A 56,493-nucleotide genomic window follows, 5' to 3' on the forward strand; every position below is an offset into this window, starting at 1 on the left:
ATGATTCTCTACAAGTGCGCGGCTGATTTCCTGCCAAGCATGGTGCTGGCCAAGGGGCGTTATGCGATCCCGCGTCGCGACGGTCACATTCTGATTGGCAGCACGCTGGAGCACGAGGGTTACGACAAGACCCCGACCGATGTAGCGCTGCAAAGCCTCAAGGCCTCGGCGATCGAATTGTTGCCGGCGCTGGCGGATGCCGAAGTGGTCGGGCACTGGGCGGGACTGCGGCCGGGGTCGCCGGAAGGCATTCCGTTTATTGGCCGGGTGCCCGGGTTCGAGGGGTTGTGGCTGAACTGCGGGCATTACCGCAACGGGCTGGTGCTGGCGCCGGCATCGTGTCAGTTGTTTGCTGACGTGATGCTGGGGCGGGCGCCGATTATTGATCCGGCGCCGTATGCGCCTGAGGGCCGGATTTAGTCAGAGGCTGGTAGACCGCCTTCGCGAGCAGGCTCGCTCCCACAGGAATACTCATTCCAAATGTGGGAGCGAGCCTGCTCGCGAAGGGGCCTTTAATCCAGGCCCAATTTCTTCAGCCGATAACGCATCGACCTGAACGACAGACTCAACCGCTGCGCCGCAGCCGTGCGGTTCCAGCGGGTTTCCTCCAGCGCCTGCAAAATCAGTTTGCGCTCGACGCTCTCCAGATAATCCTCGAGGTTGTCGATCTGTGTCAGATCGGCCATCGCCCCGTCCGCCGTGCAATTGCCTTCGCTCAAGCGCAGATCCTGCGCCTCGATCGTACGGTTTTCACACAGGGTGTGCGCGCGTTCGAGGACGTTCTCCAGTTCGCGCACATTGCCGGGAAAGCGATAGTTCTTCAGCGCCTCCAGCGCTTGCGGGTGCAGGCGCGCTTCGGGTTGTCCGGTGTCTTTGGCCAGGCGCTTGAGCACGTGCATGGCAAGCGCCTCGATGTCGTCGCGGCGTTCGCGCAGGGACGGCACGCGCAGTTCGATGACGTTGAGCCGGTAATACAAATCCTGGCGGAAGCGTTCGGCCGAAACTTCGGCTTCAAGGTCTTTGTGCGTGGCGCAAAGGATGCGCACGTCCACCACCGTTTCCTGCTGGCCACCGACGCTGCGCACGGCTTTTTCCTGAATCGCTCGCAGCAGTTTTACCTGCATCGACAGCGGCAGGTCGGCGACTTCATCGAGAAACAGAGTGCCGCTATGGGCCGCTTGAAACAGCCCGGGCTTGTCCTCGACGGCACCGGTGAAGCTGCCTTTGCGGTGACCGAAGAACTCGCTTTCCATCAGCTCTGACGGAATCGCCCCGCAGTTCACCGGCACAAACGGCTGGCTGGCGCGCGGACCTTGTTCGTGGATCAGACGGGCGACCAGTTCTTTGCCGCTGCCGGATTCACCACTGATGTACACCGGCGCTTGACTGCGTGCGAGCTTGTCGATCTGCCTGCGCAGATTGGCCATCGGCGGCGAGTCGCCCAGCAAGCGTCGCTCGATTGCCGTGCTCAAGCCGCCCGCTGTCGGCAGGCGCAGCGCCGAGCTGACCAGTTCGCGCAAGCGCGGCAGTTCCACCGGTTTGGTGAGGAAGTCGAACGCCCCGGCCTTCAGCGCATTGATCGCAGTTTCCAGGCTTCCGTACGCCGTGATCATCGCCACCGGCAGGTGTGGATCGCGTTGCTGAATGTGTTGCACCAGCTCCAGCCCGGTGCCGTCGGGCAGGCGCATGTCGGTCAGGCACAGGTCAAAGTGCTCGCGCTGCAACAGCGCCTGAGCTTCGCCCAGATTGCGTGCGCTGAAGGTCTCGAGTTTCATCCGTCCCAGGGTGATTTCCAGGAGCTCGCGGATATCCGGTTCGTCGTCGACGATTAGAATTTTTTGCCGTGGGCTTGTATTCAACTTTGTTTCCGTCCGTGAGCAAAAGTGATGCAAAAGCAGCCGCCGCCTTGGCGTGATTTGAAGTCTAGGCGTGCCTGGTTGCTTTCGCACAGCTCACGGGACAGATAAAGGCCAAGACCGGTGCCCTGGCTGCTGGTGGTGAAGAACGGCTCAAACAGATGCGCCTGTTCCTCGGCCGACACGCCGGGGCCGTTGTCCTGCACTTCGAGCACTGCCAATTGGCTTTCGGGGTCGACGAACAGTGCCAGCCAGACGTCGGCCTGCTCGTGCAGTTGGGCACTGTGACGCCAGGCGTTGCGGATCAGATTGTCGAGAATCTGCCGCAGCTGGTTGGGGTCCATCAGCGTGGTGAAATCGCCGGAATTGATTCGCAGATGAATGTGCTGGCGCTCGTTGGCCTGCTCGCGGGTTTCGCCGACGAAGTCTTCCAGCCACGGCTTGAGGTCCAGCCGTTGCGGCGCGCTTTGCTGGCGGCGGGACAGTTGCAGGACGTTTTCGATGACTCGGTTCATGCGCTGGGAGTGGTCTTGAATAATCTGCGTCAGACGCCGATCTGCGCTATCGAGTTCCTCGGACTCGGCCAACAGCTGCGCGGCATGACTGATCGCGCCCAGTGGATTGCGAATTTCATGGGAGATGCCGGCGGTCAAACGCCCGAGCGCAGCGAGCTTGAGTTGCTGCGCCTGTTGGGTGATTTGCGCCAGGTCTTCGAGAAACACCAGCGTCTGCTGGTTCGGACTCTGCTCAAGGGCGATGAAGCTGGGTTGCAGCTCAAGGCCATTGCCGGGGATTTTCAGGCTCTGCGGGCGCAAGGTCGGGTTGTTGCGCCACAGTTGCAGACGCTCGACCAGTGCTGGCGAATATTCGTCGACCAAATGACCTTGCAGGTGACTATGCCCGAGCAGACTCTGCGCACTGTGATTGGCCAGTTGCACCCGGCGTTGCTCGTCGAGCACCAGAATCCCCGTGCGCATGCGTTGCAGGATCAACGCGTTCAGCGCCTCCAGGCTGACCACCTCGCTGGCGCGCTGTTCGGCCAGGGTCTCGCTGACTTCGAGGCGGCGGATCAGCCCTTGCACCAGCAATGAGGCGGCGAAGCACAGCGCGCCGAGGGTGCCGGCTTGCAAGTAGGCGTTGGCGCTCAAGGGGCGGCTGAGCCCGAGCAGAAAGCTCAGGCCGACAATGCCGATCGCCGCAATGGCGGCAATCAGCAGGCCGATGCGTCGGCGCAGCAGGGTGTTGCTGATCGCCACCGAGACCACCAGCAAATTGCCCAGCGCACTGGCCACGCCGCCCGCCGCGTAGAACAGGCCGCACAACAGCAGCACATCGACGAGCGCCAGGGTGAACAACTGCGCCGGGCGCCGGGTGTTTTCAAGGAACACCACCAGCAGCATGTTGATGATCAGGTACAGCCAGCTGCCGCCGCGCAGCAGGTCGTCGTTGGCTGACGTCAGCAGGCGGTTGTCCATGTTGCTGGAGATCAGCAGCACCAGAGTGATGCCGACACTTAAACGGTACAGGTGATAAAGGCGCAGCAGACGCTGCGCCTGTTTCTGGTCGGCGTTGGCGGCCTCAGCGACCACTGGCGTCCGGGCCTTGCTCGAGATGAGCCTGGCTGCAATACCACTGTTGCTGGTTGCCCAGCGCGCGGTCGCGCGGCAGGTGCACGCCGCAGTGGGCGCAGCGCACCATCGGCGGCGCGTCCTGTTCGCGCGGCGATCGGGTGGACGAGGCGGGGGCCTTGAATTTGCGCCAGAGCCAGATGGCGGCGAAGATCAGGGCAATCCAGAACAATAAACGAAGCATGATGAGCGGCTTTTCGACTGATGATCCGGCAGTTTAGCCAAGGACCCGATCAGCGCACAGCCTATTAAAGCGCGGCAATAAAAAAGGGAGATCTGCAGATCTCCCTTTTTCGTACAGCCGGTGTGATCAGTCGAACACGCCGAAGGTCATGTAGCTGAACCACGAGCGATCGGTGTCGCTGGATTCCGGCTCTGGCTCTTCGATCACGTCGCCGTTTTCGTCCTTAGGCTTGAGCTCGTTCGGGATCGCATCTTTCGCGTCCTGGAACTGCTTCTGCACGTCCTGGTTGGCGCGGGTTTCGCCCGGCGGCAGCGGTGGACGCGATTCGATCAGGCCCAAAGTTGCCTTGCTCAGGAACGAACGGTTGTCGGCCTCGGCTACACGTGGCACGAACTGGCCATCTTGCAGGCTCGGGTGGTCCGGGTAGTTGAGCTTCAGGGTTTCCAGGCTGGTGGCTGCCAGATCGTCGAGATGCAGACGCTGGTAAGCCTCGGTCATCACCGCCAGGCCGTCGCCGACCGATGGGGTTTCCTGGAAGTTTTCCACGACATACTTGCCACGGTTGGCAGCGGCTACATAAGCCTGACGGGTCAGGTAGTAGTCGGCGACGTGGATTTCGTAGGCGGCCAACAGGTTGCGCAGATAGATCATGCGCTGCTTGGCGTCCGGCGCGTAGCGGCTGTTCGGGTAGCGGCTGGTCAGCTGCGCAAACTCGTTGTACGAGTCGCGGGCGGCGCCCGGGTCACGCTTGGTCATGTCCAGCGGCAGGAAGCGCGCCAGCAGGCCGACGTCCTGGTCGAACGAGGTCAGACCCTTGAGGTAGTACGCGTAATCCACGTTCGGATGCTGCGGATGCAAACGAATGAAACGCTCGGCGGCAGACTTTGCAGCTTCCGGCTCGGCGTTCTTGTAGTTGGCGTAGATCAACTCCAGCTGAGCCTGATCGGCGTAGCGACCGAACGGATAACGCGACTCCAGAGCCTTCAGCTTGGCTGTGGCGCTGGTGTAGCTGTTGTTGTCCAGGTCAGTCTGAGCCTGCTGATACAGCTCGGCTTCGCTGAGGTTTTCGTCTACGACTTCCTTCGATGAGCAAGCAGCGGTCAATGCGAGGATGGCGATCAGCAGCAGGTGTTTCACTTGCATGGCGGCTTGCGTCCCTATGACGGCCGCTGTCTTGGGCGGGGCCGTCCTGTTATGATGAGCGCCCCGTTGAAAAGCCTCGGGGCAAAAGACGCCGTATTTAACCACAAGCGCGCAGCCGAAACCAAAGGCTGTGCCGACGCCCAGTCCGAGCATGTCCGATAAAATTGAACTTCGCGCAGAGGTGCCGTCCGAATTGGGCGGCCAACGCCTCGATCAAGTCGCCGCCCAACTCTTCGCTGAGCACTCACGCTCGCGCCTTTCCGCCTGGATCAAAGAAGGTCGCCTGACTGTGGACGGGGCGGTGATCCGCCCGCGCGACATTGTGCATGGCGGTGCCGTCCTTGAGCTGACTGCCGAGCAGGAAGCCCAGGGCGAGTGGATCGCCCAGGACATCGAGCTCGACATCGTCTATGAAGACGACGACATCCTGGTGATCAACAAGCCTGCGGGCCTGGTGGTGCACCCGGCTGCCGGTCATGCCGATGGCACCCTGCTCAACGCTTTGTTGCACCATGTGCCGGACATCATCAATGTCCCGCGCGCCGGCATCGTGCATCGTCTGGACAAGGACACCACCGGTCTGATGGTGGTGGCCAAGACCATTCAGGCGCAGACCAAACTGGTTGCGCAATTGCAGAGCCGCAGCGTCAGCCGTATCTACGAGTGCATCGTGATCGGCGTGGTCACCGCCGGTGGCAAGATCAATGCGCCGATCGGTCGTCACGGCCAGCAACGCCAGCGCATGGCAGTGATGGAAGGCGGCAAGCCTGCCGTCAGCCATTACCGCGTGCTCGAGCGTTTCCGTTCCCACACCCACGTGCGGGTGAAGCTGGAAACCGGTCGGACCCACCAGATCCGTGTGCACATGGCGCACATCAACTTCCCGTTGGTCGGCGATCCGGCCTACGGCGGGCGTTTCCGCATTCCGCCTGCGGCCAACCCGACCATGGTGGAATCGCTCAAGCACTTCCCGCGTCAGGCGCTGCACGCGCGCTTCCTTGAACTCGATCACCCGACGAGCGGTGAGCGCATGAGCTGGGAATCGCCGCTGCCGGAAGATTTCGTCTGGCTGCTGACCCTGCTCAAGCAGGATCGCGAGGCCTTCGTCGGATGAACTGGCTGACGCCGGACTGGCCTGCGCCGGCCAGCGTCAGGGCCTGTGTCACCACCCGCGAGGGTGGTGTCAGCGAGGCGCCGTTCGACAGCCTGAATCTGGGTGATCACGTCGATGATCGCCCGCAAGCGGTGGCCGAAAATCGTCGCCGCTTGACCGAGCACTTCTCCATACAGCCTGCCTGGTTGCAGCAAGTGCACGGGATCACCGTTGCCCATGCTGATCCGGGCATCGTTGCGACTGCAGATGCCAGTTGGACCACAATGCCGGGTATTGCCTGCGCGGCGATGACGGCGGACTGCCTGCCGGCGTTGTTCTGCGATCGTGCGGGCACTCGCGTAGCGGCGGCCCATGCCGGTTGGCGTGGCTTGGCAGCGGGTGTGCTTGAAGCCACCCTCGACAGCCTCGATGTTGCGCCTGAAGACGTTCTGGTCTGGCTCGGCCCGGCCATCGGCCCGCAAGCCTTTGAAGTCGGCGCGGAAGTGCGCGAAGTCTTCGTCAAGCAGTTGCCGGAAGCGGCGACAGCCTTCGTGCCGAGCCACAACCCTGGCAAGTTCATGGCTGACATCTATGAATTGGCGCGCCTGCGTCTGGCAGCCCGTGGTGTAACAGCGGTTTACGGCGGCGGTTTCTGCACCGTGACCGATCCGCGCTTCTTCTCCTATCGCCGTGCGTCGCGCACCGGTCGTTTCGCCTCTCTTGTTTGGCTCACCCGCTAAACTCTCTGATCTGCATCAACTCTCCGACGCTTGAATCTCCCAGAATCGACCGCATCTACAGTGGTATCTGGCAGGTTTCTTTATTCAGGATGGTTTCTTAGGTCCGGCCTGCTCAAAAGGAAGGTGACCCATGCGTATTGACCGTTTAACCAGTAAATTACAGTTGGCCCTGTCCGACGCCCAGTCGTTGGCGGTTGGCCACGATCATCCGGCCATCGAGCCGGCGCACTTGATGCAGGCCATGCTTGAACAGCAGGGCGGTTCGATCAAGCCGCTGCTGATGCAGGTAGGCTTCGACGTCAACAGCTTGCGTAAAGAGCTGACCAAAGAGCTCGACCAATTACCGAAAATCCAGAACCCGACCGGCGACGTCAACATGTCGCAGGATCTGGCGCGCCTGCTCAATCAGGCCGACCGTCTGGCTCAGCAGAAGGGCGACCAGTTCATCTCCAGCGAACTGGTGCTGCTCGCTGCGATGGACGAGAACAGCAAGCTCGGCAAGTTGCTGCTCGGCCAAGGCGTGAGCAAGAAAGCCCTGGAAAACGCGATCAACAACCTGCGTGGTGGCGAAGCGGTAAATGACGCCAACCACGAAGAGTCGCGGCAGGCGCTGGACAAATACACCGTCGACCTGACCAAGCGCGCCGAAGAAGGCAAGCTTGATCCGGTGATCGGCCGTGACGACGAGATCCGCCGCACCATTCAGGTTCTGCAACGCCGTACCAAGAACAACCCGGTGCTGATCGGTGAACCTGGCGTGGGTAAAACCGCGATCGCCGAAGGGCTGGCGCAGCGCATCATCAACGGCGAAGTGCCGGACGGCCTTAAAGGCAAGCGCCTGCTGTCGCTGGACATGGGCGCGCTGATCGCCGGCGCCAAGTATCGCGGCGAGTTCGAAGAGCGCCTGAAAGGCTTGCTCAACGAGCTGTCGAAGCAGGAAGGGCAGATCATTCTGTTCATCGACGAACTGCACACCATGGTCGGCGCCGGTAAGGGCGAAGGCTCGATGGACGCCGGCAACATGCTCAAGCCTGCGCTGGCTCGCGGCGAGTTGCACTGCGTCGGCGCGACCACGCTCAACGAGTATCGCCAATATATAGAGAAGGACGCGGCGCTCGAGCGGCGTTTCCAGAAAGTCCTGGTGGACGAGCCGAGCGAAGAAGACACCATCGCGATTCTGCGTGGCCTTAAAGAGCGTTACGAGGTTCACCACAAGGTGGCGATCACCGACGGCGCGATCATTGCCGCGGCGAAACTCAGCCATCGCTACATCACGGATCGGCAGTTGCCGGACAAGGCCATCGACTTGATCGATGAGGCCGCCAGCCGTATCCGCATGGAGATCGACTCCAAGCCGGAAGTGCTCGATCGTCTGGAGCGGCGCCTGATTCAGTTGAAAGTGGAATCCCAGGCGCTGAAGAAAGAAAGCGACGACGCAGCGAAGAAACGCCTGGAAAAACTCCAGGAAGAAATCGAGCGTCACGAACGTGAGTACTCGGATCTGGAAGAAATCTGGAACTCGGAAAAAGCCGAGGTGCAGGGTTCTGCGCAGATCCAGCAGAAGATCGAACAGTCGCGCCAGGAATTGGAAGCCGCACGCCGCAAAGGCGACCTGAATCGCATGGCGGAGTTGCAGTACGGGGTGATCCCCGATCTGGAGCGCAGCCTGCAAATGGTCGACCAGCACGGCAAGAGCGAAAACCAGTTGCTGCGCAGCAAGGTGACTGAAGAAGAGATTGCCGAAGTCGTGTCGAAGTGGACCGGCATCCCGGTGTCGAAGATGCTCGAAGGCGAGCGCGACAAGCTGAGGAAGATGGAGAGCCTGTTGCACAAACGGGTCATCGGTCAGGAAGAAGCGGTCGTGGCTGTGGCCAACGCCGTGCGGCGTTCCCGCGCCGGGTTGTCCGACCCGAATCGTCCGAGCGGCTCGTTCATGTTCCTCGGCCCTACCGGTGTTGGTAAAACCGAGCTGTGCAAGGCCTTGGCCGAGTTCCTCTTCGATACCGAAGAGGCGATGGTGCGGATCGACATGTCAGAGTTCATGGAGAAACACTCCGTGGCTCGTCTGATCGGTGCGCCACCGGGCTACGTCGGCTATGAAGAGGGCGGTTACCTGACCGAAGCGGTGCGTCGCAAGCCGTATTCGGTAATCCTGATGGACGAAGTCGAGAAGGCGCACCCGGATGTGTTCAACATCCTCCTGCAAGTGCTTGAGGATGGCCGTCTGACCGACAGTCACGGGCGTACGGTGGACTTCCGCAACACGGTGATCGTGATGACCTCCAACCTCGGGTCGATCCAGATCCAGGAACTGGTCGGTGATCGTGAGGCGCAGCGTGCTGCTGTGATGGACGCGCTGACCTCGCACTTCCGTCCTGAGTTCATCAACCGGGTCGACGAGGTGGTGATCTTCGAGCCGTTGGCGCGGGATCAGATCGCCGGGATTACCGAGATCCAGTTGGGTCGCCTGCGCAGCCGTCTGGCCGAGCGCGAGCTGAAGCTGGAGCTGAGCCCGGAAGCGATGGACAAGCTGATCGCCGTCGGTTACGACCCGGTGTATGGCGCACGTCCTTTGAAACGGGCGATCCAGCGCTGGATCGAAAACCCGCTGGCGCAGTTGATCCTGTCGGGTCATTTCATGCCGGGCGACACCGCCACCGGCAAGGTCGAGAACGACGAAATCGTTTTCGGCTAAGCCTCAGCGGCAATGAAACCGGTAAGGCCTCGCATTGCGAGGCCTTTTTTTCGCCAGGCTGTTGAACTCAAAGGAAAAGGCTTGTAAAGTGCGCCCCGCAGTCAGTCACCGGCAGCGTTTCAACCCACCGGGTTGGAATCTGAAATAAGTTGCAAATCATTAACTTGAAAGCAATTTAGGGGGTTGACAGAGGTGTTCTAGGTTGTAGAATAGCGCGCCTCAGACACACGAACGCAGCGATGCGTACGGGTGGCGAGATGCAACAAAGCTTCACCGTTGTAAATTGAAATATGTAGTTCCGTGATAGCTCAGTCGGTAGAGCAAATGACTGTTAATCATTGGGTCCCAGGTTCGAGTCCTGGTCACGGAGCCAATTTCAAACCGGGGTATAGCGCAGTCCGGTAGCGCGCCTGCTTTGGGAGCAGGATGTCAGGAGTTCGAATCCCCTTACCCCGACCATATTTGGGTCGTTAGCTCAGTTGGTAGAGCAGTTGGCTTTTAACCAATTGGTCGTAGGTTCGAATCCCACACGACCCACCATTTTTGAAACCAGTTTGCGCTGGGATCGAATCTTAAGATCAGAGGCCAAAAGCGCTGATCGAAGAAGGCGATCTTTGAAAGGTCGCCTTTTTTTTACCGGGGTATAGCGCAGTCCGGTAGCGCGCCTGCTTTGGGAGCAGGATGTCAGGAGTTCGAATCCCCTTACCCCGACCATATTGAAAATCCTCGTATCGAAAGATACGGGGATTTTTTTTGCCTGCCGAAAGGCTAATCCCTTCAAGTCGTCATACAACCTGCCGATAGCCCGCTAACACGAGGGGACTGCCAACGCTTCGCCCCTTGATCTGGCCATTACAAGAATAAGGGCGTTCGTCATGTTGCTTCGTCAGTTGAATATTGCTCCCCGGGCTGCCCTGGGATTTGCCCTGATCGCGGTGTTGGTGGCCTTGCTCGGCGTGTTTGCGCTGGGACAGATGTCGAGTATTCGCGACAGTGAGGTGGCGGTGGAGAACCGCTGGTTGCCGAGCATCCGTGGCGGCGACGAGATCCGCGAACTGATGCTGCGCATCCGCACCATCTCCCTGCGCATGGCGCTCGATCAGGATCCGGCCAATATCGCCACCTATCGCGGCCAGATGGACACCCGCGACAAGGAACTGAGCGAGAAGATCGCCGCCTACGACAAACTGGTCGACACTGCCGAAGGTCAGCAGCTGTATGACCAGTTCAAGAAAACCTTCGCCGCCTATCGCACTGGCATTGCCCAGTCATTCACCCTTGCCGAGCAAGGCAAGCGTGACGAGCTGACCAAATTGCTCCTGGTTGACATGAAGACCGTGGTCGACGGCTCCGGCAAACAGCTCAATGATCTCGCCGATCTGTTCGCCCGCCAGGTCGCTGCCGAAAGCGAGAAGTCCGCCGCGCATTATGAAACCTCGCGCACCATCGTTACTCTTTTCATTGCCTTGGCAGCGCTGGCCACGGTGGCGCTGGCGATGTTGCTCACGCGCAGTATCGTGCGCCCGCTGAGCAGCGCCGTGGATGCCGCTGAAAGTGTCGCTAAGGGCGATCTAACCCGACCGATCGAAACCCATGGCAATGACGAAGTCAGCCGCTTGCTCAAGGCCTTGGCGACGATGCAACAGAACCTGCGCGAGACCCTGCAAGGTATCAGCGGCTCAGCTACGCAACTGGCCACCGCCGCGGATGAACTGAGCGCCGTTACCATCGACAGCACCCAAGGCTTGCAAGAGCAGAACAACGAAATCGAACAGGCCGCCACTGCGGTTAACGAGATGACCGCTGCGGTGGAGGAGGTCGCGCGCAACGCGGTGTCGACGTCCGATGCCACGCGCCAGTCCAGTCAGTCGGCGCAATTGGGCCAGGAGCGCGTCAGCGAAACCGCCAGCGCGATCAATGCGCTGGCCAGTGATGTGCAGAACACCGGTGAACTGGTGCAGTCGCTGGCCAATCAGTCGCAGGACATCGGTAAGGTTCTGGACGTGATTCGCGCCATCGCCGAGCAGACCAATCTGCTGGCGCTCAACGCCGCCATCGAGGCAGCACGCGCCGGTGAAAGCGGTCGCGGCTTTGCGGTGGTGGCCGACGAAGTGCGCGCACTGGCGTATCGCACCCAGCAATCGACGCAGGAAATCGAACAGATGGTGCAAGGCATGCGCAGCGGTTCGAGCCAGGCGCTGGAGTCAATGCAGGCCAGCGCATCTCGTGCGGCGAGCACGCTGGTTCTGGCAGAGCGGGCGGGTGAGGCGTTGGTGACGATCACGGCGTCGGTGCACGAGATTCACGAGCGCAACCTGGTGATCGCCAGCGCTGCCGAGGAGCAGGCGCAGGTGGCGCGGGAAGTGGATCGCAATCTGGTGAATATTCGCGACCTGTCGGTGCGTTCGGCTGCGGGGGCTGATCAGACCAGCGCATCGAGCCACGAACTGTCGCAACTGGCCAATGCGCTACAGGGCATGGTGCGGCGCTTCCAGCTGTGATGAACAGCGATTCATTGCAGGCCTTCGCCCACTGATTTGAGAACAGCACGAAACAATGTGGGAGCGAGCCTGCTCGCGAAGGGGCCGGATCATTCAACGACAGTGTTGACAGACCCACCGCTTTCGCGAGCAGGCTCGCTCCCACAGGTTGGCGTTTTAGTGCAGTTTCAGACGCGGCTCGGTGCCACGACCAATCTTGCTGCCCAGCATCAGCATCGCCGTGCGGAACGGCCCGTACAGCGCCATCTGGTGCATACGGTACAGCGACACATAGAACATCCGCGCCAGCCAGCCTTCGAGCATGACGCTGCCGGTCAGGTTACCCATCAAGTTACCCACAGCAGAAAAACGCGACAGCGAGATCAGCGAGCCGTAGTCGGTGTATTTGTACTCCGGCAGGGTCTTGCCTTCGATGCGCAATTTCAGCGACTTGGCCAGCAGCGACGCCTGTTGATGCGCCGCTTGTGCCCGTGGCGGCACGTTGCGATCGGTACCCGGTTGCGGGCAGGCCGCGCAGTCACCGAAGGCAAAGATGTTTTCGTCGCGCGTGGTTTGCAGAGTCGGCAGCACTTGCAGCTGATTGATGCGGTTGGTTTCCAGACCGTCGATGTCCTTGAGGAAACCCGGTGCGCGAATGCCGGCAGCCCAGACTTTCAGGCTGGCCTTGATCTCGTTGCCATCGGCGGTGATCAGGCTGTCGGCAGTCACTTCGCTGACTGCTGCGTTGGTCATCACATTGACCCCGAGCTTTTCCAGGGTCTTGTGCACCGGCCCGCTGATGCGCTCCGGCAGGGCAGGCAGCACCCGTGGGCCGGCTTCGATCAGCGTGATGTGCATGTTTTCCGGTTTGATCCGGTCCAGACCATACGCGGCCAATTCATGGGCGGCGTTGTGCAGCTCTGCCGCCAGTTCGACGCCAGTGGCGCCAGCGCCGACGATGGCCACGCTGATTTGCTCGACCACATCGGTCTGCCCGGCGTGGGCGCGCAGATAGTGATTGAGCAATTGCTGGTGGAAGCGCTCAGCCTGTTTGCGCGTATCGAGGAACAGGCAATGCTGCGCCGCGCCCTGGGTGCCGAAATCGTTGGTGGTGCTGCCCACGCTGATCACCAGCGAGTCATAAGCCACTTCACGCGCCGGCACCAGCTCGACGCCGTTTTCGTCATAGGTCGCGGCCAACTGGATTTTCTTCTGCGCGCGATCGAGCCCGCTCATGCGCCCGAGCTGGAACTCGAAGTGGTTCCATTTCGCCTGGGCGACATAGTTGAGTTCGTCTTCGGAGGAGTTCAGGGAACCGGCGGCCACTTCGTGCAGCAGCGGCTTCCAGATGTGGGTCAGGTTCGCGTCGACCAGCATCACGCTGGCCGTGCCGCGCTTGCCCAGAGTCTTACCCAGGCGGGTAGCCAACTCCAGACCGCCGGCGCCGCCGCCGACAATGACAATACGATGGGACATAGGGATAACTCGCAAGGTTTTTAAAGGAAATCGGTGCGGTTACCCGAGGGAGCGCAAGGCAGCTCATAACGTCAGGTAACTGATAAATCGGCTCAACAGGCCCAGACCAATGGTCACTGCCAGCACCAGCACCAGGAGCATCCACGGCCGGAAAGGCCGGCGCTCGACACGGTGTTGGGACAGTTGCAGGTACTCTTCGACATGCTTTTGGTCTTCGGGGTTCAGGCGGCTGGTCATATTTGCCTCGTCAGGTAGACGTTACTGAATGAGCACAGGCTACAGCGGTTTTCAGCCCGGATTGAACGCAGCGTAGCCACTGTCCGGAACCGGTTCGACGCACACGCTATCGTCGAGACGAATGATGCCGCTTTGTAACACCCGGGCGGTGATCCCGCCATGCCCGCGCACGGCTTGAAAAGTGCCCGGGCCGAGGTTGTTCTGCAAGCGTGCGCAGGGCTGACACCAGCCAGTGGTTTCGAGTATCGCTTGCCCGATGCGAAAGCGCCGCCCCTTCAGGCTAAACAAATTGATTCCGCTTATAACGAGATTGCGCCGCAGATCTTCAGGCCGGACCGGCTGGTCAGCGGGACGGCCCATCAATGCATTGATCACCGCCAAGTGCTCCCACTGAATCAGCGTCACCTGTCGCGCATTGCGAACGCCCGGGCGGGCGTGGTCGCCGGTGAGCCCGGCTTCCAGCCGCGCCTCGACCGCGTCGAGCTCAAGCATCGGCCCACGGGATGCTGGACGCACGCCGATCCAGCGCACACGACCGGTTTGCGGAACCTCGGCGATCAACTGCTGCAGCGGCGTCACAGGCTGATGCCCACGTCGAACACAATGCTGCGGCCGAGGTTGCTGCGCAGAAAGTCCGGTGCGTCGGGGTGGGCGAACAGCACACGGGCGAATGTCGGGCCGACCAGCGACAGCGAGCGCCAGCCCTGACGCAGATATTCGGTCGGTGGCGGGAAATGACTGTTGAGGTCCAGCACTTCGCGTTTGAGGCTGGGGAAGGCGATGATGTCCAGCTCACCCAGATCCATGCCGCGTTCCTTGTAGTTGTGCGCCTTCTTGCGCAGCGTTGGCGCCAGACGCAGGAGAAATTCATTGGCCGGGATGCGTTTGGGCTTGGCTTCGCGGCGCACCAGTTGGCTCAGGGAGAACGCACTGCGCCGACGCTGCAACTCGTCGCGCCATTCATCATTGAGACGGCGGCCTTCATCGAGGACGAAAAAAACTTCGAAATTGGCATCGCGGAACAACACGTCCGGCGGCTCACCGGCCGGGGCGAATTCGTCGGCGCGGTAGGGGATGTTCAGACCTTGCAGCAGGCGCTGGCAGACCCAACGCTCACGCTCCCATTTGCGGGCATTGGACAGGAACGCATTGGCCTGCTCGGCCGCGATGGTCAGCAGGCGTAAATAATCTGAATCATCCATAAGCCCAAGCTTAGCGTCCAAATGCGACAAGCAGATAGCTTTGCATCGGTCCAGATAGAAACGTCGCGCGATTGCGCCCTTGTAGGAGCTGCCGAAGGCTGCGATCTTTTGCTTTATAAACAAGATCAAAAGATCGCAGCCTTCGGCAGCTCCTACAAAAAAAGCGTGTCGAGTAGCAGGTGAGGGAATCATGATCGGCGCCGAACTGCTTTCAACGGCAAGCCTGACGCTCGGCTGGCTGATTTATCTGTCGGTGCTGCTCTGGGCGATCATGCGTTCGCCATGGGTCGAGCTGTTCAGCGACAGTCGCCGGCAGCACTTGCTGTTCGGCACGGTGTTCGCGCTATTTCTGCTGTGGCTGGTGCGCAGGGATTTCGACACCGGCGTGTCGTATCACTTTATCGGCATGACGGCGGTGACGCTGCTGCTCGATTGGCCGCTGGCGATCGTCGGCGGGCTGGTTGCGCAGATGGGGCTGGTGCTGCTGGGGCGTCAGGACCTGGCTGCGGTGGGCGTCAATGGCGCGTTGCTGATTCTGCTGCCAGTGCTGATCACCGAATGCGTGGCAATCCTCGTGGAGCGTGCGCAACCACGAAATCCGTTCGTTTACATCTTCTGTTCCGGTTTCTTCGCCGCTGCGTTGTCCGGCCTGTTGTGCCTGATTCTGAGTCTGACGTTGCTGTGGTACGACGGCCTCTTCGCCATGCCGGAATGGCTGGAAGATTTCGTCGGCTACCTGTGGTTGCTGCTGTTCCCCGAGGCCTTTATCAACGGCATGGTCGTCAGCGCGTTGGTGGTGTTCTGCCCGGAATGGCTGGAGACCTTCAACCGCACCCGTTACCTTTCAGCGCCGTGGAAGGACGACGATCCGAAGTCTTGATCCACATCAAACCGGCCATGCCGCAGAAATTTCATGCTCACGCAAATCCCTTCAGGAGCAGTGGCATGGGCGTGTACGAATGGGCGCGGCAGGAAACCCGGCAGAGTCTGGAGCTGGCGCAGGAAGTGGGCTTTGACCCGGGCCTGAGTTTGCGCGCCCTGCTCAGCGCCGTGGTGCAGCAGAGCAAGGCCGTGCGCAATGCCGAAGACCTGGCCGACGAGTTGCGCTTTCTTGCGGAGAACCTCGACGACAGTCAGGACTACGGCTTTATGCGGCCCTGATCAGCGATCAGTGACGCGGATCGAAATCGCCGGAAAACAGCTCGTCTTCGGCATCCGGGGCGACCGGAATCTTGTGCTCTTCTGAGGCCCAGGCGCCGAGGTCGATCAGTTTGCAGCGGTCGGAGCAGAACGGACGGAATTTGTTCGCCGGGGTGAATTCGACGGGGGCGCCGCAGGTTGGGCATTCAACGGTTGGAATCTGGCTCATGCTTGGCCTCCGGATAAAGTCAGATAAAAGTGATGCAGACGCTCGACTTCGCTGTGCAGCCAAGAAAGGTCGCGGTCGTTGACGATCACGTCGTCGGCACGGCTCACGCGGTCTTCACGGCTCGATTGCGCCTTGAGGATCGCCTGCACCTGCGCTTCGCTGGTCTGGTCACGCTGCAAGGTGCGTTCGATCTGCAGTGGTTGCGGCGCATCGATGACCAGAATGCGCTGAGTCATCGCGTATTGCCCGGACTCGATCAGCAGCGGTGAAACCAGAATCGCGTAAGGCGATTTTGCCTGCGCCAGATGATGAGCGATTTCTTCGCCGATCAACGGATGCAGCAGCGCTTCAAGCCAACGCCGCTGTTCAGGGTCTTCAAAAATCAGTTTGCGCAGGGCGGCGCGGTCCAGCGTGCCGTCGGCCTGCAACACGGCGGAACCGAAATGCTCGGCGATTTTCGCCAGCGCCGGACGCCCCGGCTCGACTACCCAGCGCGCCGCATGATCGGCATCCACCACATGCACGCCGAGGTCGATGAAGTGCTGCGCCGCCGCGCTTTTGCCGCTGCCGATGCCGCCGGTCAGGCCGAGGATCCAGGGTTTTTCCACAGGGGTATTCATTTCAAACCGACAGACTGCCAATAGAAGTCGGTTATTTGACCACCCCAGAGCAAGGCAATCCAGCCGGCAATTGCCAGAAAGGGCCCGAAGGGGATCGGCGTCGAGGTTTCCTGGGCGCGCAGGCGCAGCATGACGACGCCCAAAATCGCTCCCACCAAGGATGACAACAGAATCGTCAGCGGCAGAATCTGCCAGCCACCCCAAGCGCCAAGCAAGGCCAACAGCTTGAAATCGCCGTGACCGATGCCGTCCTTGCCGGTGAGCAGTTTGAACAGCCAGAACACCGACCACAGCGCCAGATAACCCGCGACTGCGCCCCACAATGCATCTGGCAACGCCACGAACACGCCGAAGCTGTTGACGATCAGCCCCAGCCACAGCAGCGGCAGCACCAGCACGTCGGGCAGCAGCTGATGTTCGCAGTCGATCAGACTCATCGCCAGCAAGCCCCACGTCAGCAAAATCAGCAAGCTCGCCGGCCAGCCGAAGCCCAGATGCCAGGCGATGAATGCCGAGAGCAGGCCGCAGGCCAGTTCGGTCAGCGGGTAACGTCTACTGATCGGCGCCGAACAGGCCGAGCAGCGCCCGCGCAGCAGCAGATAACTGAGCAGCGGAATGTTTTCCCACGGGCGGATCCGGTGTCCGCAATGCGGGCACGCGGAGTGCGGCAGCATCAGGTTGTAGGTCGGCACGGGCGTTTCGCTGGGCAGGCCGAGCACATCATGGGCTTGCTGGCGCCAGTCGCGCTCGAGCATTTTCGGCAAGCGCCAGACCACAACATTGAGGAAGCTGCCGACCACCAGCCCGAGCAGCAGCGCGCTGACCACAAAGGCCAGCGGATACACGGCAAACAGTTCATCGATAGGCATGTCAGATCGCTGAGCCGAGTTGGAAGATCGGCAGGTACATGGCCACCACCAGTCCACCGACGATGACCCCCAGCACCACCATGATGAACGGCTCCATCAGGCTGGTGAGGTTGTCGACCATGTTATCGACTTCTGCTTCATAAAAACCGGCGACCTTGTCGAGCATGTCATCCAGCGCGCCCGATTCCTCGCCGATGGCGGTCATCTGCACCGCCATATTGGGAAACACACCGGTGCTGCGCATGGAGAAATTGAGCTGCATGCCGGTCGAGACGTCCTGCCGAACCCGTAGCACCGCGCGCTTGAACACCACGTTGCCGGTGGCGCCCGCCACCGAATCCAGCGCCTCCACCAACGGCACACCGGCGGCGAAAGTGGTCGACAGGGTGCGGGCAAAGCGGGCGACGGCGGACTTGTACATCAAAGTGCCTACCAGCGGCAGCTTCAGCAGCCAGGCATCGCGCCGGTCGCGCAGGGCCTGCGAGGTCTTCAGCGCGTGACGAGTGCCGAAAAACGCTGCCACCAGTGCAAACAGAATCGCCCACCACCACTGCTGCATGAATTCCGACAGGCTGATGATCATCAGGGTGAAGCCCGGCAGTTCTGCGCCGAACCCGGAGAATACCGACTGGAACTGCGGCACCACTTTGACCAGCAGAATGCCGGTCACCACCGCCGCCACCAGCACCACGGCGGTGGGGTAGGTCATGGCTTTCTTGATCTTGGCCTTGAGCGCTTCGCTTTTTTCCTTATAGGTCGCCACTCGTTCGAGCAACGTGTCGAGGGCACCGGACTGTTCGCCGGCGTCGACCAGGTTGCAGTACAACTCGTCGAAGTATTGCGGCTTCTTGCGCAGGGCCGTGGCGAAGCTGTTACCGGCGGCAACTTCCTGTTTGACCTCATCGACCAGCTTGCGCATGGCCGGGTTTTCGAAGCCTTCGCCGATGATGTCGAAGGACTGCAACAGCGGTACACCGGCCTTCATCATCGTTGCCATCTGCCGGGTGAACAGGGCGATGTCCTGCGGTTTGATGCGTTTGCCCAAGGTCAGCAGGGAGGCGGACTTCTTGCGCACCTTGCCCGGGTTGATCCCCTGTTTGCGCAGCTGCGCCTTGATCAGTGCGGGGTTCTGTCCGCTTAGTTCGCCGCTGACTTTGCTGCCTTTGCGGTCGGTGCCTTCCCAGGCGTAAATGCTGACTTTTGCTGCCTTGACCGCCATGTTCAATCCTTGGTGACCCGGTTGATTTCCTCAAGGCTGGTGATGCCTTGCATGGCCTTGTACAGCCCGGAAGTGCGCAGATCGGCGAAACCGTCGCGGCGCATCTGAATGTCGATTTCCAGCGAATTGCCTTCGGCCATGATCAACCGTTGCAGGTCCGGTGTGTTCTTTACCACTTCATAAATCCCCACGCGTCCTTTGTAACCGCCGTTGCAGTGATCGCAACCGACCGGCTCGTAGATCGTGAAATGGCCGATGCGTTCCTCGGGGAAGCCTTCCTTGAGCAAGGTTTCGTGCGGGATTTCCAGCGGCCGCTTGCAGTGTGCGCACAACTTGCGCGCCAGGCGCTGGGCGATGATCAGGCTGACCGAGGTGGCAATGTTGAAACCGGGAATGCCCATGTTGTGCAGGCGTGTCAGGGTTTCCGCTGCGCTATTGGTGTGCAGGGTCGACAGCACCAGGTGGCCGGTCTGCGCGGCCTTGATCGCGATCTCGGCGGTTTCCAGGTCGCGGATCTCGCCGACCATGATCACATCCGGGTCCTGACGCAGAAACGAGCGCAGCGCCTGGGCAAAGTCCAGCCCTTGGCGGGGATTGACGTTGACCTGATTGATGCCTTCCATGTTGATTTCCACCGGGTCTTCGGCGGTGGAAATGTTGATGTCGACGGTGTTGAGGATATTCAGCCCGGTGTACAGCGACACGGTTTTACCGGAGCCGGTGGGGCCAGTGACCAGAATCATCCCTTGCGGCTGTTTCAGCGCGGCCAGGTACAAGGCTTTTTGTTCGGCTTCGTAGCCCAGCGCATCGATGCCCATTTGTGCACTGGACGGGTCGAGAATCCGGATCACCACTTTTTCGCCCCACAGGGTCGGCAGGGTGTTGACGCGAAAATCGATGGATTTGCTTTTCGACAGGCGCATCTTGATCCGCCCGTCCTGGGGTTTGCGTCGTTCGGAAATATCCAGACTGGCCATCACCTTCAGGCGAGCGGCAATACGCCCGGCCAACTGGATCGGCGGCTTGGCCACCTCGCGCAGCATGCCATCGGTGCGCATACGCACCCGGTAGTTTTTTTCGTAAGGCTCGAAATGCAGGTCGGAAGAGCCGCTCTTGATCGCGTCGAGCAGCATCTTGTGCACGAAGCGTACGACCGGGGCATCGTCGGCATCGAGGCCGCCGATCACGTCCTGTTTGTTGTCATCAATGGACTCGACGTCGAGGCCGTCGAGATCGACATCGGCCATTTCTTCCAGACCCGAGGCGTGGCTGTCGAAGAACTTGTCGATGGCGTCACTGAGCTTGTCGTCCTCGACCAGAATCGCTTCGGTGCTCAGGCCGGTGCTGAACTGGATGTCGCTGATCGCCTGCTGATTGCTCGGGTCGGAAAGGCCCACGAACAGTTTGTTGCCGCGCCGCCACAAGGGCAGGGCGCAATGCTGACGAACCAGTTTTTCACTGACCAGGCCCTTGGGCTGAGTCTCTTTGTCGAGGCAATGCAAATCGAGCAGGGCCATGCCGAAATGTTCGGAAGCGATCTCGGCAATTTGCCGGCTGTTGACCAGTTTGTTGTGTACCAGGTAATTGACCAGCGACACGCGATTGCGCTGGGCCTGCGCCCAGGATTGCCGGGCACTTGTTTCCGTGAGCAGTTCGGCCTGGACCAATTGCTTGGCCAGACCGCTCAGAGCGATGTCATTCATGGGGATTCCGCACGCTTGCCGTTCATGACTTATAGCCTAGTCAAGTGACAGCGCCAAACACGGCCGGTGCAGGTGACAAAAAGTGTCAGATAGTGCGGTCGCGGGTGTAGGAAACGGCGCAGGAAATTGCGCGCGCCCAGCAGGCGGGGCCTGAAAGGCGTTGGCATGGGCTGTGCTGAGCCTTGTTCAGATCATGAGATTTCGACTCATGCATGGAGCGTGTCTATGAAAAAACAACAAGGTTTCACATTGATCGAGCTGCTGATCGTCGTGGCGATCATCGGCATTCTGGCGACTATCGCCCTGCCGCAGTATTCGAAGTATCAGGCGCGGTCGAAGGTGACGGCGGGGCTGGCGGAGATTAGTGCATTGAAAGTGCCGTTCGAGGACACGATCAATCAAGGCACAGCTCCAACTCTGGCCAACGTTGCCAATGGTGCGACTACTACCTCCAACTGTACGTTGGCAGTTACAGGCACAGCCGCGACTGGCGAAGGCACGCTTACCTGTACCCTGCTCAATGCACCAGGTCCGGTGTTAGGTAAAACCATTACGCTTTCTCGTTCCGGGGCGGCGACGGGGAATACCTCCGGTGTTTGGACGTGTGCGACGACGGTCAACTCTGATTATTCTCCGCGCGGTTGCACGGCGAGCGGTACGTAATCACAAAGGTGAATAATCAGAATGCCCCGCATTGCGGGGTATTTTTGTATCTGCGATCACTTAACAAAAGCTCCAATAATTTCAGCAGCTTATGAACTTTCCGAAAAACCGCAACTTGCATGCGAAATTGCGTTGAGTCATGCATTTTGCATGAAAACGAAAATCAATGTTTTTTATAACTCATTGTTTTTAAACAGTTTTATGCGACTGAAAAAGTTGGCACAGCGTTCGCAATATCTCCGGTAACCCTGCTGACAAGCGTTACAGCAGACTTCCAGTAAAAACAGGAGTTACTCGTATGAAGAAGTTCGCTATCACTGCCGCTGCTACCGCTCTGACCCTGACCATGGCTGGTGGCGCTTTCGCCCAGTCCGCTCAGGCTACCCAGGCGCCAATGGTTCTGGCTGCCGGTGAAGTTACCGAAATGAAACAAGATACCAGCGACACCTGGATCACCACCAAGGTCAAAGCTGACCTGGTTACCGAAAAAGGCATTCCAGGCACCGACATCAAAGTCGAAACCAACAAGGGTGTAGTTTCCCTGTCGTCGACCACTGCGGTAACCGAGTCGCAGAAAGAAGTCGCCGTAGGCATTGCCAAGAAAATCAAAGGCGTTAAAGCGGTCTCCGCTGATGGCCTGAAAGCCGAGTAAGGCAAGACTTCTCGCCTGAACCGGGAGAAGACGCGACAGACGGGCCGAGCAATACGTCTGCCGCAACTTTAGAGTTCATGCGAACGGTCACACGGATGTGACCATTACAGGCCCCGGCACTTGTGTCGGGGCCTGTTCTATTTGGAGAATCAAAAGATCGCAGCCTTCGGCAGCTCCTACAGGGAAATGCATTCCAAATGTAGGAGCTGCCGAAGGCTGCGATCTTTTGCTCTTCTCAGTTACCGCGTTTGCTGTTGATCTGCCGCAGGCGATTGCCTTCGAAACGCAGGTATTGATACATGCCGTTGTTCGGGCCGTAGGTCCATTCCTCGACCTGAAACTCTTCGCGGCGATTGGCGCTGCGCTTGTAGCCGAGCACATCGCGACTGACCGGCTCGCCACATTTTTGCAGCACTTCGCTGGCGCGGTCGCCGAGGCTGATCAACTGGCTGCCGCAGCGCAATGTATCCGAAGCCGACGCGTGGCCGGCGGCGCAGGTCAGCGCGAGCACAGCCAGCCAGTTACGCACGGTCATTCGGCATCCAGGTGCATTTGCGTCACCACACGGCCGTCGCTTTCGGCCTCGCCGAGGTTGGCGTCGATGAAATACACGCGGTCATCCTCGAGCTTGCCCTTGTCGACCAGGTAATCCTTGATGGTGCTGGCGCGATCCTGGCCCAACTGGCGCAACAGCACCTCGCTGCCGCTCCAGAACGCGATCACGCCCTGGCGCATTTTCGCCGTGCGTTCTTCCTTGCCGAGGTCTTTCCATTCTGCCGGTGGCTGGGTTTTCAGGCGGGTGCGGTAAATCCCTTCGAGCAATGCGCCTTTCTCGCCTTCGGGCACTTGCAGCAGCGAGGCCTGGGCCGGGACCTTGTCGCCACGGCGCTGGAGCATCTTGTAATAGTTGTATTGGTATTCGCGTTCCAGGCGTTGCTCGGCGAGCAGTGGCCCATCACTGCTCTTCGCGGCAGTGCCTTCGATTTCCAGGCGCAGCGCCGGACGTTCCTTGAGCGCTTGCGACAGTTTCACCAGCGCCGCTTCGGCGTCTTTGCTCAGATCGCTGGAGCCCGGCGCGAAGGACACCGTGCCGAGGTCTTCGGAGCCGCCGCCACTGACCAGCCCGCCGATCATCTTGAACGGCGCGGCGGCAGCTTTGACGATCAAATTGCGCAGGGTCTGCCAGACGATCGGCATGACGCTGAACTGTGGATTATTCAGGTCGCCGGTCACCGGCAATTCGATGGAGATCTTGCCGTCGACGTCCTTGAGCAGGGCGATCGCCAGTTTCAGCGGCAGACTCACTGCATCAGGGCTGTCGACCTTCTCGCCCAGTTGCAGTTGCTCGACGACGACTTTGTTCTCGGCTTTCAGTTGGCCTTTGGTGATCAAGTAGTGCAGATCAAGGTTGAGCCGGCCCTTGCGGATGCGGTAGCCGGCGAACTTGCCGGAGTAGGGCGTCAGGGTGGTTAGCTCGACGCGCTTGAAACTGGTGGCGATGTCGAGACTGGCCATCGGGTCGAACGGATTGACCGCACCCTTGATGGTCACCGGCGCATAGCGGTCTACCTTGCCTTTGATGTCGACGCTGGCCGGTTTTGCCTGACGGCTGTCGATGGTGCCGATCTGACCGTTGAGCTGCTGCACGGCGGTGGCGAAATTCGGCGTCAGGCTGAAGTCGGCGAAGTTGGCCGAGCCGTCGTTGATCGCAATCGCACCGATGTGAATGCCCAGTGGTTTGTCCTTGCTGGCCGGTTTGGCTCCGGCAGGTTTGGTGCCGCTGTCGGCCGGTTGCGGGATCAGCAGGTCGTCGACGTTGGTGGTGCGATCGTCGTTGATCATGAAGCGCACATACGGCTGCAACAGGTTGACCTTGTCGATCGACAGGCTGTCGCCGTGCTGATAGTTGATACCGTCGACCACGACTTGCTGCCATTTGAGGAAGTCGCGGGTCTTCAGCGTATCGAGGGTGTGCAGTTGATCGATCTGCGCGCGGCCGGTAACACTGAGGGCCAGTGGCTCGGTGCTCTTCAGGTTGACCTTGAGGTCACTGCCGAGCATGCCGCTGCGCAGTTCCAGGCGAATGAACGGGTTGATGTAGGACTGCGCGACACGCAGGTCGACGTCCTCGGTTTTCACGTTGAGCTGCGCGTTGACCGGGGCCAGATTAACCGTGCCGTCGGCGCTGATCTTGCCTTGCTTGCCCAGGCCGCTGTCGAGCTTGAGCTTGAAAGGCGAGCCGTTGAGGCTGTCGAAATCCTGCAGGTCGACGTTCAGCGGAGTGATGTCCAGCGCCACCGCCGGTTGCGCCGAGCGGTCGGCGAGATGGACCGTGTAGTTACGCAGTTGCACATCCTTGACCAGCACCTGCCATGGCTTGCTCGGGGCGCTTGGCTCAGGTTTCGGCGAGTCGGCGGCGGCCGGTGTATCCGTAGGTTCGGCAGCGGCTTTGGCCGCCGGTTTCGACGGTTGGCTGGCGAACAGCTTCTGCCAGTCCAGTTGGCCGTCGGCTTCCAGCGCCGCCCAGGTTTCCAGTTTGTTGCTGCGGATCTTGCCGACCACCACTTGCTGCTTGGCCAGGTCCAGCGAGGTTTCGCTGACGTCGAGGCGTTCAAGCCTGGCCAGCGGACGTCCGTCCGGAGCCTTGATGGCGAATGGCGCAATGCTCACCGCGACGTTGTTCAGCAGCAGTTCGGTTTGTTTCGACAGGTTGAGTTTGTACTCGGTGCTGAGGCTGACCACGCCGTTTTCCAGCACCAGCGGCACGGCGTCGCGCACGTAGGGCCAGAAGGATTTCATCTGGCCATCGGTGACTTTCAGCGTGCCTTCGGAGGTGAACGGGATCAGGCTGAAATTGCCGGTCCAGTCGATCCGCCCGCCAGCGGGGCCGATGGCGACGAGGGTCATGTCGGCGCTGTCCTCGGGCAGGGTGCTGAGGTTTTTCAGCTCGAAACTGAGGTCGTCGTAAAGAAATTCGATCGGCTCACTGGGCCGCATATCCTCGAAATGCACCACGCCGCCGGCCAGTTTGATGTTGTCGATACGCAGCGGGAACGGCTTGGCGTCGGGATCGGCGGGTGTCGGCTCGCTCGGCGGCAGGTTGAACAGGCCGAGCAGGTTGAGCTTGCCGTCCTTCGCGAAGAGGATTTCGCTTTTGGGTTTGTCCAGTTCGATGTCGGACAGATGCAGCGCTTTGGTCCACAGGCTGTCGATTTGCAGGTTGGCATAGAGGCGATCGAAGCCGACCTGCTCCTTGCCCGGTTCGCCGATGATCAGGCCCCACAGGGTGACCTCAAGGCTGAAGGGGTTGAGTTCGATACGCTGCAGATGCGCCGGCACCGTGGCGTAGTTGGCCAGTTGCTGGTTGGCCACGCGCAAGGTAATGCCCGGCAGGATCAGAAACCCCAGCAGGCTGTAGAGGGCCAGGGCTGTCAGCAGTGCGCCAATCGCGCGAATCAATCCTTTGGGCATGTGCGGCTTCATCTGTCTGAATCGGAGTGCCTTGGAGTATGGCACGCGATTCTGGTTCCGAAGTGCTTGATGTGGGACAGGATTGTTCAGAAATATTGAACACCACATAACCCTGTGGGAGCTGGCTTGCCAGCGATTGCGGTGGCTCAGACAACAATGATGTAGATCGACGTACCGTCATCGCTGGCAAGCCAGCTCCCACAGGTTATGACTTCAGTCGAGGATCACAGCTGTAGAATGAGCGTCTTCAACGGTGGCTGCTGGTCCCGCGAGGGAAAGTCGGCACCCGGGGTCATCACGCTCCATTCGCGCACCGGGCGGCCGGCCTTTTCGGCGCAGCGCAACACTTGTTCGCGCCAGTCGTCCATGCTGACTTTCGCCAGGTTGTTGCAGCAGATCAGCACGCCGTTGTCAGCGGTGGTCAGCAGCGCGGGTTTGAGCAGGCTCTGATAATCGCGCAGCAGATCGACGGTGCCGAATGCACTTTTCGCCCAGGCCGGCGGATCGAGCAGGACCAGATCGTATTGGCGCTGTTCGAGGCGCTGATAGCTCGGCAGCTTCTGCCCGCGACGCACGCTGATCGGCAGGCCAGCGAGCTGACGGATCGCCGGAAAGTAATCGGACTGAATGAATTGCATCGGCGGCAGCTGCGGGTTGAGCAAACCATTCTCGCGACCGACCGCCAGATTGCCCTCGGCAAAATCGAGGTTGCACACCTCGCGCGCACCGCCCGCCGCTGCACTGAGGCCAACACCACAGGTGTAAGCGAACAGGTTGAGCACGCTTTTGCCTTGCGCGTGGTCCTTGACCCAGCCGCGCGTGTTGCGCAGGTCGAGGAACAGCAGCGGATCCTGCCCGGCATGGCGCCCGCGCACGCGATAGTTCAGCCCCCATTCGTGCCCGACCAGATCCGCCAGTGCGGCGTCATCGGCTTTATAGACGCTGTCCTCACGATCGATCCGCGAGTTGCCACGGGAGCGGTCGTTGTAGACCAGCAGGGTGTCGAAGCCCAGGGTCTGGTTGACCATGGCGTGCAGTTGCAGCAGGTCGTCACGTTCGAGCGTCTGGTGAAAACTCTGCACCAGCAGTTGCGGGCCGTAGCGGTCGATGGTCAGGCCGCCGGCACCTTCCTGGCTGCCATGGAACAGCCGATAGCAATCGGTGCCCTGGCTGTGCAGCGCAGCGAGCAGGTCCTGGCGTTGATCGAGGGCGGCGCGCAGCGCCTGATTCAAGGAAGACATGCGGGCGCCTTGCTGAAAAAACGCGAAGCTTAGCAGTCGGGGAGCTACAAGCGGCAAGTTTCTAGCTGCAAGCTAAAAGCGAAAAGCTGCGCGGACCGCTTTAGCTTGCAGTTTGTAGCTAGAAACTTGCAGCTCTCAAGTATTGAGCCGCTTGTCGACGAGGTCCTGCACCACACTTGGATCAGCCAGCGTCGAAGTATCGCCAAGGCTGTCGAGCTCATTGCAGGCAATCTTGCGCAGAATCCGCCGCATGATCTTGCCCGAACGGGTCTTCGGCAATGCCGGCGCCCACTGGATCAGGTCCGGTTTGGCGAAGCTGCCGATCTCCTTGCTGACATGCGCCAGCAGGTCCTTCTTCAGCTCTTCGTTGGCCTCAGTGCCGTTCATTGGCGTGACGAATGCGTAGATGCCCTGGCCTTTGACGTCGTGGGGATAACCGACCACGGCGGCCTCGGCGATGCTGTCGTGCAGCACCAGGGCGCTTTCCACTTCGGCGGTGCCGATGCGGTGGCCGGAGACGTTGATCACATCATCGATGCGTCCGGTGATCCAGTAATCGCCGTCCTCGTCACGGCGGGCGCCGTCGCCGGTGAAGTAGTAGCCGGGATAGGGTTTGAAGTAGGTGTCGATCATCCGCTGCGGATCGCCGTAGACGCTGCGAATCTGCGCCGGCCAGCTCGATTTGATCGCCAGCACGCCACTGCCGGCGCCTTTGATTTCCTTGCCGACTTCGTCAAGCAACACCGGTTGCACACCGAACATCGGTTGCGTGGCGCAGCCGGGTTTGATTCGTTGGGCGCTGACCAGCGGGCTGAGCATGATGCCGCCGGTTTCGGTCTGCCACCAGGTGTCGACGATCGGGCAGCGCTGTTCACCGACAGCATTGAAATACCATTCCCACGCTTCCGGGTTGATCGGCTCACCGACGCTGCCGAGCAATCTGAGGCTGGCGCGTGAAGTTTCCTTCAACGGTCCGGCGCCTTCGCGCATCAGCGCGCGCAGCGCGGTCGGTGCGGTGTAGAAAATGTTGACCTTGTGTTTGTCGATAACCTGCCAGAAACGCGAACTGCTCGGGTAGCTCGGCACGCCTTCGAACATCAGTGTGGTCGCACCGTTGGCCAGCGGCCCGTAGACGATGTAACTGTGGCCGGTGACCCAGCCGACGTCGGCGGTGCACCAGAACACTTCGCCGTCGCGGTAGTCGAGCACATATTTGAAGGTCATCGCCGCTTGCAGCAGATAGCCGCCGGTGGTGTGCAGCACGCCTTTGGGTTTGCCAGTGCTGCCGGAGGTGTAGAGGATGAACAGCGGATCTTCGGCGTCCATCGGTTCCGGCGGGCAGTCGTCGCTGACCTCACGCACGGCCTGGTGGTACCAGAGGTCACGGCCCTCGACCCAATCGACCTGGCCCTGCGTGCGCTCGACCACCACGACGGTGCTGACGTTCGGGCAACTTTGCAGGGCTTTGTCGACGTTGTTTTTCAGTGGCACGAAGCGGCCGCCGCGCACGCCTTCATCGGCCGTGATCACGGTACGGCAGTCGGCGTCGAGAATTCGATCACGCAGGGAATCCGGAGAAAATCCGCCGAACACCACCGAATGGATCGCGCCGATTCGCGCGCAGGCGAGCATGGCGTAGGCGGCTTCGGGGATCATCGGCATGTAGATGCACACCCGGTCGCCTTTCTTTACGCCACGGCTTTTCAGCACGTTGGCCAAACGGCAGACGTGGTGATGGAGTTTGTTGTAAGTGATCTGCGCCGACTCGGCTGGGTCGTCGCCTTCCCAGAGCAGGGCGGTCTGCTCGCCGCGTTGCTTGAGGTGACGGTCGATGCAGTTGTAGCTGACGTTGAGCTTGCCGCCGGCAAACCAGGCGGCTTCTCCGGTTTTCAGGTCATAGCGCTGAACGGTCTGCCACGGCGTGCTCCAATCGAGGAAACGCGTGGCCTGCTCGGCCCAGAAGGCGCTGGGGTGTTCAATCGATTCGCGGTACAGGCGCCGATACTCGTCCTGGCTCAACTGAGCGGCCTGGTGCACGGCATCGGCTTTGGGGAACGTGCTGATATCGAACATGACGGTTCCTTATTCTTGTGGTGCGACACGAATAAAGATGCGCCGAGCGCTGCACAGGTTCAAGTCATGCGCCAAAACAACTGTGGGAGCGAGCCTGTTTGCGAAGGCGGCGGATCAGTCAACACAGTGTTGAATGACGCACCGATTTCGCGAGCAGGCTCGCTCCCACAGGGGAACAGCGTTGTGCCCTAAGGCTTTGATCAGCCGCGGTGACGCCCGCGGAAGTAGTTGATCAGGCCTTGAGTCGAGGCATCGTCAGCCACGGTCTCGTCGCTGCCGACCAGGCGGTTGTAGACGCCTTTGCCCAATTCCTTGCCCAGTTCTACGCCCCACTGGTCGAAGGCGTTGATGCCCCAGACCACGCTTTGCACGAACACTTTGTGCTCATACATCGCAACCAGCGCGCCGAGGCGACGCGGGCTGATGCGTTCGACCACCAGGGTGTTGCTCGGACGATTGCCCGGGATCACCTTGTGCGGCGCCAGTTTGCGCACGTCGTCTTCGCCCATGCCTTTGTCGCGCAGCTCGGCTTCGGCTTCCGGCAGGGTCTTGCCGAGCATGAGCGCCTGGCTCTGCGACAGGCAGTTGGCGTACAGCCACTGGTGATGGTCGGAAACCGGGTTGAAGCTGACGATCGGCACGATGAAGTCGGCCGGGATCAGTTGGGTGCCCTGGTGCAGCAACTGGTGGTAAGCGTGCTGACCGTTGCATCCGACGCCGCCCCAGATCACCGGGCCGGTATCGGTCGACACCGAGGTGCCGTCCTGACGCACGCTCTTGCCGTTGGACTCCATGTCCAGCTGTTGCAAGTGCTTGGTGATGTTGCGCAGGTAGTGGTCGTACGGCAGGATCGCGTGGCTCTGCGCACCCCAGAAGTTGCCGTACCACACGCCGAGCAGGGCCAGCAGCACTGGCATGTTCTGTTCGAACGGCGCGGTCTGGAAATGCTGGTCCATGGTGTAGGCACCGGACAGCAGTTCTTTGAAGTTGGACATGCCGATGGCCAGCGCAATCGGCAAACCGATCGCCGACCACAGCGAGTAGCGCCCGCCGACCCAGTCCCACATCGGGAAGATGTTTTCTTCGCGAATCCCGAAAGCCACAGCGGCGGCGTTGTTGCTCGACACAGCGATGAAGTGGCGATACAGCTCGGCTTCCGAGCCGCCCTGCGCCAAGTACCAGGCGCGGGCGGCCTGCGCGTTCTTCAGGGTTTCGAGGGTGTTGAACGACTTCGACGAAACGATGAACAGCGTGGTCTCGGCGCGCAGTTTCTGCGTCAGCTCGTGGAATTCGCTGCCGTCGATGTTTGCCAGATAGTGGCAACGTACGCCTTTCTGCGCGTAGGACAGCAGCGCTTCGGAGACCAGCTCAGGACCGAGGAACGAACCACCGATACCGATATTGACCACGTCAGTGATCGGCTTCTCGGTGTAGCCACGCCACAAGCCATCGTGAATGCGGCCGACCAGATCGGTGATCTGGTTCAGCACCTTGTGCACTTCCGGCATCACGTTGACGCCGTTGACCGACAACTTGTCGCCGACCGGGCGGCGCAGGGCGGTGTGGAGTGCCGGGCGGCCTTCGGAGGCGTTGACGATTTCGCCGTCGAACAGCGCTTTGATCGCGCCCTTCAGATCGACTTCATTGGCCAGGCCCACGAGCAGGTTGCGGGTCTCGGCGTTGATCAAATTCTTCGAATAGTCGAGAAACAGACCGCAGCTGCTGAGGGTGAACTGATTGAAACGCTGCGGATCGGCGTTGAAGGCTTCGCGCATGCTGAAATCCTGCATGGCTTGGCGGTGATCTTTCAACGCTTGCCAGGCGGGCAGAGCGGTAACGTCGTGAGGAGTGCGGTAGTACGCCATCGCTGCGGTTTTCCTTTTTACTTGAACGGCCTTTTGAACACGGTACAGATCAACCACGGGTATTTAGCGCATGGGATCAACTGCGTCGACACGAGATCTGGACACAGGGCGAATACAGTAAACCTCGCGCTGCGTTCTGTCTTGACTTTGTCTGACCAGATCCCTGTACTTTTTTAACATCCGCAAAGGAATCTGGCCGACAAACGGAGGGGCCGGAAGACTTTCGCCCAACCGGCATGGACCCAAAACACCTGTGGGAGCGGGCCTGCCCGCGAAGGCGGCGTGTCAGGCAACTTATAAGTCGCTGATACACCGCCTTCGCGAGCAGGCTCGCTCCCACAGGGAAATTCGTTGCTGCTTAAATCGGGCTATCGAGGTTCAGGTGCAGGTTGTCGATCAGCCGCGTAGTGCCGAGGAACGCTGCCGCCAGAATCACCAGATCGCGATCTTCCGCCGTCGCCGGACGCAAGGTCAGGCCATGGCGGATTTCCAGATAATCCGGACGCAGCCCTGCCGCTTCCAGCAGCTGCAACTGCGCAGCGATCAGCGCCGGGTAATCGCGCTCACCTTGCTTGATCGCTTCGGCAATGCTGCTCAGCACGCGATACACCACCGGTGCCACGGCGCGCTGATCTTCACTGAGGAAGCCGTTGCGCGACGACAGCGCCAGACCGTCCGCAGCACGCACGGTCGGCTCGCCGATGATCTGGATCGGCATGTTCAGGTCATGCACCAGTGCGCGGATCACCGCCAGTTGCTGGTAATCCTTCTGGCCGAAAATCGCCAGGTCCGGCTGGACCATGTTGAACAGCTTGCTGACCACCGTCGCCACACCTTCGAAGTGCCCCGGACGGCTGGCGCCACACAGGCCTTCGGACAATTGCGGCACGCTGACCCGGGTTTGCCCGGCCATGCCGTCCGGGTACATCTCTTCAACCGTCGGCGCAAACAGCAGGTCGCAACCGGCTTCGAGAAGCTTTTCCTGATCGGCGGTGAGGGTGCGCGGGTATTTGTCGAGGTCTTCGCCGGCGCCGAATTGCAGCGGGTTGACGAAAATACTCGCAACCACGAAATCGACTCGCTGGGTAGCTTTGGTGATCAGGGCGACGTGGCCGCTGTGCAGGTTGCCCATGGTCGGCACGAAGCCGATGCGCTTGCCTTCACTGCGCGCGCGGGCGACGGCGGCGCGCAGTTCGCGTACGGTTTTGACGGTGTTCATGCAGAGAATCCGTGTTCGATGCCGGGGAACGTGGTGGCTTTGACTTCGCTGACGTAAGCCTTCAGCGCGGACTGGATGCTGTCCTGACCTTGCATGAAGTTTTTGACGAATTTGGGTACGCGGCCGGTGATCGACAGGCCGAGCATGTCGTGCAATACCAGCACCTGGCCGTCGGTAGCGTTGCCGGCACCGATACCGATCACCGGAATGCCCACGGCCTGGCTGATTTCTGCCGCCAGTTCGCTCGGCACGCACTCGAGCAACAGCATGGCCGCACCGGCCTGCTCCAGCGCGATCGCATCGGCACGCATCTGCCGCGCCTGATTCTCGTTGCGGCCCTGCACTTTATAGCCACCGAGGATGTTCACCGCTTGCGGGGTCAGGCCCATGTGCGCACACACCGGCACACCGCGCTCGGCGAGCAGGCGAATCGACTCCGCCAGCCACAGCTGACCTTCGACCTTGACCATGTGCGCGCCGGCCTGCATCAGCATGGCGCTGTTGGTCATGGTCTGTTCGAGGGTGGCGTTGGCCATGAACGGCAGGTCGGCGAGGATCAGGGCATCGCCATTGCCGCGCTTGACACTGGCGACGTGGTAGGCCATTTCCGCCGTGGTCACCGGCAGGGTGCTGTCATGACCCTGCAGAACCATGCCGAGGGAGTCGCCGACCAGCAGCACTTCGACACCGGCCTCGTTGCAGGCGTGGGCGAAGGTCGCGTCATAGCAGGTCAGCATGGTGATTTTTTCACCTTTCTGCTTGAGGCTCTGGAGCGTGGTCAGGGTGATGGCTGGCATGTAAAAAATCCTCGTTCAGGCGCTCTGGAAACTGCTGCGAGTCACGCGCGTGATTCTTCATCTACTCAGGCGCACGGTCTTGTGTCGTGCTTTGAAAGGCCTGGATTGCGCCCGTTCATACCGGGTTGGCGGCAGCGGGACGCCTATAGTCGTGATGAGCCAACAGGAAGTCAATTGCGTGTGTTACCGCATTGTTACGCGGGCGGTGTTACCGGCGTTACTGATGCGATTCAGCGGCGCGGCGGGCCTGATTCGGGGGATTTTTGTCTGACAAAAACTGGAGATTGGCAGGTGACCTGTGGCGAGGGGATTTATCCCCGTTGGACTGCGAAGCAGGCCCAAATCTGACCAAGCTGTACACAACATGGGGCCGCTCCGCGACCCAACGGGGATAAATCCCCCTCGCCACACAACCACATTTCACAGCAGATTTTTGTCAGGGCTGGGAGAGGCGTTCAAGGCCGACAAACGGGCAGGCGGCCAGCAAGTCTGTCAGCGTGCGGCCATCGGCAAGACGCAGATCCTGCGGTGCCAGTTCAGCGAGGGGATAAAGAACGAACGCCCGCTCCTGAATCTGGTAATGCGGGATCTTCAGCCGTGGCTCATCGATCAGGCGATCGCCGAACAGCAGAATATCCAGATCCAGCGTGCGTGGCCCCCAGCGCTCAAGACGCTCGCGGCCCTGAGCATTTTCGATCGCTTGCAAGGCGTCGAGCAGCTCGATCGGTGCGAGCGAGCTGTCGAGGGCGGCGACGGCGTTGGTGTAACGCGGCTGGCCCGGCAGCAGCGAATCGCTTTGATAAAAGGCTGAGACGCCGGCAAGACTCGTCTGCGGCAATTGCCCCAGCGCCGCAATGGCGCTGCGCAACTGGTCGGCCGGGTCAGCGAGGTTGCTGCCCAGGCCGATGTAGATGCGTTCCATCGCTTACTCGCCCGTCGCGCTCGAAGCACCGGCGCGCTTGCGCTTGGAACCGCCGCTGCGGCGACGTTTGCGCGGTGCGCCGCTGGCATCGTCGCCCTTGCCGCTGAGGTCGCGGATCATGTCGCGACGCTCGCTGTCATTGGCGTCCTGATAATCGGTCCACCACTCGCCGAGGCCATCGGTCTCCTCGCCGGCGCTTTCACGCAGCAGGAGGAAATCGTAACCGGCACGGAAGCGCGGGTTGTCCAGCAACAGATCGGCGCGTTTGCCACTGCGGCGTGGCAGGCGTTCCTGCATGTCCCAGATTTCGCGGATCGGCATGGTGAAGCGCTTCGGAATCGCGATGCGCTGGCACTGCTCGGCAATCAGCTCGTGAGCGGCTTCCTGCATCGCCGGAATCGGCGGCATGCCACGTTCCTGCAGACGCAACACTCGCGCCGGCAGTGCCGGCCAGAGCAGGGCGGCAAAGAGGAACGCCGGGGTCACCGGTTTGTTCTGCTTGATGCGCAGGTCGGTGTTGGTCAGCGCTTCGCTGATCAAGGTGTGGGTGTATTCCGGATTGTATTCCAGCGCTTCGGCACTGGCCGGGAACAGCGGGGCGAACAGTTGCAGATCAACCAGCATTTCAAAGGTGATCGCGCCGTGCCCGGAGAGGAACAGCTTGAGCACTTCTTCGAACAGTCGCGCCGACGGAATCTCGCGCAGCATCGGCGCCAGCTCACGGATCGGCTGCACGGTGTGCTTCTCGATGCCGAAGTTGAGCTTGGCGGCGAAACGCACGGCCCGCAGCATGCGCACCGGGTCTTCCTGGTAACGCTGCTTCGGGTCGCCGATCAGGCGGATCAGGTGATTGCGGATGTCGTGCACGCCGTTGGCGTAATCGAGAATGCGCTCGCTGACCGGGTCGTAATACAGGGCGTTGATGGTGAAGTCGCGACGTTGCGCGTCTTCTTCCAGGGTGCCGTAGACGTTGTCGCGCAGAATGCGCCCGCTCTCGTTGCGCGAAGACTGGTTGCTGTCTTCGTCGTCTTCGTTGACCGGGTGATTGGCGCGGAAGGTCGCGACTTCAATGATTTCGCGACCGAAATGGATGTGCACCAGCTTGAACCGGCGGCCGATGATTCGCGCATTGCGGAATTCGGCACGCACCTGCTCGGGGGTGGCGCTGGTGGCGACGTCGAAGTCCTTGGGCGTGATGCCCAACAGCATGTCACGCACGCAACCACCGACCAGATAAGCCTGGTAACCGGCACCTTGCAGGCGTTCGACGATATTCACCGCATAGCGGCTGAATTGCGTTTTCTGCAGCGAATGTTGGCCGCTGTTGAGCACTTCAGGGGTGCTGCGGATGTGTTGCGTACGACGCACGGGAGTTCGGAATGACTGGAACAGCTTCTTCAGCATGGGATGCACTGTTTGAAGGAATGTTCGGCCATACCAAAAGAATGACCGCATGATGGGCGCAGATTCTAGCATTTAGTCGGGGGATGGTGTAGGACGCGGCAGATATGAGCTGCAAGCCCCAAGCTACAAGGGTCGAGCGAGGAAAACGGGGGGATTTCACGGAAGGCAGAAACTACAAGGGGAGCCGAAGCTCCCCAAGAAGTAGTTGCGTGCTCTTTTTATTATTGATTCGGGCTTCTTGTTTTTGTTGAGTGCCCTCGCCACGAAGTGTTTCCTTCGTGACCCTCCCAATCGGGAGCCAAGAGCAAACGGATTGCTTTGGTCGCTGAATTGCAGTGATCTGTCGATCCAACCAGTACAGGCTCTGTCTTAGGACAGTTTTTGTTGTTCTCGGCCTGGTCGTGGGGCAAGCCCCAAATACAACGCCTCTCCAAAAGAATCAGTTAGCTGCGCCTCTCGCCGTCTTGTTTTTATTGTGCGTGAGTCGATTCGTCTTATTTTTATTGTCTTGTGCATTGCTTGTTATTGTTCTTGTACCAAACATATAGCAGGGTGCGTGCCAACTTTTGCCAAGCCCAGTAAAACAAGGGGTTAGGTCGATATAACCATTTTGCAGGGGCGAAAAAAAGCCGGGGTTTCGTTACCGATAACCCCGGCTTCTGTTACGTGAATCGACTGCGGTAACAGTTTTTTCACATTGTCATGCGTTACCCGCGCACGCGGTGGGTAACGCTCAGCTCTCGCTGGCAACCCCGGTCTTGCGCCGTGGAATGCCCAGACGCTGGCGGCGTTCCCACAGGCATTTGCGGCTGACGCCGAGTTTGCGTGCCAGTTCGGTCTCGGTCATGTGGTCCTGATGCTCGAGGACGAAATGCTGGAAATAGTCTTCCAGCGACAGATCCTCGGTCGGCTCATGGCTGCTGTTGCTGGCGTTACCGCCGGTTTGCGGCGGCAGACCGATGAACTCGTCGTCTTCCAGATCGCTCAGCTCGATGTCGATGCCCAGCAGGTCGGCCGAGATCTCCGGGCTTTCGCTGAGAATCACCGCGCGCTCGACGGCGTTTTCCAGCTCACGCACGTTACCCGGCCAGGAATAGTGCCGGATCGCCTGTTCGGCATCGGTGGCAAATTTCAGGTCGGTGCGATTGATCCGCGCGCTCTGGCGAGCGAGGAAGGCATTGGCGATTTCGTTGACGTCGGCGCCACGCTCGCGCAGCGGCGGCAGCTTCAGGGCAATCACGTGCAGACGGTAATAAAGGTCTTCACGGAACTGGCCGATTTTCGCCAGGCTCTTCAGATCGCGGTGGGTTGCTGCGATCAGGCGCACGTCGACTTTCTGTGACTGCACCGAACCTACGCGGCGGATCTCGCCCTCCTGCAGAACCCGCAGCAAGCGAGCCTGGGCTTCGAGGGGCAGTTCGCCGATCTCATCGAGAAACAAGGTGCCGCCGTCCGCCGCTTCGACCAGACCGGCGCGACCGGCACTGGCACCGGTGAACGCGCCTTTCTCGTGGCCGAACAGTTCGGATTCGATCAGGCTTTCCGGAATTGCCGCGCAGTTCACCGAAATCATCGGCGCCTTGGCGCGTTTCGACAGATTGTGCAGAGCGCGGGCCACCAGTTCTTTACCGGTGCCGGACTCACCCTGAATCAACACGTTGGAGTCGGTTGGCGCGACTTTGCGGATCTTGCTGTACAGGTCCTGCATCGGTGGGCAGGAGCCGATGATGCCAATTTCACCATTGCTGTTATCCACAGCAGCTTTGCCAGTGCCAGCGGCAGGCTTGCTCGCCGTGGCTTCGCCGGCAGCCGGCGCCGACTGGCGATCGCGCAGGATCCGCGCAACCGCCTGGAGCATTTCATCGTGGTCGAACGGCTTGGCGATGTAATCGACCGCGCCCATTTTCATCGAGTCGACCGCCGAGCGCAGGCTGGCGTAACTGGTCATGATCAGCACCGGTGTGCCCTGGCCGAGCTTGATCAGCTCGGTGCCCGGAGCGCCCGGCAGGCGCAGGTCGCTGACGATCAGATCGAACGTAGGAATGGTGAAGCGTTCTTGTGCTTCCTGCACTGATCCGGCTTCGCTGACCTGGTACTGGTTGCGTTCCAGCAGGCGGCGCAAGGCGGAGCGGATAATGGTTTCGTCTTCGACGATCAAAATGTGCGGCATTGATTCGATACTCTCGACGGTCTCAGTTCACAGCGGACGTCGCTTCGACATGACGCGGTAAGGTCACCCGGATACGGGTGCCGCGTTGGCTTTGTACATCAGCCGGGCTGTCGATGGTGATTTGTCCATAATGCTCTTCAACGATGGAATAGACCAGTGCAAGGCCCAGACCGGTGCCTTCACCCGGATCCTTGGTGGTGAAGAAAGGTTCGAACAATCGGTCCATGATGCTCGACGGAATGCCACTGCCTTCGTCTTCGACGATCAGATCGACCGTGTGTTCGCCGGCTTCGCTCTTGACCCGTACCGCACTGTGCGGCGGCGAGGCGTCGCGGGCGTTGGAGAGCAGATTGATCAGCACCTGGGCGAGCCGTTGCGGGTCGCCTTCGACCCAATGATCGGGATCGCACAGGTTGTAGAACTGCACTTCGAAATTGCGCCGGTTCAGCGCCAGCAGGCCGATGGCATCCTGCGCAACTTCGGCCAGACACACCGGTTCGTCGCTGTGCTGATGGCTGCCGGCATGGGCGAAGCTCATCAGCGACTGGACGATGCGCGAGACGCGTTTGGTCTGCTCGAGAATCTGCCCGCTGATTTCCGTCAGCTCGCCGTCGTCTTCACGCTCTTCGCGCAGGTTCTGCGCCAGGCAGGCGATGCCGGTGATCGGATTACCGATTTCGTGGGCCACACCCGCTGCGAGTCGGCCGATGCTGGCCAGCCGTTCGGAATGCACCAGTTTGTCTTCGAGCATCTGCGTTTCGGTCAGATCCTCGACCAGTAACACCAAGCCACTGTTACCCGGGGCCAACGGCTCGTCGATCGCCGCTTTGTGCAGGTTCAGCCAGCGGGTCTGACCATCGAGGGCCAGGTGCTGTTTGTGCAAATGCTCGTCGGGCAGGTTGATGAAGCCTTGCAGCAATTCTTTCCACGGGTTGGCGATGGTGCTCAGGCGCGAACCGACCACTCGCTGTGCGGCGATGCCGGTCAGCTCTTCCATCGCCTTGTTCCACATCAGGATCTCCTGATCCTTGGCCAGCGAGCAGACGCCCATCGGCAGTTCCTGCAAGGTCTGGCGGTGGTAGCGGCGCAGGGCGTCGAGCTCGGCGGCCAGGCCGGTGAGGCGCGAGTGGTAATCCTCGAGACGGCTTTCGATGAAGTGAATGTCTTCGGTGACGTAGTTTTCGCCGCCAGCCTTATAGGGCAGGAAGGTTTCCACCATATCCTGCGCAACGCTCGGGCCCATCAGGCCGGACAGGTTGGCCTCGATGCGGTCGCGCAAACGGCGCAAGGCGTAAGGCCGGCGTTCGTCGAAGGGCAGATACAGATCGCGCAAGGCTTGCTCGACCTCTTTCTGCGCAGCCTTGGCACCCAGCGGCTTGGCCAACTGCGTGGCGAACTCCTGCGGCGAGGCGGCGTGCAGTTCGCGGCGTTGCGGGCGGCGCACGTTATCCACCGCACAGGCTTCGGCGGCGCTGGCTTCTTCCGGGCTGGCGTTGGTAAACAGCGAGATCAAAGTGAACATCAGGACGTTGGCGGCCAGCGAGGCGATGGCTGCCATGTGCCAACTGGTGTCGTCGAGCACGTAGATCATGTTCAGCAGGGGGATATAGAAGCCCTGCAGATTGCCGACCAGCGGCAGCAGCATGGTCACCACCCAGACCGTGATCCCCGCCAGCAGACCGGCAATGAAACCACGGCGGTTGGCGGTCGGCCAGTACAACACCGACAACACCCCGGGCAGAAATTGCAGAGTCGCAACGAACGCGACGATGCCGAGGTTGGCCAGATCCTGTTCGACGCCGAGCATCAGGTAGAAGCCGAAGCCGGCCATGATGATCGCCACGATCAGCGCCCGGCGGGTCCATTTCAGCCAGCGGTAGATATTGCCCTCGGCCGGCGGTTGATAGAGCGGCAGCACCAGATGGTTCAGCGCCATGCCCGACAAGGCCAGGGTGGTGACGATGATCAGGCCACTGGCGGCGGACAGGCCACCGACGTAGGCGAGCAAGGCCAGCGGTTTGCTGTTGGCGGCGATGCCGATGCCGAGGGTGAAATATTCCGGGTCGGTGGTGGCGCCGAGTTTCAGCCCGGCCCAGAGAATCAGCGGTACGGCGAGACTCATCAACAGCAGAAACAGCGGCAGGCCCCAACTGGCGCTGACCAGCGAGCGCGGATTGAGGTTTTCCGTAAAGGTCATGTGATACATGTGCGGCATCACGATCGCCGAGGCAAAGAACACCAGCAGCAGCGTGCGCCACGGACCTTCCTGCAACGGCGTGTGCAGGGCGGCGAGGGCGGTCTGGTTTTGCAGCAGCCACAGTTCGAGCTGTTGCGGGCCGTCGAACACGCCATACAGCGCGTACAGGCCAACGCCGCCGAGAGCGATCAGTTTGATGATCGATTCGAAGGCAATCGCGAACACCAGCCCTTCATGTTTCTCGCGCGTGGCGATGTGCCGGGAACCGAAGAAAATCGTGAACAGAATGATCAGCGCACAGAACGCCAACGCCACGCGGCTCTGCACACGTTCGCCGGTGAGAATGCCGATCGAGTCGGCCACGGCCTGAATCTGCAAGGCAAGCAATGGCAAGACGCCAATCAGCATGAAAATCGTGGTCAGCGCACCGGCCCAGGTGCTGCGAAAGCGGAAGGCAAATAGATCGGCCAGCGACGACAGTTGATAGGTGCGGGTGATCTTCAGGATCGGATAGAGCAGCACCGGCGCCAGCAGGAATGCACCGGACACGCCGAGATAACTGGACAGAAAGCCGTAACCGTACTGATAGGCCAGGCCCACCGTGCCGTAGAACGCCCAGGCGCTGGCATAAACCCCCAGCGACAGGGTGTAGGTCAACGGGTGGCGAATGATCGCGCGCGGGATCATGCCCCGTTCGCTGACCCAGGCAACGCCGAACAGCGCCGCCAGGTACGCGGCGCTAATCAGGATCATCTGGGTCAGGCTAAAGCTCATCGGCATCTTTTTGGCTCTGCAGGATGAAGGTCACGACAATCAGGATCAGCCAGAGCAGATAAGGGCGATACCAGGCGCCCGTCGCGTCGATCCACCAATCCATGATGGCGGGGGAGAACAGGTAGATCCCGACGACCAGAAGCAGGACCAAGCGATAGATGTACATCCCGGCCTCTCTTTTTTATGCGCGTGCCCGAAAACGTGCGGCGATGGTAACGGATGGGCGCGCGACTGCAAGTGTCGTCATTGCAGTTGCGCTTCGGGCAGGGTCAATGTGCGCGGGATCCGGTCGGCATCCCAATGCGCGCTGCCCCAGGCCAGCAGTTCGCGCGGCGAAGCGTGTGCCAGTTCGGTGCCGGGATTTTGCCCCAGCGCGCGCAAGGCCCGCAGCAGCAACGGCGTGGCCTGATCGGCTTCGAGCGGCGGCGAGCGGTAGGACTTGCCGAGTTTGTTGCCGTCCGGCTGGGTGATCAGCGGCAGGTGCAGATAGCGCGGCTGTTTCAGGCCGAGCAGTTCTTGCAGGTACAGCTGACGCGGCGTCGAATCGAGCAGGTCAGCGCCGCGCACGATGTCGGTAATGCCTTGCCAGGCGTCGTCGAGCACCACGGCCAATTGATAAGCGTAGAGACCATCGCGACGACGGATAATGAAATCGCCGACATCACGGCCCAGGTGCTGGCGGTATTCGCCCTGCACGCGATCAATGAAGTGGTATTCCAGCTCCGGCACGCGCAGGCGGATCGCGACGTCGTGCTGATCATGGCCGGCATTGCGGCAAAACTCCGGATAAATCCCGTGATAGGGCTCCAGTTGTTTGCGCGAGCAGGTGCAGGCGTAGGCCAGGCCATGGTTGAACAGGCTGTCGAGCACTTCGGCATAAGCCGCGTGTCGATCGCTTTGGCGGACCATTTCGCCGTCCCATTCGAAACCGTAGCTTTCCAGCGCCTTAAGAATCGCCGCTTGCGCACCGGGCTCTTCGCGCGGCGGATCGAGATCTTCCATGCGCACCAGCCAGCGCCCACCGACGGAGCGGGCGTCGAGGTAAGACGCCAACGCAGCGACCAGCGAACCGAAGTGCAGGTGGCCACTGGGGGTGGGGGCGAAGCGGCCGATGTAGGCGGGGGATTTGGCAGTCATGGAGGCGATAAAGGCTATTCAGAATTTGAGCAGGTTACCTCTGTGGGAGCGAGCCTGCTCGCGAAAGCGCTGTGTCAGGCAATAATGAGCTGTCTGAAGGGACGCTTTCGCGAGCAGGCTCGCTCCCACAGAGGCAGAAGCAGGTTCCGCGGGCAAAACACAGAAACAAAAACGGAGCGTTCGCACGCTCCGTTTTTCGTTCAGGCCGAGATTACTTGCCGACCTGCTTTTCCTTGATTTCCGCAAGGGTCTTGCAGTCGATGCACAGATCCGCTGTCGGGCGGGCTTCGAGGCGCTTGACGCCGATCTCGATGCCGCAGGACTCGCACCAGCCGTACTCTTCGTCTTCGATCAGTTGCAGCGTCTTGTCGATTTTCTTGATCAGCTTGCGCTCGCGGTCGCGGGCGCGCAGTTCGAGGGCGAACTCTTCTTCCTGGCTGGCACGGTCGGCCGGGTCAGGGAAATTGGCCGCTTCGTCTTTCATGTGATCAACCGTGCGGTCGACTTCCTGCATCAAGTCCAGTTTCCACTTGTTCAGGATCTTGGTGAAGTGCGCGCGCATTGGAGCGCCCATGTACTCTTCACCCGCCTTCGAAACATAAGGTTCGAAGCCGCTGATCGTGTCTTTCTGCTGTTGCTTTGCTTGGGTGGACATGAAATAGACCGCCTCTACTCTTGTAATCCATTGCGCAGGATTGCTCCATCACCGACACCTGCCGGCCCTGCGGCTGCAAGCGGGCGAACTTACCAGATCAAATCAGCCTGCGCTACTCCCGGATGTCGAGCCCCCGGCGAGTGGCGCTTGCAGATGTCTGACAAGCCGTGTCTGTGGGAAGGGAGACCTGTTCAATGACTGATTTTAGTCAATCCTGGAGCGTACGTTCAGATCGTTACAGTCCAGCGTTCTTGAGGCTGTGACCTTCACGGGTTCTCGCTCGTTCCGGCAGACAGGTAGAATCGTCTCTTTTTTCCGTCAAAGGCATTCCAATGGGCCCCTACAGTGCGCGCAGTCGTGCGATCGAACCGTTCCATGTGATGGCGCTGCTGGCGCGGGCCAATGAATTGCAGGCCGAAGGCCACGACGTGATCCATCTGGAAATCGGCGAGCCGGACTTCACCACCGCCGAGCCGATCATCCGCGCCGGACAAGCTGCGTTGAGCGCCGGCAAGACCCGTTACACCGCCGCCCGTGGCATTCCCGAACTGCGCGAGGCGATCGCCGGTTTCTACCAATCGCGGTACGGCCTGAATATCGACCCACGACGGATTCTGATCACGCCGGGCGGCTCCGGCGCGCTGTTGCTCGCCAGTGCCCTGTTGGTCGATCCGGGAAAACACTGGCTGCTCGCCGACCCGGGCTACCCGTGCAATCGGCATTTCTTGCGGCTGGTCGAAGGCGCGGCGCAATTGGTGCCGGTCGGGCCGGAGGTGCGTTATCAACTGACCCCGGATCTGGTCGAGCGGCATTGGGATCACGATAGTGTCGGCGCCCTTGTCGCTTCGCCGGCCAACCCGACGGGCACTTTGCTGACCCGCGATGAACTGGGCGGATTATCCACAGCGATCAAGGCCAGGCACGGGCACTTGGTGGTGGATGAGATCTACCACGGCCTGACCTACGGCACTGATGCCGCCAGTGTGCTGGAAGTCGATGACAACGCTTTTGTCCTCAACAGTTTCTCCAAGTATTTCGGCATGACCGGTTGGCGCCTGGGCTGGTTGGTCGCGCCAGAAGCGGCGGTCAGCGAGCTGGAAAAACTCGCGCAGAACCTCTACATCAGTGCGCCGAGCATGGCGCAGTACGCGGCGCTGGCCTGTTTCGAGCCAGCCACCATCGCGATTTTCGAAGAGCGCCGCGCCGAGTTTGCGCGCCGTCGCGACTTCCTCCTGCCGGCGCTGCGTGAACTCGGTTTCAACATCGCCGTTGAGCCGGAAGGCGCGTTTTATCTGTACGCCGATATCAGCCGTTTCGGCGGTGATGCCTTCGCATTCTGCCGACATTTCCTCGAAACCGAGCACGTTGCCTTTACGCCGGGACTGGATTTCGGTCGTTATCAGGCCAGCCATCACGTGCGTTTCGCTTACACACAGAACCTCGCACGTTTGCAGGAAGCCGTGGAACGCATCGCGCGCGGCTTGAAGAGCTGGCAAGGCTGATGCGCTTTTATCCTGCTCTGGAAGAAGCGCGGCTGATTCGTCGTTACAAGCGTTTTCTCGCCGATATCGAGACCGTTAGCGGCGAATTGCTGACCATTCACTGCCCCAACACCGGTTCGATGCTCAATTGCCAGGTCGAGGGCGGGCAGGTCTGGTTCAGTCGCTCCAATGACCCGAAACGCAAATTGCCCGGCACTTGGGAAATTGGCGAAACCCCGCAGGGCCGGCTGTTTTGCGTCAACACCGGGCGCGCCAACGGCTTGGTGGAGGAAGCCTTGCAGGCCGGCGTGATCACCGAGTTGAACGGCTTTACCGCGTTGAAGCGTGAGGTTGCCTACGGACAGGAAAAAAGCCGCATCGACTTCCGCCTCGAATACCCCAGTGGGCCGGCGTATGTCGAAGTCAAAAGCGTCACCCTCGGCTTCGACGGCACGGCGGTGGCGGCGTTTCCCGATGCGGTGACCCAGCGCGGCGCCAAACATCTGCGCGAGCTGGCGCATCTGGCGCGCGACGGCATTCGGGCGGTGCAGTTGTACTGCGTGAACCTCACCGGCATCGATGCCGTGCGCCCGGCCGAGGAAATCGATTGGGCTTACGCCGAGGCGCTGCGTGAAGCGGTCGCCTGCGGTGTTGAGGTGTTGGCCTACGGTGTGCGCCTTGACCACGAAGAAATGGTCATCGACCGCCGACTCGACGTGCGGCTAAACGGTTAAACGTCGACCCACACGCCTTGTGTATCTTCCCGGCATTCAATTGCCGTGAGCGACTGCCCGGCGCAGGGGCCGGCGACGCATTCGCCGTCCTCGATCAGAAACAGTGCGCCATGGGTAGCGCACTGGATCAGGCTATTGCTCGGATCGAGAAACTGGTCGGGCTGCCATTCCAGCCCGACGCCCCGGTGCGGGCAGCGATTGAAATAGACAAACACCTTGCCGCCACGACGCACGGCAAACAGCTTTTTGCCTTCGATTTCGAAACCGCGACTGCCGGCTTCGGCCAGATCGCTGCCGGCGCAGAGAAACTTCATGGCTATCCTCAAATGTCCGCTCGTGTCTGGATATGTCCGAGCTTGACGTTCAAATGCAAACAATTATCAAATGGCGACCTTCTCCCACAGGGAGTCTGGCCGTTGCCGAGGATACTTGGCTCGCTGCGCCGATGCCCGGGAAACCTTGTTCAAGGAAGCTGCGTATGCGCCTGAAAACCCGCGTTGCCGTACTGTGCGTCGGCCTTTTTCTCAGCCATCAGGCGAGCGCAGCGGATTTACCGCAACGCTGGGTCAGCGCTGGCGGCGCGCTGTCGGAATGGGTCAGCGCGCTGGGTGGCGAGTCAAAACTGGTTGGGGTCGACACCACCAGTCAGCATCCCCAATCGTTGCAGGCCCTGCCGAGTATTGGTTATCAGCGCAGCCTGTCGGCCGAAGGCATCTTGAGCCTGCGCCCGGACATTCTGGTCGGTACCGAAGAAATGGGCCCGCCGCCGGTTCTGGCGCAAGTCAAAGCGGCCAAGGTCAAGGTCGAGTTGTTTTCAGCCCAGCCTGATCTGCCGACATTGGAAAAGAATGTCACTCATCTGGGCCAGTTGCTCGGCGCACAAAGCCAGGCAGCGCAGCTGCTGCAGAGTTATCAACAGCAGCTCCAGGCGCAGAAAGCGCGCGTTGCCCAAGTGCAGGCCACGCAGAAAGCTCCGGGCGTGTTGCTGTTGCTCGGGCACGCTGGCGGCAAGCCGTTGATCGCCGGCAAGGACACTGCCGCCGATTGGTTGCTGCAACAGGCTGGCGGGCACAACCTTGCGACGCATAGCGGCTACAAACCGTTTTCTGTCGAATCCCTCGCCAGCCTCGATCCCGAAGTGCTGGTGTTCGCTGACCGTGCGCTGACCGGCGAGGCCGCAAAAGCGGCATTGTTCAAGGAAAACCCGATCCTCAATTCCAGCCGTGCTGCCAAGAGCGGGCGGGTGATGGAGCTGGATCCGACGCTGCTGGTTGGCGGTCTCGGGCCACGGTTGCCGGCTGCTTTGCAAACCCTGACGGACGGTTTCTACCCGGCCAAGGGCGGCCAATGACCACACTGGTCAAACCCCGTGGCTTGTTCATCGGCCTGACATTGTTGTGTCTGCTGGCGATCTGGCTGTCGCTGGCATTGGGGCCGGTGAGCCTGCCGCTGTTTGACACTTTGCGCGCCGCGCTGCGTCTGGTTGGCGTGCCGCTGGCGCCGGAGGGGCTGGAGCAGGCCGAGCTGATTCTCGGCCAGATCCGCCTGCCGCGAACCTTGCTCGGCTTGGCGGTCGGTGGCGTGCTGGCGCTGTCCGGCGTGGCGATGCAGGGTCTGTTTCGTAATCCGCTGGCCGATCCGGGGCTGGTCGGGGTGTCCAGTGGCGCGGCACTTGGCGCAGCGATTGCGATTGTCGGCGGTTCTTTATTCGGCGGCCTGCCGGAGTGGTTCGGGCCGTATCTGTTGTCGGTGTGTGCGTTTCTTGGTGGTCTTGGGGTGACGGCGCTGGTCTATCGGCTGGGCCGGCGCAACGGTCAGACCCACGTGGCGACCATGTTGCTGGCCGGTATCGCGCTGACGGCGCTGGCCAGTTCGGCGGTCGGCCTGTTCACTTATCTGGCCGATGACGCGACGCTGCGCACCCTGACCTTCTGGAACCTCGGCAGCCTCAACGGCGCCAGTTACGCGCGGCTGTGGCCCTTGCTGATCATCACCATCGGCGTGGCGCTGTGGCTGCCGCGTCGGGCCAAGGCATTGAATGCCTTGTTGCTCGGTGAATCCGAGGCCGGTCATCTGGGCATCGATGTCGAACGGCTCAAGCGCGAACTGGTGTTCTGTACAGCGCTGGGTGTCGGCGCGGCGGTGGCGGGTGCGGGCATGATCGGTTTTGTCGGGCTGGTGGTGCCGCATCTGGTGCGCCTGCTGGCCGGCCCGGATCACAAAGTTCTGCTGCCAGCCTCGGTGCTGGCCGGTGCAAGCCTGTTATTACTCGCCGATTTGGTGGCGCGCTTGGCGCTGGCGCCGGCGGAGTTGCCGATCGGCATTGTCACCGCGTTTATCGGCGCGCCGTTCTTCCTTTATCTGCTGCTGCGAGGGCGTGCCTGATGTTGTCTGCGCACAATCTGCATGTCCGCCGTGGCCGCAAGGCTGTGCTCAGTGGAGTCACGCTCAGGCTCGAACCCGGTCAAGTGCTTGGCGTGCTGGGACCGAACGGCGCCGGCAAAAGCACCTTGCTCGGCGCCTTATGTGGTGAGTTGCCCGCCAGCGACGGCAATGTCTCGCTCGATGGTCAGACGTTGAGCCACTGGAGCGGAACGCAGCGGGCACAACGACTGGCGGTGTTGCCGCAGGTGTCGACGCTGGATTTTGCCTTCGCCGTGGAAGAGGTCGTCGGCATGGGCCGTTTGCCGTACCAGACCGGGCGCGTACGCGACGACGAGATTGTCGCGGCAGCGCTGGCCGCCGCCGATGCCGGGCACCTGAGTGGGCGCAGCTATCTGGCGTTGTCCGGTGGCGAGCGTCAGCGCGTGCATCTGGCGCGGGTGCTGGCGCAACTCTGGCCGGGTCAGGCCGGGCAAACCCTGTTGCTCGACGAACCGACATCCATGCTCGATCCGCTGCATCAGCACACCACCTTGCAGGCGGTGCGCGAGTTCGCCGATCGCGGCGCGGCGGTGCTGGTGATCCTGCATGATCTGAATCTGGCGGCGCGCTATTGTGATCGCGTGCTGTTGCTGGAGGAGGGGCGCCCGGTCGCGCTGGATACTGCGCAGCAGGTGCTGCGTCCGGAAACGCTCAAAGCGGTGTTCGGCCTGGAGGTTTTGGTGCAGTCGCACCCGGAGCGTGGGCATCCGCTGATCATCGCCCGCTGAATCATCATTGAGGTGTTGCATGCGTGGATTGTGGTTGTTGGCGCTGGTGTTGCTCGCGGGGTGTCAGCACGTGGCGGCTCCGCCAGTGGGCGCTGATATCCGCGATCTGCGCAGCGGCGAGGTACTGAGTGTGCAGCAACTGTTGGAGCGTCTGGCTGAGCCTGAGCGTTTGATCATCGGTGAGCAGCACGACAACGCCGATCACCATGCCGCACAGTTGTGGCTGTTGCAGTCGCTCGGCGAGCAGCGAGCGCAAGGCAGTCTGCTGCTGGAAATGCTTTCGCCGGTTCAACAAGCGAAAGTCGATGCGGCACGCCAGTCGAAATCCGTTCCGGCAGATCTGCCCGCGGCATTGGCCTGGCAAGAGGGCTGGGACTGGAATCTTTACGGGCCAATCGTGCGCTTTGCCCTGTCGCAGCCGTATCCGTTGCTGGCGGCCAATCTCGATGACAGCGAAATCCGCGCGTTCTACCGCAATCCACCTGCTCTGAACGGTCCGCGCAGCAATTCGCTGTCGGTTAAAAAAACTTTGCTTGGGCAAATCAGTGAATCCCACTGCGGCTTGCTGCCCGAATCACAGATGCCTGCGATGTTGGCAATTCAGCAGCAGCGTGATCGACGCATGGCCGAACGCATGCTGGCGGCGCCGATGCCTTCGATTCTGCTGGCCGGTGCCTGGCATGCGCGCAAGGATGTCGGCGTGCCGCTGCATCTGTTGGATCTCGGCGCTGGCAAGGCGCCAATCGTATTGATGCTGGCCGAGCAGGGCGCTGCGGTATCGGCGGCGATGGCCGATTACGTCTGGTACACGCCTGCCACGCCGAAGCCGGATTACTGCGAGCAGATGCGCCAACAATTCGCTAAATGACTTTTCCACAGGCAAAAAAAGACCCGGTAAAAAACCGGGTCAAATAACCGTGATTAGCCTGATGAGGAGATAATCTGAGAGTCCGAACCAAGGGCTTTTCAGAATATCGACTGATCTCGCGACCAGTTGTGATAATCATAGCGATTCTCATTACCGCGTCAACCGCTGATTTCGCAAATCTGTAATTTAGTTTTGCGAGCGGTGGTGAGGCCCTGTGAATAAAGGGCATTGCGCTAGGTGCGCTGCGTCGTCAACTGCGTGATCTGGCGATTCAACTGGCCGATGCGTCGAGCCATTCCCTCAATCAGGCTATGGGCGATCTTCGGATTGCTGCGGGTCATGCTCAAAAATTGATCACCGGGAATCAACATCACCGTGCTCGGCACGGACGTCACCACCGAAGCGTTGCGCGGCTCGCCGGTAAACAACGCCATGGCGCCGAAAATCTCGTCCTTGGCCACGTCGCCTACCTTGTGCCCGTCGAGGAACGCCTCGGCATGCCCGTCAATAATCACAAAGACATGATCCGCTGCATCGCCCTGTTGGATCAGCACGGCGCCGGCCTCGACCCGTTTGAAGCCGTTGGTGCTGCGAAACTCCCGAGGTTTCAGCTCGGCCACGGCATGGGCGAGCAGCGCCATTTGCCCGAGCAGATAGCTCAGCAACTGCTCCGCTCGATCAGGGTCGGCATACAAATGCTGCAAAACCTCAGCGCGCCCATAGGGCACCAGGCGCACAGCGCTGTCGCTGCAAATGCGGCAGTCGCTCCATTGCTCGCCACGTTGCAGGCCGAGCAGATCACCTTCCTGCCAGTAGAACAGCGCACGGCCCGCGATGCAGCCATGTACCACGCCCTCGCTCAGCAGAAACAACTGATCGCTCGGCACCTGTGCAAACATATCGTCCGTTGCCTCCAGCTCGATGACCGGCGCGCACGGCGACAAATCCTGCAGCCACTGCCCAGGAAGATTCTGCAAGCGATTGATCAATGCGTCGGCGTGGGCCGATTGTTCCCCCAGTAAATACATGGCGTCAGCGCCTGTTCAGTTCTTGTGGCGCGCGGAAATGGCTTCGAGCTGTTTGTTCAAGGCGTCCTTGCGCTCGGCGGGGATATCGTTCCAGTGCACGTCCATCAACGCGCCCTCGATCGCATACAACAACACCTTCGATGCGCGAAACCCCCGAGTACGCACGGCCCGGTAGGCATCCACTGCACCGAGGCGACGCAAGTCCGAGGCGCTGTGGATGCCCACGGCATGCAGCCATTGCGCCGATGTCTTGCCAAGATTTTTCAGGTGTTGCAGTTCATCATTCATCAAGCCTCCTTGCGACGGCCGAATGGTGCGTGGGCGAGCTTCTCAGCAGTGTAGCCATCAGTAGGAAAAGCGTGGTTGTTTGGTCGGATTCGACGCAAAAGCTTCTAAGAAAGGGGGGTAAAGGAGCTGCGAACGCAGAGGGAAGCGAGTTAGGCGGGTAACAATGTACAAGCGAGCCTGCTCGCGAAGAGGGCGTATCAGACACAATCGATATCAGCTGACACTACGCCTTCGCGAGCAGGCTCGCTCCCCCAGGGGAAAGGCGTGGTGTCAGGAAGATTTCCTGGTTTCAGCGGGTGCGATAGCGCAGCCGCGTGCCGAAATTCATCGACATCAGAATCTCGTCAGCACTCAGCTCCGGCGGAAAGTACGCCCCGGAGATTTGCGCATGGGCCAGGCTGGCGCCTTCGAGCGAAGCCTTGCGGAAGTCGATGCCGCGCAGATCGGCGGAGCGGAAGTACGCATCGCGGAAATCCACGCCGTCGGCGTTCAGCTCGCGCAGGTCGAGACCACGGAAATCGCCGCCGACCATGTCGATCGGACCATCCAGTGGCCGTTCCTTGTTGAAGCCTGCGACGTCATCTTTGTGCAGCAGGGCGTAAAGCGGAGTGTCGAGCAGTTTGGGCTGGCTCATGTCAGATCACCTGTTGGTTTTATGACGCCAGTATAGTGCCACTATTTGACGGCCGTGAAGCGGGCGAGGGCTTCACGGCCGAAATAGTTTTTTACAGGCCTGGCAGGCGCTGACGAATCTGCGCGACTACGGTATCCAGTGTCCCGGATTCATTGGTCTGTACGCGTTTGCTGCGCAGGATTTCTTCCGGCGTCAGCGCTTCGCGATTCGCCTGCTGCGCTTCGATCACGGCGAGGGTGGCGTCGGACGGATCTTTCTGGTCGGCCTGACGCATCGCCAGCCAGCTCTCGATCACCGCTTGCGGGGCGTTGCAGTCGAGGATCAGGAATGGCGCGCCGGTGGCTTCGGCAATCTTCGCCGCGTTATCGCGCTGCTCGCGCTTGAGGTAAGTCGCGTCGATCACTACCGGGAAACCAGCGTGCAGAATTATCTCGGCGATTTCGTGCAGGCGCGCGTAGGTCGCGGCGCTGGCGTCGGCGCTGTAAATGCCGGCCTGCACATCGTTGGTAACCGTCTGCTCACCGAACAGGCGCTTGCGCTCGACATCGGAACGCAGGCGAATTGCGCCCAGTGCTTCGACCAGTCGCATGGCCACATGGCTCTTGCCGACTGCGGAAACACCGTGGGTAATTGCCATGAAGCGCGAAGGAATGGTGCTGTAGCTTTCCGCCAGGTTGGCGTAGTTGCGGTACTGGCGCAGGGTGGTGGCGCGCTGCACCGCAGTCGCGTCGGCCGGCATGCTGAACAATGCCACCTTGGCTCGCACCAGCGCGCGGTAGGCTTTATAGAAGTTCAGCACTTCCAGGCCCTCATAGTCGCCGGTCAGTTCCAGGTACTGGCTGATGAGGCGACGCGCCAACGATTTCAGGCCACGGTCTTCCAGGTCCATGGCGAGGAAACCGGTGTCGGCCCAGACATCAGTGAAACGGAATGGCTCGTTGAACTCGATGCAGTCGAAGATCACCACGTTGCCGTCGATGACCGTGGCGTTGCCCAGGTGAATGTCGCCGTGGCATTCACGGGTAAAACCTTGCGCCTTGCGCTGGGCGAACAGGGGCTTGAGGCGCTCGAAGCTGCTTTCGGCCCAGGCTTTCAATGCCTCAAGTTGCAGCAAGTCGTTTTTGTCGCTGAGGAATGGCAGGATCTGCTCGAAGTTTTGCGCGACCGGCGCCATCACGCTGTCCGGTGTGCCGGCGTCGTGTTCGGCCGGGACTTTCGGTGCGTGAAGGTGGAAGTGCGCGATCTGCTCAGCCAGAGCATCGATGTGCTGAGTAGTCAGCTCGCCATTGGCTTGCAGGGTGCTGAGCAAGCCGCTCTGGGGGAACTGGCGCATTTTCAGCACGTATTCGATAGCCGGGCCGTCGCCGCCCAGTTGTGGTGCTTCGACGCTGCCGGTTACCGGCAACACGTCCAGATACAAATCAGCGGTCAGACGCTGGTTCAGGCGCAGCTCTTCCGCGCAGAAATGCGCGCGTGCATCGAGGCTGGTGAAGTCGAGAAAGCCGAAATTCACTGGCTTCTTCACTTTATAGGCGAAGGGGCCAGTGAGGATCACCCACGAGATGTGAGTTTCGATGACCTGAAATCCTTCGACGGGATGCGGGTAGAGGGCCGGGTTTTGCAGGGCAGCGATCAGGGACTGGCTCACGGGCGATCCTTCAGAGACGGGGGAATTCGAGGCGGCCATTATGGCTGCTTGCCCGCCTGACGCAAACCTCCGCGCGTGCCTGTTGAGGATCGATAAAGTGCGTATAATCCGCCGCCATGACTCGATCCCGATCCCCCCGTACCAAGAAAAAACCACCAACCAAGGGCCTCAGCCCATGGTTGAGCTGGGCCATTAAACTCAGCCTGGTCGGCCTTGTAGTGCTGGCCGGCTTCGCCGTTTACCTCGATGCCGTGGTGCAGGAGAAGTTCTCCGGCAAGCGCTGGACCATCCCGGCCAAGGTATACGCGCGCCCGCTCGAGCTGTTCGTCGGACAGAAGCTCAGCAAGGACGATTTCCTCACCGAACTCGATGCCCTCGGCTATCGCCGCGAAGCCGTGAGCAATGGCCCCGGCGCCGCCGCCGTCAGCGGCAATACGGTTGACCTGAACACCCGTGGCTTCCAGTTCTATGAAGGCCTTGAGAAACCGCAACCGGTTCGCGTGCGCTTCTCCGGCGATTACGTTGCTGAGCTGTCCGCGACCAACGGTTCGAAGCTGTCGGTGGTGCGCCTCGAGCCGCTGATGATCGGCGGCATTTACCCGAAAAATCTTGAAGACCGCATCCTGATCAAACTTGATCAGGTGCCGCCGTACTTGCTCGAAACCCTGATCGCCGTGGAAGACCGCGACTTCTATAGTCACTGGGGCGTATCGCCGAAATCGATCGCCCGCGCGGTGTGGATCAACACCTCTGGCGGCAAGATGACTCAGGGCGGCAGTACGCTGACCCAGCAGTTGGTGAAGAACTTCTACCTGACCAGCGAACGCAGCCTGACCCGCAAGCTCACCGAAGCGATGATGGCGTTGCTGCTGGAACTGCATTACGACAAGAAGGAAATTCTTGAGGCCTACCTCAACGAAGTCTTCGTCGGTCAGGACGGCCAGCGTGCGGTGCACGGTTTTGGTCTGGCCAGTCAGTTCTTCTTCGGCCAGCCATTGTCCGAGCTGAAACTGCATCAAGTGGCGTTGCTGGTCGGCATGGTCAAGGGGCCGTCCTACTACAACCCGCGTCGCAACCCGGAGCGCGCGCTGGAGCGGCGTAATCTGGTCCTCGACGTGCTGGCGCAGCAAGGCGTGGCAACCCCAGAACAGGTCGAGGCGGCGAAGAAAATGCCGCTCGGTGTGACGACTCGCGGCAAGCTCGCCGACAGCTCGTTCCCGGGCTTTATCGACTTGGTCAAACGTCAGTTGCGCGAAGACTACCGCGACGAAGACTTGACCGAAGAGGGTCTGCGCATCTTCACCAGTTTCGACCCGATTCTGCAGATGAAAGCCGAAGCCTCGGTCAACGACACGTTCAAGCGTCTGGCCGGGCGCAAGGGCTCCGATGACGTCGAAGCGGCGATGGTCGTGACCAACCCGGAAACCGGTGAAGTCCAGGCGATGATCGGCAGCCGTCAGGCCAGCTACGCCGGGTTCAACCGTGCACTGGATGCGGTGCGCCCGATTGGTTCTTTGATCAAACCGGCGGTGTATCTGACCGCGCTCGAGAAGCCGAGCCAGTACACGCTGACCAGTTGGCTGTCGGACGATCCGCTTTCGGTCAAGGGCGCCAACGGTCAGGTGTGGAAGCCGCAGAACTACGATCGCCGCTCCCACGGTACGGTTTTCCTCTATCAGGGCCTGGCGCATTCCTACAACCTGTCGACCTCGCGTCTGGGCCTGGAAGTCGGTGTGCCGAATGTGCTCAAGACCGTGGGTCGCCTGGGCGTCACTCGTGAATTCCCGGCGTTCCCGTCGATGCTGCTCGGTGCCGGCGGCATGACGCCGATCGAAGTGGCGACCATGTATCAGACGCTGGCCAACGGTGGTTTCAATACGCCGATGCGCGGCATTCGCAGCGTGTTGACCGCCGAGGGCGAGCCGCTCAAGCGTTATCCCTTCCAGATCGAACAGCGCTTCGATCCTGCCTCGATTTACCTGATCCAGAACGCCATGCAGCGGGTGATGCGTGAAGGTACCGGCAGTTCGGTTTATAACGTGCTGCCCAAGACCCTGACCCTGGCGGGCAAGACCGGTACCAGTAACGATTCGCGCGACAGCTGGTTCGCCGGTTTCAGTCAGGATCTGCTGGCGGTGGTCTGGCTCGGCCGCGATGACAACGGCAAGACGCCGTTCACCGGGGCCACCGGTGCGTTGCAGGTCTGGACCAGTTTCATGCGCAAGGCCGATCCGCTGCCGCTGGACATGCCGCAGCCGGACAACGTCGTGCAGGCCTGGGTCGATTCGCGCACCGGCCAGGGCTCCGATGCCAACTGCCCCGGCGCGGTACAGATGCCGTATATTCGCGGCAGCGAACCGCCACCCGGCGCCGCGTGTGCAAGTGAAACCCCTGCCTCGCCGGAGTCGGTGATGGACTGGGTCAAGGGCTGGATGAATTAAGCAAAGAGGGTTTCAAGTGAACAAGTGGTTGATTCCAGCGGTGACCGCCGTGGCTTTGCTCAGCGGCTGCTCCACCGTACAGCGTGGTTCGATTCCGGTAGTGGATTCGGGTACGGCCGTGTCCAATAGCGAACGCATCGGCGCCAATGGCGGTTTCCGCCAGACCACGGTCAAGCGCCCGGCGCAGGGCCAGCCTCAGGCGATTCCGCAAGGCGATACCGGCGTGGTGGTGATGGTGCCGGGCGGCGGTGCTGCGGTGTCGACACCGATCAGTTCTTCGCCGATCGTCCCGGGGCCTGCATCCGGCGGTATCACGTCGGGGCCGTACAACCCATCGGCGGTTGAGTCGGCGCCGATCAACTCCGGCAGCTACAGCATGCCGTCGACGCCAAGTGGCATTCCTTCGGCCAGCAGTGGCGGCGGTCTGTCGGCGGATGAGCAACTGGACGGCCCGGTCCTCGCCTTGCTGACCACCGCGCAACAGCAGCAGGCCGGCGGCGACCTCAACGGTGCCTCTTCCAGCCTGGAGCGGGCGCAACGTGTCGCCCCCCGTGAGCCACAAGTGCTGTACCGTCTGGCGCAAGTACGCATGGCTCAGGGCGATGCACCGCAAGCCGAGCAATTTGCCCGTCGTGCGCTGACCATGGCCAACGGTCGTCCGGATCTGCAAGCCAGCCTGTGGGAAATCATCGCTCAGTCTCGTGAGAAACAAGGCGATTCCGCCGGCGCCGCACTGGCCCGTCAGAAGGCCAAGGTTTCCCTGTGATGGATGTGCGCTTCCCGAAAATCGCCGATCAGCTGTTGCTGATCGAACGCGAGCTGCGCACCCAGGGTTGGTGGGATGAAGTTCAGCCGTCCGCCGAAGCCCTGAGCAGTGTCGAGCCGTTTTCGGTCGACACGCTGGACTTCGAGCAATGGCTGCAATGGATCTTCCTGCCGCGCATGAAGCTGATCCTCGAACAGGATCTGCCCTTGCCGAACGCCTCGGGCATTCAGGAAATGGCGGAAATGGTCTTTGCCCAGCGCAACCTTGGCGGCAAGGATCGTCAATTGCAGGTGCTGCTCAAAGAGTTTGACCTGCTGATCACTGCATCCCGCTGAACGCGGTTGTGTAGGAGCTGACGAGTGCAACGAGGCTGCGATCTTTTGATCTTGCTCTTCGAACAAGTCAAAAGATCGCAGCCTTCGGCAGCTCCGACACAGCTCCTTCGCCGCGATTACGAGCAGTTCTCGGCAATCTGCTTCTGCGCTTCGACGATGCGTTCCTGACGCTGTGTATCGTCGAGCCTGCGCACATCCCCCTCGACCTCCTCACGCAAACGCGGATTGTTCTGCAGTTGCGCCAGGTTTGTGCGCGCCTGCTCGCAAAACGCCTTGAGCTGCGCTTGCTGTTCGGCGACCTGTTTTTTCACCTTGGCATCAATGGCTTGCTGATCGCCAAGTACGCCGCCGCCCGGCATCGGCGCCGCTTTCGGAGTGGGCGAGGAGGGCGTCTGCAGGGTCGTGGACGGTTGGCCCTGCGGCGGCTGTGCATCGAAATGCGTGACACCCTGGGCATCGACCCATTTGTAGATTTGAGCGGCCGAGCACCATGGGCTGAGGCCGATCAGCAGAGTGAGGAGGAGCGTTCGCATGCTGATTCCTTGGCAAAAATGCGCAATTGACGCTAACAGAGTAGCGCTTTTCAGGTTTTTTCTTGCGTTCTCATGTGGTTACCCACAATTAACCCAACAGACGACTTGACTTGCAGAGGGCGAAACAGAAGAATCCAAAGTCCGCTGTAGAGGGACTGCCAGAAGCAGACCCACTCGGTAGATCATGAGGCGCACATCCGCGCCGACCTGTTACACCCGCAACGCGTTACCTCGCGCTGGGTGGGAAAGGCCCGCAACACTTGGGACGATCCCAATACTTGCTCAGTCAGTGCTGACGTAGTCGGCGACCACCGTCGCTCATGCTCTGCCGAGAAGTAAACCTATTAAGACCCGCCCCTTTTTTGTGGACGGTATTCTGGCGTTTTAGAGGTGAACAACGTGGAGCTTTTATCTGGCGGTGAGATGCTCGTCCGCTTTTTGCGTGACGAAGGCGTCAAATATATCTACGGGTACCCGGGTGGTGCTCTCCTGCATGTTTACGATGCCCTGTTCAAAGAACCGGAAGTGACCCACATCCTGGTTCGTCACGAACAAGCGGCGACCCATATGGCTGACGGCTACGCCCGTGCCACCGGTAAAGCCGGCGTGGTATTGGTCACATCCGGTCCAGGCGCCACAAACGCCATCACCGGTATCGCCACCGCCTATATGGACTCGATTCCAATGGTGATCATTTCCGGTCAGGTGCCAAGCACCATGGTCGGCACCGACGCGTTCCAGGAAACCGACATGATCGGTATTTCCCGGCCGATCGTGAAGCACAGCTTCATGATCAAGCACGCATCGGAAATCCCGGAAGTCATGAAGAAG

52 protein-coding genes and 4 tRNA genes (2 of these 56 only partly in view) are annotated in these 56,493 nt (G+C 60.7%); 23 read left to right on the forward strand and 33 right to left on the reverse strand.

Annotated elements, in window-relative coordinates; genetic code table 11:
• A protein-coding gene (gene thiO, locus AB4N47_RS00780) for a glycine oxidase ThiO (protein WP_341639214.1) crosses the window boundary here: on the forward strand, positions 1 to 420 show its 3' end. 681 nt of this gene lie to the left of the window's left edge; 420 of the gene's 1,101 nt are visible here — the last part of the coding sequence; the start codon falls outside the window, past its left edge; the stop codon is at positions 418 to 420.
• Between the two features lie 92 nt (positions 421 to 512).
• Here thiO and AB4N47_RS00785 read toward each other — a convergent pair whose 3' ends face one another.
• From AB4N47_RS00785 to AB4N47_RS00800, 4 genes are all read right to left on the reverse strand, one after another.
• A complete protein-coding gene (locus tag AB4N47_RS00785) occupies positions 513 to 1,859 on the reverse strand; it encodes a sigma-54-dependent transcriptional regulator (protein WP_341639213.1) in 1,347 nt (448 codons plus the stop codon).
• Entirely contained in the window at positions 1,856 to 3,445 is a 1,590-nt protein-coding gene (locus tag AB4N47_RS00790; RefSeq protein WP_341639212.1) for a sensor histidine kinase, read from the reverse strand. The genes AB4N47_RS00785 and AB4N47_RS00790 overlap by 4 nt, the downstream gene beginning before the upstream one ends.
• Positions 3,435 to 3,668, reverse strand: coding sequence for a PP0621 family protein (locus AB4N47_RS00795; RefSeq protein WP_263217740.1), 234 nt, complete (start codon positions 3,666 to 3,668; stop codon positions 3,435 to 3,437). The genes AB4N47_RS00790 and AB4N47_RS00795 overlap by 11 nt, the downstream gene beginning before the upstream one ends.
• Positions 3,669 to 3,794: 126 nt before the next feature.
• Positions 3,795 to 4,811, reverse strand: coding sequence for an outer membrane protein assembly factor BamD (locus AB4N47_RS00800; protein WP_016773139.1), 1,017 nt, complete (start codon positions 4,809 to 4,811; stop codon positions 3,795 to 3,797).
• 151 nt (positions 4,812 to 4,962) lie between these two features.
• Between AB4N47_RS00800 and rluD the strand changes: the two genes are divergently transcribed.
• The 8 genes from rluD (at position 4,963) to AB4N47_RS00840 (ending at position 11,840) form a co-directional block, all read left to right on the forward strand.
• Complete coding sequence (gene rluD / locus AB4N47_RS00805) at positions 4,963 to 5,925, forward strand: 23S rRNA pseudouridine(1911/1915/1917) synthase RluD (protein ID WP_016773140.1); 963 nt, start codon at positions 4,963 to 4,965, stop codon at positions 5,923 to 5,925.
• Complete coding sequence (gene pgeF, locus AB4N47_RS00810; RefSeq protein WP_341639211.1) at positions 5,922 to 6,644, forward strand: peptidoglycan editing factor PgeF; 723 nt, start codon at positions 5,922 to 5,924, stop codon at positions 6,642 to 6,644. Before rluD ends, pgeF begins: the two co-directional genes overlap by 4 nt.
• A gap of 130 nt (positions 6,645 to 6,774) precedes the next feature.
• Positions 6,775 to 9,339: an ATP-dependent chaperone ClpB gene (clpB, locus tag AB4N47_RS00815; protein WP_341639210.1), complete on the forward strand. Its 2,565-nt coding sequence runs from the start codon at positions 6,775 to 6,777 to the stop codon at positions 9,337 to 9,339.
• Between the two features lie 297 nt (positions 9,340 to 9,636).
• Positions 9,637 to 9,712 (forward strand) — tRNA-Asn (locus tag AB4N47_RS00820).
• A gap of 9 nt (positions 9,713 to 9,721) precedes the next feature.
• Positions 9,722 to 9,798: transfer RNA gene (locus AB4N47_RS00825), tRNA-Pro, on the forward strand.
• Between the two features lie 5 nt (positions 9,799 to 9,803).
• Positions 9,804 to 9,879, forward strand: a tRNA-Lys gene (locus tag AB4N47_RS00830).
• 97 nt (positions 9,880 to 9,976) lie between these two features.
• Positions 9,977 to 10,053 (forward strand) — tRNA-Pro (locus AB4N47_RS00835).
• 161 nt (positions 10,054 to 10,214) lie between these two features.
• The gene (locus AB4N47_RS00840) at positions 10,215 to 11,840 is read left to right on the forward strand and encodes a methyl-accepting chemotaxis protein (RefSeq protein WP_336354097.1); all 1,626 of its coding nucleotides are present in this window, start codon (positions 10,215 to 10,217) and stop codon (positions 11,838 to 11,840) included.
• A 156-nt stretch (positions 11,841 to 11,996) separates the two neighbouring features.
• Here AB4N47_RS00840 and AB4N47_RS00845 read toward each other — a convergent pair whose 3' ends face one another.
• The 4 genes from AB4N47_RS00845 to AB4N47_RS00860 all read right to left on the reverse strand — a co-directional run bounded on the left by AB4N47_RS00845 (position 11,997) and on the right by AB4N47_RS00860 (position 14,734).
• Positions 11,997 to 13,295 carry an NAD(P)/FAD-dependent oxidoreductase gene (locus AB4N47_RS00845; protein ID WP_016773144.1) on the reverse strand — a complete coding sequence of 433 codons (1,299 nt, stop codon included), beginning with the start codon at positions 13,293 to 13,295 and terminating at the stop codon, positions 11,997 to 11,999.
• A gap of 63 nt (positions 13,296 to 13,358) precedes the next feature.
• Entirely contained in the window at positions 13,359 to 13,532 is a 174-nt protein-coding gene (locus AB4N47_RS00850; protein WP_007909875.1) for a DUF3094 domain-containing protein, read from the reverse strand.
• Positions 13,533 to 13,583: 51 nt separating this feature from the next.
• Positions 13,584 to 14,111 carry an MOSC domain-containing protein gene (locus AB4N47_RS00855; protein ID WP_341639209.1) on the reverse strand — a complete coding sequence of 176 codons (528 nt, stop codon included), beginning with the start codon at positions 14,109 to 14,111 and terminating at the stop codon, positions 13,584 to 13,586.
• Positions 14,108 to 14,734 (reverse strand): DUF1780 domain-containing protein, encoded by a 627-nt coding sequence (locus AB4N47_RS00860; RefSeq protein WP_460154386.1) that lies wholly within the window; start codon positions 14,732 to 14,734, stop codon positions 14,108 to 14,110. The genes AB4N47_RS00855 and AB4N47_RS00860 overlap by 4 nt, the downstream gene beginning before the upstream one ends.
• A 190-nt stretch (positions 14,735 to 14,924) precedes the next feature.
• Here AB4N47_RS00860 and AB4N47_RS00865 point away from each other — a divergent pair, with 190 nt between their 5' ends.
• Both AB4N47_RS00865 and AB4N47_RS00870 read left to right on the forward strand, forming a co-directional pair.
• On the forward strand, positions 14,925 to 15,614 hold the full coding sequence (locus AB4N47_RS00865; protein WP_341639208.1) for an energy-coupling factor ABC transporter permease: 690 nt from the start codon (positions 14,925 to 14,927) through the stop codon (positions 15,612 to 15,614).
• 65 nt (positions 15,615 to 15,679) lie between these two features.
• Complete coding sequence (locus tag AB4N47_RS00870; protein ID WP_016773148.1) at positions 15,680 to 15,895, forward strand: hypothetical protein; 216 nt, start codon at positions 15,680 to 15,682, stop codon at positions 15,893 to 15,895.
• A 7-nt stretch (positions 15,896 to 15,902) separates the two neighbouring features.
• Here the strand turns inward: AB4N47_RS00870 and yacG are convergent, their stop codons facing one another.
• The 5 genes from yacG to pilB are packed head-to-tail and all read right to left on the reverse strand — an operon-like array spanning position 15,903 to position 20,514.
• Complete coding sequence (gene yacG, locus AB4N47_RS00875) at positions 15,903 to 16,103, reverse strand: DNA gyrase inhibitor YacG (protein WP_016773149.1); 201 nt, start codon at positions 16,101 to 16,103, stop codon at positions 15,903 to 15,905.
• Positions 16,100 to 16,723 (reverse strand): dephospho-CoA kinase, encoded by a 624-nt coding sequence (gene coaE / locus AB4N47_RS00880; RefSeq protein ID WP_341639207.1) that lies wholly within the window; start codon positions 16,721 to 16,723, stop codon positions 16,100 to 16,102. Before coaE ends, yacG begins: the two co-directional genes overlap by 4 nt.
• On the reverse strand, positions 16,720 to 17,592 hold the full coding sequence (locus AB4N47_RS00885; RefSeq protein WP_016773151.1) for a prepilin peptidase: 873 nt from the start codon (positions 17,590 to 17,592) through the stop codon (positions 16,720 to 16,722). The genes coaE and AB4N47_RS00885 overlap by 4 nt, the downstream gene beginning before the upstream one ends.
• A 1-nt stretch (position 17,593) precedes the next feature.
• On the reverse strand, positions 17,594 to 18,811 hold the full coding sequence (locus AB4N47_RS00890; protein WP_122693098.1) for a type II secretion system F family protein: 1,218 nt from the start codon (positions 18,809 to 18,811) through the stop codon (positions 17,594 to 17,596).
• Positions 18,812 to 18,813: 2 nt separating this feature from the next.
• On the reverse strand, positions 18,814 to 20,514 hold the full coding sequence (pilB, locus tag AB4N47_RS00895; protein WP_341639206.1) for a type IV-A pilus assembly ATPase PilB: 1,701 nt from the start codon (positions 20,512 to 20,514) through the stop codon (positions 18,814 to 18,816).
• A 225-nt stretch (positions 20,515 to 20,739) separates the two neighbouring features.
• Between pilB and AB4N47_RS00900 the strand changes: the two genes are divergently transcribed.
• Positions 20,740 to 21,177, forward strand: coding sequence for a pilin (locus AB4N47_RS00900; protein WP_073475464.1), 438 nt, complete (start codon positions 20,740 to 20,742; stop codon positions 21,175 to 21,177).
• 298 nt (positions 21,178 to 21,475) lie between these two features.
• Entirely contained in the window at positions 21,476 to 21,829 is a 354-nt protein-coding gene (locus AB4N47_RS00905) for a BON domain-containing protein (RefSeq protein ID WP_016773155.1), read from the forward strand.
• A 235-nt stretch (positions 21,830 to 22,064) separates the two neighbouring features.
• On the opposite strand, the gene AB4N47_RS00910 is transcribed toward AB4N47_RS00905, so the two are convergent.
• The 14 genes from AB4N47_RS00910 to dksA form a co-directional block, all read right to left on the reverse strand.
• Positions 22,065 to 22,364: a DUF2845 domain-containing protein gene (locus AB4N47_RS00910; RefSeq protein ID WP_039761633.1), complete on the reverse strand. Its 300-nt coding sequence runs from the start codon at positions 22,362 to 22,364 to the stop codon at positions 22,065 to 22,067.
• Positions 22,361 to 25,312: a DUF748 domain-containing protein gene (locus AB4N47_RS00915; protein ID WP_341639205.1), complete on the reverse strand. Its 2,952-nt coding sequence runs from the start codon at positions 25,310 to 25,312 to the stop codon at positions 22,361 to 22,363. The genes AB4N47_RS00910 and AB4N47_RS00915 overlap by 4 nt, the downstream gene beginning before the upstream one ends.
• Positions 25,313 to 25,524: 212 nt before the next feature.
• Positions 25,525 to 26,541 (reverse strand): class I SAM-dependent rRNA methyltransferase, encoded by a 1,017-nt coding sequence (locus AB4N47_RS00920; protein ID WP_341639204.1) that lies wholly within the window; start codon positions 26,539 to 26,541, stop codon positions 25,525 to 25,527.
• A 135-nt stretch (positions 26,542 to 26,676) separates the two neighbouring features.
• A complete protein-coding gene (gene acs, locus AB4N47_RS00925) occupies positions 26,677 to 28,614 on the reverse strand; it encodes an acetate--CoA ligase (RefSeq protein WP_341639203.1) in 1,938 nt (645 codons plus the stop codon).
• Positions 28,615 to 28,814: 200 nt separating this feature from the next.
• Positions 28,815 to 30,479: a glucose-6-phosphate isomerase gene (gene pgi, locus AB4N47_RS00930; RefSeq protein WP_016773160.1), complete on the reverse strand. Its 1,665-nt coding sequence runs from the start codon at positions 30,477 to 30,479 to the stop codon at positions 28,815 to 28,817.
• A 358-nt stretch (positions 30,480 to 30,837) separates the two neighbouring features.
• Positions 30,838 to 31,698 (reverse strand): pantoate--beta-alanine ligase, encoded by an 861-nt coding sequence (panC, locus tag AB4N47_RS00935; RefSeq protein ID WP_341639202.1) that lies wholly within the window; start codon positions 31,696 to 31,698, stop codon positions 30,838 to 30,840.
• Complete coding sequence (gene panB / locus AB4N47_RS00940; RefSeq protein ID WP_016773162.1) at positions 31,695 to 32,495, reverse strand: 3-methyl-2-oxobutanoate hydroxymethyltransferase; 801 nt, start codon at positions 32,493 to 32,495, stop codon at positions 31,695 to 31,697. The genes panC and panB overlap by 4 nt, the downstream gene beginning before the upstream one ends.
• A gap of 436 nt (positions 32,496 to 32,931) precedes the next feature.
• Positions 32,932 to 33,417: a 2-amino-4-hydroxy-6-hydroxymethyldihydropteridine diphosphokinase gene (folK, locus tag AB4N47_RS00945; RefSeq protein WP_460154387.1), complete on the reverse strand. Its 486-nt coding sequence runs from the start codon at positions 33,415 to 33,417 to the stop codon at positions 32,932 to 32,934.
• A 3-nt stretch (positions 33,418 to 33,420) separates the two neighbouring features.
• A complete protein-coding gene (locus AB4N47_RS00950; protein ID WP_016773164.1) occupies positions 33,421 to 34,821 on the reverse strand; it encodes a polynucleotide adenylyltransferase PcnB in 1,401 nt (466 codons plus the stop codon).
• Positions 34,822 to 35,554: 733 nt separating this feature from the next.
• Entirely contained in the window at positions 35,555 to 36,991 is a 1,437-nt protein-coding gene (locus AB4N47_RS00955) for a sigma-54-dependent transcriptional regulator (RefSeq protein WP_341639200.1), read from the reverse strand.
• 22 nt (positions 36,992 to 37,013) lie between these two features.
• On the reverse strand, positions 37,014 to 39,968 hold the full coding sequence (locus tag AB4N47_RS00960; RefSeq protein WP_161806084.1) for a sensor histidine kinase: 2,955 nt from the start codon (positions 39,966 to 39,968) through the stop codon (positions 37,014 to 37,016).
• Positions 39,952 to 40,128 (reverse strand): hypothetical protein, encoded by a 177-nt coding sequence (locus AB4N47_RS00965; protein ID WP_003176118.1) that lies wholly within the window; start codon positions 40,126 to 40,128, stop codon positions 39,952 to 39,954. Before AB4N47_RS00965 ends, AB4N47_RS00960 begins: the two co-directional genes overlap by 17 nt.
• Before the next feature lie 77 nt (positions 40,129 to 40,205).
• On the reverse strand, positions 40,206 to 41,099 hold the full coding sequence (gene gluQRS, locus AB4N47_RS00970; RefSeq protein WP_341639199.1) for a tRNA glutamyl-Q(34) synthetase GluQRS: 894 nt from the start codon (positions 41,097 to 41,099) through the stop codon (positions 40,206 to 40,208).
• A gap of 211 nt (positions 41,100 to 41,310) precedes the next feature.
• The gene (dksA, locus tag AB4N47_RS00975; protein WP_016773167.1) at positions 41,311 to 41,754 is read right to left on the reverse strand and encodes an RNA polymerase-binding protein DksA; all 444 of its coding nucleotides are present in this window, start codon (positions 41,752 to 41,754) and stop codon (positions 41,311 to 41,313) included.
• 332 nt (positions 41,755 to 42,086) lie between these two features.
• On the opposite strand from dksA, the gene AB4N47_RS00980 reads away from it, so the two are divergent.
• Entirely contained in the window at positions 42,087 to 43,256 is a 1,170-nt protein-coding gene (locus AB4N47_RS00980; RefSeq protein ID WP_341639198.1) for a pyridoxal phosphate-dependent aminotransferase, read from the forward strand.
• Complete coding sequence (sfsA, locus tag AB4N47_RS00985; RefSeq protein ID WP_024014329.1) at positions 43,256 to 43,969, forward strand: DNA/RNA nuclease SfsA; 714 nt, start codon at positions 43,256 to 43,258, stop codon at positions 43,967 to 43,969. The genes AB4N47_RS00980 and sfsA overlap by 1 nt, the downstream gene beginning before the upstream one ends.
• Here the strand turns inward: sfsA and AB4N47_RS00990 are convergent.
• Positions 43,966 to 44,283 carry a Rieske (2Fe-2S) protein gene (locus AB4N47_RS00990; protein WP_016773170.1) on the reverse strand — a complete coding sequence of 106 codons (318 nt, stop codon included), beginning with the start codon at positions 44,281 to 44,283 and terminating at the stop codon, positions 43,966 to 43,968. The two genes, sfsA and AB4N47_RS00990, sit on opposite strands and share 4 nt — an antisense overlap.
• A gap of 164 nt (positions 44,284 to 44,447) precedes the next feature.
• On the opposite strand from AB4N47_RS00990, the gene AB4N47_RS00995 reads away from it, so the two are divergent.
• Genes AB4N47_RS00995 through AB4N47_RS01010 form a run of 4 tightly spaced genes read left to right on the forward strand, consistent with a single transcriptional unit; the run spans position 44,448 to position 47,989 of the window.
• Entirely contained in the window at positions 44,448 to 45,320 is an 873-nt protein-coding gene (locus AB4N47_RS00995) for a heme/hemin ABC transporter substrate-binding protein (protein ID WP_341639197.1), read from the forward strand.
• A gap of 50 nt (positions 45,321 to 45,370) precedes the next feature.
• A complete protein-coding gene (locus AB4N47_RS01000) occupies positions 45,371 to 46,354 on the forward strand; it encodes a FecCD family ABC transporter permease (RefSeq protein ID WP_460154573.1) in 984 nt (327 codons plus the stop codon).
• A gap of 2 nt (positions 46,355 to 46,356) precedes the next feature.
• Positions 46,357 to 47,121, forward strand: coding sequence for a heme ABC transporter ATP-binding protein (locus AB4N47_RS01005; protein ID WP_445941219.1), 765 nt, complete (start codon positions 46,357 to 46,359; stop codon positions 47,119 to 47,121).
• A gap of 19 nt (positions 47,122 to 47,140) precedes the next feature.
• Positions 47,141 to 47,989, forward strand: coding sequence for a ChaN family lipoprotein (locus AB4N47_RS01010; RefSeq protein WP_341639195.1), 849 nt, complete (start codon positions 47,141 to 47,143; stop codon positions 47,987 to 47,989).
• A gap of 233 nt (positions 47,990 to 48,222) precedes the next feature.
• Here the strand turns inward: AB4N47_RS01010 and AB4N47_RS01015 are convergent, their stop codons facing one another.
• From AB4N47_RS01015 to AB4N47_RS01030, 4 genes are all read right to left on the reverse strand, one after another.
• A complete protein-coding gene (locus tag AB4N47_RS01015; RefSeq protein ID WP_341639194.1) occupies positions 48,223 to 49,017 on the reverse strand; it encodes a Crp/Fnr family transcriptional regulator in 795 nt (264 codons plus the stop codon).
• Between the two features lie 15 nt (positions 49,018 to 49,032).
• Entirely contained in the window at positions 49,033 to 49,305 is a 273-nt protein-coding gene (locus AB4N47_RS01020) for a TfoX/Sxy family protein (protein ID WP_016773175.1), read from the reverse strand.
• 289 nt (positions 49,306 to 49,594) lie between these two features.
• Positions 49,595 to 49,939, reverse strand: coding sequence for a pentapeptide repeat-containing protein (locus tag AB4N47_RS01025; RefSeq protein ID WP_073475441.1), 345 nt, complete (start codon positions 49,937 to 49,939; stop codon positions 49,595 to 49,597).
• A gap of 91 nt (positions 49,940 to 50,030) precedes the next feature.
• A complete protein-coding gene (locus AB4N47_RS01030; RefSeq protein ID WP_341639193.1) occupies positions 50,031 to 51,587 on the reverse strand; it encodes a bifunctional aminoglycoside phosphotransferase/ATP-binding protein in 1,557 nt (518 codons plus the stop codon).
• Positions 51,588 to 51,703: 116 nt separating this feature from the next.
• Between AB4N47_RS01030 and mrcB the strand changes: the two genes are divergently transcribed.
• Genes mrcB through AB4N47_RS01045 form a run of 3 tightly spaced genes read left to right on the forward strand, consistent with a single transcriptional unit; the run spans position 51,704 to position 55,129 of the window.
• The gene (mrcB, locus tag AB4N47_RS01035; RefSeq protein WP_341639192.1) at positions 51,704 to 54,028 is read left to right on the forward strand and encodes a penicillin-binding protein 1B; all 2,325 of its coding nucleotides are present in this window, start codon (positions 51,704 to 51,706) and stop codon (positions 54,026 to 54,028) included.
• A gap of 16 nt (positions 54,029 to 54,044) precedes the next feature.
• Entirely contained in the window at positions 54,045 to 54,794 is a 750-nt protein-coding gene (locus AB4N47_RS01040; RefSeq protein WP_263471300.1) for a tetratricopeptide repeat protein, read from the forward strand.
• The gene (locus AB4N47_RS01045) at positions 54,794 to 55,129 is read left to right on the forward strand and encodes a YqcC family protein (RefSeq protein ID WP_341639191.1); all 336 of its coding nucleotides are present in this window, start codon (positions 54,794 to 54,796) and stop codon (positions 55,127 to 55,129) included. The genes AB4N47_RS01040 and AB4N47_RS01045 overlap by 1 nt, the downstream gene beginning before the upstream one ends.
• A 116-nt stretch (positions 55,130 to 55,245) precedes the next feature.
• Here AB4N47_RS01045 and AB4N47_RS01050 read toward each other — a convergent pair whose 3' ends face one another.
• Entirely contained in the window at positions 55,246 to 55,662 is a 417-nt protein-coding gene (locus tag AB4N47_RS01050; protein ID WP_341639190.1) for a DUF4124 domain-containing protein, read from the reverse strand.
• A 399-nt stretch (positions 55,663 to 56,061) separates the two neighbouring features.
• On the opposite strand from AB4N47_RS01050, the gene AB4N47_RS01055 reads away from it, so the two are divergent.
• On the forward strand, positions 56,062 to 56,493 hold the 5' portion of the coding sequence (locus AB4N47_RS01055; RefSeq protein WP_039761986.1) for an acetolactate synthase 3 large subunit. It continues 1,293 nt past the right edge of the window; 432 of the gene's 1,725 nt are visible here — the first part of the coding sequence; its start codon is at positions 56,062 to 56,064; its stop codon lies off the right edge, out of view.

Source organism: Pseudomonas sp. S3_G06 (assembly GCF_054667565.1).

Coding starts and splice junctions, on each gene's coding strand:
- AB4N47_RS00955 (WP_341639200.1), bottom strand. CDS start 36,991: ATGCCGCACATTTTGATCGTCGAAGACGAAACCATTATCCGCTCCGCC.
- AB4N47_RS00950 (WP_016773164.1), bottom strand. CDS start 34,821: ATGCTGAAGAAGCTGTTCCAGTCATTCCGAACTCCCGTGCGTCGTACG.
- gluQRS (WP_341639199.1), bottom strand. CDS start 41,099: ATGACTGCCAAATCCCCCGCCTACATCGGCCGCTTCGCCCCCACCCCC.
- AB4N47_RS00920 (WP_341639204.1), bottom strand. CDS start 26,541: ATGTCTTCCTTGAATCAGGCGCTGCGCGCCGCCCTCGATCAACGCCAG.
- AB4N47_RS00910 (WP_039761633.1), bottom strand. CDS start 22,364: ATGACCGTGCGTAACTGGCTGGCTGTGCTCGCGCTGACCTGCGCCGCC.
- AB4N47_RS00990 (WP_016773170.1), bottom strand. CDS start 44,283: ATGAAGTTTCTCTGCGCCGGCAGCGATCTGGCCGAAGCCGGCAGTCGC.
- coaE (WP_341639207.1), bottom strand. CDS start 16,723: ATGAATACCCCTGTGGAAAAACCCTGGATCCTCGGCCTGACCGGCGGC.
- AB4N47_RS00885 (WP_016773151.1), bottom strand. CDS start 17,592: ATGCCTATCGATGAACTGTTTGCCGTGTATCCGCTGGCCTTTGTGGTC.
- AB4N47_RS00845 (WP_016773144.1), bottom strand. CDS start 13,295: ATGTCCCATCGTATTGTCATTGTCGGCGGCGGCGCCGGCGGTCTGGAG.
- dksA (WP_016773167.1), bottom strand. CDS start 41,754: ATGTCCACCCAAGCAAAGCAACAGCAGAAAGACACGATCAGCGGCTTC.
- AB4N47_RS00995 (WP_341639197.1), top strand. CDS start 44,448: ATGCGCCTGAAAACCCGCGTTGCCGTACTGTGCGTCGGCCTTTTTCTC.
- sfsA (WP_024014329.1), top strand. CDS start 43,256: ATGCGCTTTTATCCTGCTCTGGAAGAAGCGCGGCTGATTCGTCGTTAC.
- pgi (WP_016773160.1), bottom strand. CDS start 30,479: ATGGCGTACTACCGCACTCCTCACGACGTTACCGCTCTGCCCGCCTGG.
- AB4N47_RS00795 (WP_263217740.1), bottom strand. CDS start 3,668: ATGCTTCGTTTATTGTTCTGGATTGCCCTGATCTTCGCCGCCATCTGG.
- AB4N47_RS01050 (WP_341639190.1), bottom strand. CDS start 55,662: ATGCGAACGCTCCTCCTCACTCTGCTGATCGGCCTCAGCCCATGGTGC.
- AB4N47_RS00960 (WP_161806084.1), bottom strand. CDS start 39,968: ATGCCGATGAGCTTTAGCCTGACCCAGATGATCCTGATTAGCGCCGCG.
- AB4N47_RS00870 (WP_016773148.1), top strand. CDS start 15,680: ATGGGCGTGTACGAATGGGCGCGGCAGGAAACCCGGCAGAGTCTGGAG.
- AB4N47_RS00890 (WP_122693098.1), bottom strand. CDS start 18,811: ATGGCGGTCAAGGCAGCAAAAGTCAGCATTTACGCCTGGGAAGGCACC.
- AB4N47_RS00800 (WP_016773139.1), bottom strand. CDS start 4,811: ATGCAAGTGAAACACCTGCTGCTGATCGCCATCCTCGCATTGACCGCT.
- panC (WP_341639202.1), bottom strand. CDS start 31,698: ATGAACACCGTCAAAACCGTACGCGAACTGCGCGCCGCCGTCGCCCGC.
- AB4N47_RS00980 (WP_341639198.1), top strand. CDS start 42,087: ATGGGCCCCTACAGTGCGCGCAGTCGTGCGATCGAACCGTTCCATGTG.
- clpB (WP_341639210.1), top strand. CDS start 6,775: ATGCGTATTGACCGTTTAACCAGTAAATTACAGTTGGCCCTGTCCGAC.
- AB4N47_RS01015 (WP_341639194.1), bottom strand. CDS start 49,017: ATGTATTTACTGGGGGAACAATCGGCCCACGCCGACGCATTGATCAAT.
- AB4N47_RS01025 (WP_073475441.1), bottom strand. CDS start 49,939: ATGAGCCAGCCCAAACTGCTCGACACTCCGCTTTACGCCCTGCTGCAC.
- AB4N47_RS00905 (WP_016773155.1), top strand. CDS start 21,476: ATGAAGAAGTTCGCTATCACTGCCGCTGCTACCGCTCTGACCCTGACC.
- panB (WP_016773162.1), bottom strand. CDS start 32,495: ATGCCAGCCATCACCCTGACCACGCTCCAGAGCCTCAAGCAGAAAGGT.
- AB4N47_RS00850 (WP_007909875.1), bottom strand. CDS start 13,532: ATGACCAGCCGCCTGAACCCCGAAGACCAAAAGCATGTCGAAGAGTAC.
- AB4N47_RS00865 (WP_341639208.1), top strand. CDS start 14,925: ATGATCGGCGCCGAACTGCTTTCAACGGCAAGCCTGACGCTCGGCTGG.
- rluD (WP_016773140.1), top strand. CDS start 4,963: ATGTCCGATAAAATTGAACTTCGCGCAGAGGTGCCGTCCGAATTGGGC.
- AB4N47_RS00860 (WP_460154386.1), bottom strand. CDS start 14,734: ATGGATGATTCAGATTATTTACGCCTGCTGACCATCGCGGCCGAGCAG.
- AB4N47_RS01020 (WP_016773175.1), bottom strand. CDS start 49,305: ATGAATGATGAACTGCAACACCTGAAAAATCTTGGCAAGACATCGGCG.
- AB4N47_RS00840 (WP_336354097.1), top strand. CDS start 10,215: ATGTTGCTTCGTCAGTTGAATATTGCTCCCCGGGCTGCCCTGGGATTT.
- AB4N47_RS00915 (WP_341639205.1), bottom strand. CDS start 25,312: ATGAAGCCGCACATGCCCAAAGGATTGATTCGCGCGATTGGCGCACTG.
- pgeF (WP_341639211.1), top strand. CDS start 5,922: ATGAACTGGCTGACGCCGGACTGGCCTGCGCCGGCCAGCGTCAGGGCC.
- AB4N47_RS01045 (WP_341639191.1), top strand. CDS start 54,794: ATGGATGTGCGCTTCCCGAAAATCGCCGATCAGCTGTTGCTGATCGAA.
- acs (WP_341639203.1), bottom strand. CDS start 28,614: ATGTTCGATATCAGCACGTTCCCCAAAGCCGATGCCGTGCACCAGGCC.
- AB4N47_RS00900 (WP_073475464.1), top strand. CDS start 20,740: ATGAAAAAACAACAAGGTTTCACATTGATCGAGCTGCTGATCGTCGTG.
- folK (WP_460154387.1), bottom strand. CDS start 33,417: ATGGAACGCATCTACATCGGCCTGGGCAGCAACCTCGCTGACCCGGCC.
- mrcB (WP_341639192.1), top strand. CDS start 51,704: ATGACTCGATCCCGATCCCCCCGTACCAAGAAAAAACCACCAACCAAG.
- yacG (WP_016773149.1), bottom strand. CDS start 16,103: ATGAGCCAGATTCCAACCGTTGAATGCCCAACCTGCGGCGCCCCCGTC.
- pilB (WP_341639206.1), bottom strand. CDS start 20,514: ATGAATGACATCGCTCTGAGCGGTCTGGCCAAGCAATTGGTCCAGGCC.
- AB4N47_RS01010 (WP_341639195.1), top strand. CDS start 47,141: ATGCGTGGATTGTGGTTGTTGGCGCTGGTGTTGCTCGCGGGGTGTCAG.
- AB4N47_RS00965 (WP_003176118.1), bottom strand. CDS start 40,128: ATGTACATCTATCGCTTGGTCCTGCTTCTGGTCGTCGGGATCTACCTG.